Genomic DNA, 57,671 nt, shown 5'->3' with positions numbered 1-57,671 from the left:
TGGTGCATCACCCCTGGCAGGGCAATATTCGCGAGCTGGAAAACGTCGTGCACCACAGCCTGCTGCTGTGCCGCAACCAGACCATCACGGTGCAGGACCTGCGCCTGTCCCAGTCACGCAGCAGGCGCCAGGACTTGCCGACGCAACAACCGGTTCAACACACTACCCGGGATCTGTTGCAGCGCGCATTTCGCAAGCTTTTCGAAGAAGAACCGGGAGCCCTGCATGAAACCGTCGAAGACGCCCTGCTGCGCAGCGCTTATGAATTTTGCCATCACAACCAGGTGCACACGGCCAAATTGCTGGGCTTGAGTCGCAACGTCACCCGCACCCGGCTGATCAAGCTCGGTGCACTATCAGTCAACGTCCGCCGGATGGATGCCGACGCTCTCGTCTATTAATAGAACACCCGCTGACGCAATTGCCTGACCGTAGCGCCAAACGATCCCCATGATCGTTCATGGCGCCGTCGGGCAATCACAAAAGCCCTATCGCCGCTGTTCTCGCTTATCGGTAAGATGACGTCCTTCCCGCGCGCCTGCGCTGTACGTCCCGCCGAATTAAGTCGATCCCATGCCTTTTGAACTCAGCGTAGATTTGACCACCCTCGCCATTCTGGCCGCCGTTGCTTTTGTTGCCGGTTTTATCGATGCCATCGCAGGTGGTGGCGGCTTGCTCACCACCCCTGCCCTGCTCACCGCAGGCTTGCCGCCACATCTTGTGCTGGGGACCAACAAACTCAGTTCGACCTTCGGCGCAGCCACGGCGAGCCTTACCTTCTACCGTCGCAAACTGTTCCATCCCCGCGAGTGGAAACTGGCCATTTTCGGCACCCTGGTCGGCAGCCTGATTGGCGCAACTGCCGCCCATTACATGCCCGCAGAGTGGCTCAACAAGATGCTGCCGGTGATTGTCTTCGGTTGCGGGATTTACCTGTTGTTTGGCGGCACCCCAAAAACACCCGTCGACAACGACGCGCCGATCAAAAAGAAATGGCAATTGCCGCAGGGTCTGGGCCTGGGGTTCTATGATGGCGTGGCCGGCCCGGGCACCGGTGCGTTCTGGACTGTCAGCAGCATGCTGATGTACCCCATCGATCTGGTGAAGGCCAGCGGTGTGGCCCGCAGCATGAACTTCGTCAGCAACATTGCAGCGCTGTCGGTGTTTATCTTTTCCGGGCATGTGGACTGGATAATCGGCCTGACCATGGGCTTTGCAGTGATGGTCGGCGCTTACTTTGGCGCCCGCAGCGCGATCAGCGGCGGCGCCAAGTTTATTCGTCCGGTATTTATTACCGTGGTCCTGGGCCTGACCGTGCGCCTAGCCTGGCAGCACTGGTTCGGCATGGCCTAAGCGACGCGCCACATACAGGTCGATAAGATAGCGCGCAATCGAGCGCGACGCCGGCAACGGCGGTAATTGATGCACATTGAACCACTGCGCATCTTCTATCTCATCGGCCTGGGGCACAATCTCGCCCCCGGCATATTCCGCGTGAAACCCCAGCATCATCGAGTGCGGGAACGGCCAGCACTGGCTGCCCACATACTGGATGTTCCTGACCTCCAGCTGCACTTCTTCGCGCACTTCACGAATCAGGCAATCCTCGGCCGACTCGCCTGGCTCGGCGAAGCCCGCCAGGGTGCTGTAAACCCCCGGCACAAAGCGCGGCGAACGGGCCAGCAGCACTTCATCACCACGGGTAATCAACACGATCATGCTCGGCGATATGCGCGGGTAACTGCGCAAGTCACAGGTAGCGCAGTACATCGCCCGCTCCCTTGACACCTGCGTCATGGCCTGCCCGCAACTGCCGCAAAAACGATGTTCACGAGCCCAGGTGCCGATTTGCGCGGCATAACCCAGCACTTTATAAAGCGTGTGGTCGTCGCCCAGCATAAAGGCGCGCAAGCCCTGCCAATGGCAGCCCTCTACCTGAGCGGCGCCCTTGAGCTCCAGCAAATATACCGGCTCGCCGTCGAGGTGGCCGATGCCATGCTCGGCCAGTACCGGCAAGTTCTGGCGTTTGAGCCATTCGCGAGGGAACAGCGGGCCATTGTCATCATTCAGAAAACCGTCGGGGCCGCGCGCCACGGCCCAGCCGCCAGTCAGGTCTGTATCCAGTACTGCCGTGATCCAACGCGGTGTCATCAAGTGATCCTTGTTCAGGTTACAAAGCCTTCAATCGAGAAATTCGGGTTTCTGCTTGGTCATATGCGCGGTCATTGCCAGGCGCAGATCGCTGGATTGCAGCATCGCAGCATTCCACGTCGCAACATATTCCAGGCCATCCTCCACTCGGTGATCGCGCATATAGCCGATCATCTGCTTGGTGCCAGCAATGGCAATCGGCGATTTACTGGCGATTTCCTGGGCAATCGCCATAACGCCCTCAAGCAACGCCTGTTGATCACTGTAGACCCGGTTTACCAGGCCGATGGCGCGAGCTTCATCTGCCGCGACCATTCGCCCGGTATAGGCCAGCTCGCGGAGCATGCCATCACCGATGATACGCGGCAGGCGTTGCAGTGTCCCGACATCGGCGGCCATGCCCATATCGATTTCCTTGATCGAGAACTGTGCATCTTCAGCGGCGTAGCGCATGTCGCAGGCGGCAATCAGGTCTATCGCCCCGCCAATGCAGTAACCCTGAACCGCCGCCAGAACTGGCTTGCGGCACTGGTCGACGGCAGTGAACGAGGCCTGCATTTGCAGGATTTTTCGTCGCAGCATGCGGGCGTTGCGCCCCACATCCTTGCCCATTTCATTGGCCACCGACGCCAGCAGCATCAGGTCGATGCCGGCCGAGAAATGCTTGCCCGCCCCACTGAGCACCACCACACGCACCGCGTCAGTTTCATCAATCCACTGGAAGATATCGATGATTTCGGACCAGAACGCAGCATTCATCGCATTGACCTTTTCAGGTCGATTGATCTGTACATGGGCGATATTGCCGTTCAACTCAACCTGAAAAGCCTGGTAATCGGACATAACCTGAATCCTTTGCGGGGCGCCGTCGCCGGCCGATAAGCGGCGGACTATAACAAGGCTTGCAGGCTGCAGGCAGGCCGCGATCACGCCAAAATACGGACAAAACGACCTGTCACAGCCCCCTTCAGCGCGTCAGGATAAACCGCTCGATCGCCTGGGCAACGCCATCTTCAGTATTGCTGCCGGTGACATGCATCGCCTGCTCGCGAATAGGCGCATCGGCCTGGCCCATGGCAATCGACAGCCCGGCACGCTGGAACATGGCCGGATCATTGCCGCCATCACCAATCGCCACCGTGCGCTCAAGAGGCACACCCAGGTGTTCGGCCAGCGTGGCAAGGGCATCGCCTTTATTGGCCCTGAGCGCGGTGATATCAAGATAACGGGCCTGGGAGCGGCTGGCAGAGGCCTCCCCATGCAGTAACTGCTGCAAACGCTGCTCCAGCTCGACCAACAAGGGTGCATTGCCGGTAGTGGCCACGATCTTGTCCACCCGGTGCAGGTAGGGTTCAAAACTCTCGACTACCAGCGGGGCATAACCCAGGCCCTGCTGCTCGTGGGCAACCATCGGCCCCGTCGGGTCGCGCAACAGCCACTCATCGTCGGCAAACACCCAGACCTCAACGTCATGCCCGGCCAAAAACTCGAGTGTCTTGAGTACGGCCTGGTACGGCACATGGTGGGACTGCAGCACGCTGCCATCGGCGTTGACCAGCACCCCGCCATTGAACCCGGCAGTCGGCAGCTCAACCCCCAACTGCCGGATATAATCGCGCATGGCCCGTGGCGGGCGGCCGGTAGCCAGGGTGAAATGAATGCCGGCGGCCTGCAGCGCCTTGACTGCCGCCAGGTTGCGCGGGCTGATACTGTGATCAGGTAAAAGCAGGGTGCCATCCATGTCACACAACACCAGCTCAATCGGGTTTTGCTTCACGTCACTCATCCTATGTTGAGCCAGACACGCCCATCGCGACCCAGCAATTCTTTAGCGGCCTCAGGACCGTCTTCACCGGCCTTGTACGGTTGCACGTCCGTTTGTTCCTGCCACGCATCCAGAAAAGGTTGCACACCCCGCCAGCCGTTTTCAATGTTGTCCGCACGTTGAAACAAGGTCTGGTCGCCAGTAAGGCAGTCGTAGATCAAGGTCTCGTAGCCTGTTGAAGGCTGCATTTGGAAAAAGTCCTTGTACGCAAAACCCAACTCGATATTGGCCATTTTCAGCCCCGGCCCGGGTTGCTTGGCCTGCAGGTCAAACCACATGCCTTCATTGGGCTGGATCTGGATCCGCAAATAGTTGGGCTGCAACCGTTCAACGTCGGTGTCACGGAATTGCGCATAAGGCGCAGGCTTGAAGCAGATGGCGATTTCAGTGTCCCGCGCACTCATGCGCTTGCCGGTGCGCAGATAAAACGGCACGCCCACCCAGCGCCAGTTGTCGATCATCACCTTGAGCGCAACGAAGGTTTCGGTGCTGCTGTCGGCCGCCACATTGTTTTCCTGGCGATAACCCACCACCGGCTTGCCGCCGGACTCACCCTGAGTGTACTGCCCGCGCACCGAGTTCTTCAGCGCATCCTCTTTGGACCAGGGGCGGATTGCGCCAATCACCTTGGCCTTTTCACCGCGCACCGCATCGGCACCAAAGGCCGCAGGGGGCTCCATCGCGACCATCGCCAGCAGTTGAAACAGATGGTTGGGCAGCATGTCGCGCAAGGCGCCGGTGTGTTCGTAAAAACTGCCACGTGTCTCAACCCCGACGGTTTCTGCCGCCGTGATCTGCACATGGTCAATGTAATGATTGTTCCAGAAAGCTTCGAAAAGCCCGTTGGAGAAACGGCTGACCAAAATGTTCTGGACGGTTTCCTTGCCCAGGTAATGGTCAATCCGGTAGATCTGCTTCTCGCTCATGACGCTCAGCAGGCATTCGTTCAATGCCTGGGCTGTTTGCACGTCAGAGCCAAAAGGTTTTTCAATGACTACCCGGCGAAAAGCCTCCGGGGTTTCCTTGAGCAACCCGCTGGCGCCCAGCCGCTGCACGACTTCGCTGAAAAAGCGCGGTGCAGTAGCCAGATAGAACACCGCATTGGCGGTGCCACTGGCGAAAATCTTCTGTTCCAGCGCCGCGTAGGTACTGTCATCGAGAAAATCGCCCTGCACATAGCTGATGTTCTTCGCCAGCGAGGCCCATAGAGCGGCATTCAAGCCCTCGCCGTCAGGATGATCCACTTTGCTGGACGCTTCATTGCGAATGAAGTCTTCCAGCTTTTTGGCAAATCCCTCATCACTGATCGCATTGTGGTCGACGCCCACAATGCGCAGGCCACCGTCCAGTAAACCATCACGACTCAAGTTGTACAGCGCCGGCATCAGCAAGCGCTTGACCAGATCACCGTGGGCACCAAACAAAAACAGAGTGGTGGGCGGCGCAGGCTTGGCATCAGGTTTACTGGACAGATCGGTCATTTTTTAGGCGTCTCCACGTGGCCGCCGAAACCAAAGCGCATGGCTGACAACAATTTGTCGCCATAGAGGCTTTGCTGGCGTGAACTGTAGCGGGCAAACAGGGCTTGCGACAACACTGGCACCGGGGTCGACTGCTCCATTGCGGCCTCGATGGTCCAGCGGCCTTCGCCACTGTCTGCGACGGCGCCCGAGTAGCCATCCAGCGGCTCATCAGTGGCCAGAGCATCGGCGGTCAAATCCAGCAACCAGGAAGACACCACGCTGCCACGACGCCAGACTTCAGCGATATCACCCAGGTTCAGGTCAAAACGCTGCTCTTCAGGCAGGTTTTCACCACCTTTCATCTTCATCAGGTTGAAACCTTCGGCGTACGCCTGCATCAAGCCGTACTCGATACCGTTGTGCACCATTTTGACGAAATGGCCAGCGCCAGCCGGGCCAGCATGGATGTAACCACGCTCGGCACGGTCATCGTCAGAGGTGCGATCTTTGGTCCGCGCAATATCGCCCATGCCTGGCGCCAGCGCTGCAAACAGCGGGTCCAGATGTTTCACGACAGCGCTGTCTCCGCCGATCATCATGCAATAACCGCGCTCCAGGCCCCACACGCCGCCCGATGTACCCACGTCAACGTACTGGATGCCTTTCTCGGCCAGCGACTGAGAACGACGAATGTCATCCTTGTAGAAGGTGTTGCCGCCATCAATGATGATGTCATCGGCGTCCAGCAACTCGCTCAAAGTCTCGATGGTGTCTTCGGTCGGCGCACCGGAAGGCAGCATGACCCAGACAGCACGGGGTTTGGCCAGGCCTGCGACCAGCGCTGGCAAATCGGCAACGGCGGTGGCGCCTTCCTGTTCCAGAGCGCTGACAAAGTCGGTATTGCGGTCAAAAACCACGGTTGTATGCCCATTGAGCATCAGACGCCGCGCGATATTCCCGCCCATACGGCCCAATCCAATAATTCCCAACTGCATGTACTGTTGCTCCCAACGACAAATAAATAGGTGTACAGCACCTCGGTGCAGCATTGCCCAAGGTGCCCGATCAGGATCAGCCCTGACACATGCTGCATAGTTTCGCACAAGCTGGAGGGCAGATTCCCGATTCAATACACTCAACAGACGGACGAAGCAGTAAAGACTGCAAAAAACGTAACATTTTCAAGGTGCGACAAGACCGATCCATGTCTACCAGCCCGATCATGGGTGACAAAGTTTTCACATCCCCTTGGCGATACTTAAACACTTTGTGACTGCCCACTCTTGAGGCAGTACTCATGTGCTGTGCCTGGCTACATGGCACTGACCATTCAAGTAGTTATCAGCTGGAGCGCTGTATGGGGATGTTCAAACGCAGTAATACATCTGCGAAGGGATTCGATTGGGCAGGCCTTGGCTGGCTGTTCCTGTTCTTTTGGTATTTTTCCGGCATTACCCAACTGCTTATCCAGCTGACTGGCACTTCCGGGTTCTCAGGCTTTCGCCAAGCCTTTGTGATGAGTGCCATCTGGCTGGCCCCGATGCTGATGTTTCCCAGGCACACCCGGGCAATGGCGGCGGTCATTGGTGTCGTGCTGTGGGCCTGTTCGATGGCCAGCCTGGGCTACTTCTTTATCTATCAACAGGAATTCTCGCAAAGCGTCATCTTCATCATGTTCGAGTCGAACATCTCTGAAGCTGGCGAATACATGACCCAGTACTTTGCCTGGTGGATGGTGCTGGCATTCCTGGCACATACCGCCTTTGCGGTGTTTCTGTGGACCCGCCTGCGCCCGGTGTATTTGCCGCGCATGCAGGCCTGGGCTGCAGCGGTGGCCATATTGGTGGCGGTTATCGGCTACCCGCTGGTCAAACAGACGATCAAGCACGACAACCTGGCCACGGCCATGGAAAGCTTCGAAAGCCGTGTTGAACCTGCAGTACCGTGGCAGATGTTAGTAGCTTATCGCCGCTACCTGGAGCAACTGGACAACATGCAGGGCATGCTCGCCAGCGTCAGCAAGATCCCGCCGCTGACCAACCTCAAGGACAACGAGGCCGGCAAGCCGACTACCCTGGTACTGGTCATTGGCGAGTCCACCAACCGCCAGCGCATGAGCCTGTATGGTTATCAGCGCGAAACCACGCCAAACCTCGACAAGTTGCGCGATCAACTGGCCATTTTCGACAACGTGGTGACACCGCGGCCCTACACCATTGAAGCGCTGCAACAAGTGCTGACCTTTGCCGACGAAGAAAACCCCGACCTGTACCTGAGCACCCCGTCACTGGTCAGCGTGATGAAGCAAGCCGGTTACAAAACCTTCTGGGTCACCAACCAGCAAACCATGACCAAGCGCAACACCATGCTCACGACCTTCTCCGAGCAGGCTGACCAGCAGGTTTACCTCAACAACAACCGCAACCAGAACGCCCGCCAGTATGATGGCGACGTGATTGAGCCCTTCAACAAGATCCTGGCCGACAGCGCCCCGCGCAAGCTGATCGTGATTCACCTGCTCGGTACGCATATGAGCTACCAGTACCGTTATCCACCGACCTTCGACAAATTTGTCGACCGTAGTGGCGTACCCGCCGGTTTGAGCGATGCACAAGTACCCACCTACAACAGCTACGACAATGCCGTTCTGTACAACGATTTTGTTGTATCGAGCCTGATCAAGGACTTTGCCAAGACCGACCCCAATGGTTTCCTGCTGTACCTGTCGGACCACGGTGAAGACGTGTTCGACTCGGTCGGCCACGCGACGCTGGGCCGCAACGAGGCCAAGCCGACAGCCCCGATGTACACCATTCCGTTTATGGCCTGGGCCTCGCCCAAGTGGCGTGAAAACCATGCCTGGAATTTTGCTGCCGACCTCGGGCGACCTTACAGCAGCTCGCAGTTTATCCACACCTGGGCAGACCTGGCGGGCCTCAGTGCCGACGAACTGGACGACAAGAAAAGCCTGGTCAGCGACACGTTTGTCGCCCGCCCGCAGCTGATTGGCGACCCCTACTCGCGCCCACAAAAGGCCTTGATCGACTTCAGCCTGATCAAGCCAAAACAGCCCGCCCCTGCCAACGTGGTCCAGCAATAATCAACGTGCGGGGCGCACGGCGCGCCCCGCAGGTTTCCGACACTTCTTTACAAATAATTCTCTTTTCGCCTAACTCCGCGCCTTGTCATTCGTTTGAAGCACTGAACAACTTCATAACAACGACAAGGAGTCGGCAGCGATGTTCGCGCCAATCACCCGTTCCATGACCCTCACCCTCGGCCTCATCAGCAGCGCCGCATGCCCGCAATTACTGGCGGATACCGAGCAGGAAGAGGTCAAGAAAACGACCCGCTCACTGGAGCTGGGCACCACCAGCGTCACAGCCCAGGGCCTGGGTGCCACCACAGAAAATACCGGTTCCTACACCACGGGCTCGACCAGTACCGCGACCAAACTCAACTTGAGCATTCGCGAAACTCCGCAGTCGATCTCGGTCGTCACCCGTCAGGAAATGGACGACTTCGACCTCAACACCCTGACCGAAGCCATGCGCCATACCACAGGCATTGTGGTACAGCACAACGACTCGGACCGGGTCAGCTACTCGTCCCGCGGCTACACCATCAATAACTTCCAGATTGACGGCATGCTCAACACCTTCAGTTTTATGAAGACCGATGCCGACACCATTATCTACGACCGTATTGAAGTAGTGCGCGGCGCCACCGGCCTGACCACCGGCGCGGGCGACCCGTCGGGCACCATCAACATGATCCGCAAACGCCCTACCCACCAGTTGCAGGCCAAGGCCGGTGCTTCAGGCGGCAGCTACGACAACTATTACAGCTATGTCGATGTGGGCGGCCCGCTGGCCTTCGACGGCCGCCTGCGCGGGCGCACGGTGCTGGCCTATCGCGACAGCAAATCGTTTCGCGATATCTACGCCCTCAAGCGCGAAGTGGCTTACGGCATTCTGGAAGCCGACCTGAGCGACAGCACTGTTCTGGCCGTGGGTTACGACTACCAGGACAAGCAGGTAAAGGGTTCTTCCTGGGGCACCACACCTTACTGGACCGGCTCGGGCGACAAAGCCAATTTCGGGCGCTCGACCAACCTGGCGACTTCCTGGAGTTCATGGCCGATGAAGGACAAAACCGCCTTCGCCACCCTCGACCAGCAATTGGTCAATGACTGGCGCCTCAAAGCAGCCTACACCCATCGCACCAGCGACGCTGAAGGTAAGGTTTATTACGCCGGCGGCGGCTTCCCCAACCCCGATGGTACGGGCATGTCGGCCTATGCCAGCCACTTTATCGGCGAAGAGAAGATGAGCGCCGTTGACGTCAATATCTCGGGCACCTACCCCTTGTTCGGGCGTGATCACGAGTTGATGGTGGGTTATGGCCAGGCCAAGAACGACAACACCTCGCCCCTGATGGTTGACCTCAACCCGGACGACTACTACAACATCCCCAATTGGCAAGACATGAGCGCGATTCCCAAATATCAGGATTTCAATACCGGTATTGAAGGGACTCACGACGTCATCAAGCAGAAATCCGGCTACCTGGCCACGCGTTTTAACCTGACCGATCAATGGCATGCCGTACTGGGCACCCGGTATGGCAGCTGGCAAAGCTCCAGCACCAACTTCCCTGCCCCGAAAGTCAGCCAGACCCAAAACGATGTGATTACGCCTTACGCCGGCGTGCTGTACGACTTCACCGACGAGTTGACGGCCTACGCGAGTTATACCGACATCTTCAAGCCAACCACCAGCAAGGACGCCAGCAACTCCTACCTTGAGCCGGTGGTGGGCAGCAACTATGAGCTGGGGCTGAAGGGTAGCTTCTTGCAGGAGCGCCTCAACCTGTCGACGGCGGTGTTCTGGAGCAAGCAGGACAATGTGCCGGAAATCGATGACTCAGTACCACGCGGCCCCAAGGGCGAGGAATATTACAAATCCGGCGGCAAGGGCAACAAGATCAACGGTTTCGAAGTCGAGCTGGCCGGTGAAGTGATGCGCGACTGGAATATGCTTGCAGGCTACACCTACACCCATTCGCGCAACGCCGCAGGCCAGCGCATGAATACTGCAGCGCCTTTGAACATGCTCAAGATTTCGAGCACCTACCGCCTGCCTGGGGACTGGAATGCAATGACCGTGGGGGCGGCCGTCAACTGGCAAAGCGATATCTATCGTGCCGCCAATCGCCCGACCGGCGAGAAAAATGACAAAGGCAACCCGATTACCTTCAAGGAAGACATCACTCAGAAGTCCTACACCCTGGTCGACCTGATGGCCCGCTACAAGTTTGACGAACACGTCTCGGCATCCCTGAACGTCAAAAACCTGTTCGATGAAAAGTACTACGAAAACGTAGGTTTCTATAACGGCGTGTTCTGGGGTGATCCGCGGACGGTGAGCATTGGCCTGGAGTGGACACTGTAGGCAGAGGAGGCAAACCTTGTAGCTCGTCAACTGCTACAAGGTTTTTCTACAGTTACAAATATTTGTTCCAGAACAGCATGCGCCCGTGCGCCGGGTCGAGCTGGCCATCGCTGAAGCCGAATTTGCGATAGGAACCTTGCGCCACAGGGTTGCCCTCGAGTACTTCGAGGGTGATCTTGCAGCAGCCGCGTTCGCGGGCGATGTCTTCCACCTTGAGCAACATCTTCTGGCTCAGGCCCAGACCGCGAAACGTATCGACCACCGACACATCATGCACATTGACCAGGGGTTTGCCGGCAAAGGTGGAAAAGCCTTCAAAGCAGTTAACCAGACCCGCCGCCTCACCATTGACGAACGCCAGTACGCTGAAGGCATGAGGGCGCCTGGCAAGCTCTGCCGGCAAGTGCGCCAATACCGTTTGCGACAACGCTTCACCTCCGCCCATCGGGTCCCGGGCGTAGTGATTCAACACGTCCCTTAACGCCTGGGCATGAACCGGGTTGGTATAGTCTGCTTGCACTACGACGACATCCGACATTACGGGTTTTCCTTGACGAGTCCGGGCATTGGTTTGTTGGAACAACGCCAGACCTTATCGCGGCCCCGGCAATGCAGACAAGTGCCTGTTTCAGGGGTTGGCAGAAACATCCAGCATCGGCATCACACTGGCAAGCTGATTCACAAAACTGTCGGCATCCGTGTAAATCAGTACATGCCGAAACTGCGAGTTGTCCTTGCGATATTCGACCTCATCCGCAATAACCTCACCTGCCATTTTCTGACTGATCAACAACACATCATATTCATTGGTGGGTGCTGCCTTCAGGCTTACCAGCGCCTCGCCATGGTACAAAGGCGCGATCCGGTAATAGCCCAGAATATTAAGAGCCCTTTCTATTTTCAGAGCCTCGTTCGGGTCTGCATCGGCAATCAGTATTCGTAAAGATTTTGTTGGCATTGCAGCCTCGTCATCCATGTGATTGATTAGCTTGAGCATAATGTTCAAGTTCGTCAGCCAACTGCTCCATACTGCTGTGAAGTGCATCGACCGCGACGGTGAGTTCTTCTGATTTTCCGGACTGGCAAACCGCTTCCAGTTGTTCGCAACACTCAATCAGCTTCCTGGCCTGAATAAGTCTGCCCCCTCCTTTGATGCCATGGGCCAGGGCAGCCAGGCCTGCGTAATCATCTTTCAAAAAGAGTTCGATCAGGGCAGTGAGATCGAGACGATTTCTTGTAGAAAGCTCTGCAAGAAGTGTATGAATCATCTGCTCATCACCCTGACTCAACTGTTTAAGATACGTCAGATCAATCTTATCGCCTTGATCAGATTCATCGGCATCGGTATATATCAGGTTCTGCGCCTGACCAGTTGCCAGGCAGGCGCTCAAGTCTTTCAGGCTGATGGGCTTGAACAGGCATTGATCCATTCCCGCATCGAGACAACGCTCAACTTCGCCGGGCTGTGCGTTCGCAGTAAAACCAAAAATCTGGCAAGGGGCCTTTCCCAGCTGCGCCTCTTCGGCTCGTATTGCCTGGGCCAACTGATAGCCATTGATGACCGGCATCGAGCAATCAGTAATTACTAGGTCGAAAGCCCCCTGCCGCCACGCCTTGAGGCCCAGCTCGCCATTCTCGGCGTCTGACACACGGTGCCCCAGATAGCTGAGTTGCTGGGCCAGCAGCATCCGGTTAGCCGGATAATCATCCACGACCAGAATGTTCAGCGACCGGGTAATGGCCGGGGCTTGCTCGAGGGCGTCTGCAGCTTGCTCTTCATGTTCAAGCAGAGGCACTACCATCATGATCTCAACTTGGGTGCCCAGCCCCTCAACACTGCTGAGGTGCAACTGACCTCCCATCATTTCGCAGAGCTCACGGCAAATCACCAGGCCCAGGCCTGAGCCCTGACGCGCAGATTGCGTGTTGTTACTGGACTGAACAAAAGGGTTGAACAGCAGGCTCTGGTCTTCCTCAGAAATACCCACACCGGTGTCCTTCACGCGCAAACAGATCGCTGTATGCTGCGCATCTGCAGCCAGCCCCAATGTCAATATCAGCCGGACCTCCCCCGTGTCCGTGAACTTGATGGCATTACTCAGCAAATTGGAAACGATTTGCTTGAAGCGTATCGGATCAATCAGCACATCCACATCCGCTGCCGGGCTCGATTCACAGACCAGGCTCAATTGCTTCTGCCGCGCCAGCCCATCAAACATTCGTGCCACGGCTTCTACCAGCGACTTGATATTTGAGCGTTTGGGGTGCAATGAAAGATGACCGGACTCAATGCGCGCGATATCCAGAATATCGCCAATCAAATCGAGCAACTCGTGGGCCGAGACTGAGGCCACTTCGATTGCGAAACGATCAATAACGCCTTGGTCGGCCTTTTTCATGGCCAATTCGAGCATGCCAATGACCGCATTCATGGGGGTGCGGATCTCATGACTCATGGTTGCGAGAAAGGTGGTCTTTGCGCGGTTTGCCGCATCGGCACTTTGCTTGGCAGCATTCAACTCATTCACCAGCTGCTGGCGCCTGCCTATGACTCTCTGCAAATAGGTAATCCATACAATGGCAACCAATAGCAACGCCGCGGCAATGGCAAACCCTCTTACAATCGCAGGACGGTTGCGCAGCCAGTAGCTCTCAACCTCTGGTGTGTCAGTGAACCAACGACCGGTCAGCTCACTCAAGTCTCCTGGAGTGATATTGAGCAAGGCCTTGTCCAGAATGGCGCTTAACTGCTGATCATTGCCGGCAGTGGCAAAACCGATCTGCTCGGGTTGAGTACCTACGGTGCTGGTGATTTTCAGCTGATTGTCAAAGCGTCGCGAAACCAGATAACGCGCATTGACCAACACGCTGATCGCGGCATCAGCGCTTCCCTCTGCCACCATGGCCAGGGCCGCAGGCGGGTTGTCTGCTTCCTGAATCTGAACCTGCGGATAGTTCTGCGCAATAAAGTCGCGCAGTACATTGCCGCGAACCATCACGACACGCCCGCCAGCCATTTCATCCAGGGTTTGAGGTCCCTCTGAGCCGATACGGGAAATAAGCACAAAAGGGGTTGTGAGGTAGGGCCGGGTAAAGCTCAGTTGATTTTCTCGGGCGGTACTGCTCGTGATAGCCCCCAACACATCTGCCTTGCCCGACTTGACCAGTTCAATCCCCTGCGCCAGCGTATACACACGCACAGCCTCGAAATTAAGCCCTGTGCGTGTACTGATGCTGGATAAAAGATCGGCAATCAAGCCTTTGAACCTGCCTTGCTCATCAAAAAAGGACAGTGGCTGGAACGCATCATAAATTGCCACTTTTAACCGCGGATGCTCAGCTATCCAGCGCTGCTCGCTGGCTGCAGGGGTAAACTGCCATGGGGCATACGTTTTTGGCCCGTCGAAGCTCCAGCGGCGCAGAATTGTCATGCGGTCACTGGCTGGGATCGCCGCCAGCGCTGTATTGACGATACGCAGTAACCCCGGATTTTTACGATTCACCGCAAAGGCGAAGGGGTTGTCTTCCAGTCGCGAGAAATCGGCCAATTGCACATTGTTCAGGTAGTTCTTGTGAATCAGGTAACTGGCACTAATAAAATCCCCAAGATATACATCCGCTTGGCCAAACGCCACGGCGCCAATGGCCGTCAGGGTTGACGGATACAACTGCAAGGTAGCTTTGGGGTAGAAGTCCTGGACCTTCTGCGGCGGCAGGTAGTGATCCAGCATGGCCACACGCAGCCCCGCCAGATCAACTGGCGGACGCTCCTGGTTACTGCTGCGGGTCACCAGAGAAGGCGAATCGTCTGCGTACGCACGGCTTAACACCAGCTCAGGATATTGCGCTTCGAAACCATTGGAACTGCTCAACAAATCCAGCTCACCACCCTTGAGCGCTTCTATCGCCTGCGGCCTTGAAGGGTAACGCTTGACCACAATGTCAGTGCGTAGCAACTGCGACAGCAGTTGCGCGTAGTCGGCCGTCAACCCTTCAAAGTCCTGACCGTTTACCGTCATTTCAAAAGGACCGTAGTCAGGTGCGGAGATACCCAGACGCAAAGGTCCGTGTTGCTTGAGCCACTGCCTGTCTGATGGTTCAAGTGCCACGCTGTACGCCTCGACATTGGAGCGCCCCATCAATTGCAAGGTCTGTACTTTTGGGTCAGCGGCTGCAACGGGCTGTCCAAGAACCAGGAGCAGCCCTGCAAGCCCCAGACATTGAAGGATGTTCAATTAAATCAAATCATTGCGCTTGGCAAATTCAGCCAAGTAGACGACCGATTTTATATTCAACTTTTCGATCAGGCGCGCCTTGTAAGTACTGATGGTTTTGCTGCTAAGAATCATATCTTCAGCAATCTTCTTATTACTCAGGCCCCGGGCAAGCTGTTGCAGTATGTACAATTCTCGCGCCGACAAATTCTGTATCAATTCTATGTCGCTCATACTTGTATCACTGTTTCGCACTGAGCTGGCCGCCAAAAATGGAAAAAAGGTATAGCCGTCCATGATTACTTTTACCGCTCTCATCAACTCAGTGAGATCCTGGCCTTTGGTAATAAAACCTGCCGCCCCTGCTTTCATGCTCCGCTGCGAATAAAACAGGGGGGATTGGGACGTGACCACCAAAATGCGACTTTTAACCTCCGAAGCCCTGATTCTGTTGATCACCTCCAGACCATCCAGGCCTGGCATGGTGATATCAAGGATGATCAAGTCAACATTATGCTTGCGAGCCAATTGAACAGCATCGGCGCCATTGTCTGCTTCAGCCACGACTTCATGACCATCACTCTCCAGCAACAACTTCATCGCCGATCGAATAAGTGGATGATCATCAGCAATCAACACTCTCATACATTTAACCCTCTAGTAGTAAGCCGGGCATCAGCGTATGTCAGGCGTGAATGTATCGTTTTGAATAGGTTCAATTGGTTATTCTCAAAAAAACAACCGAATGAGTGATACTGAAATTATAGGATAAATCCTGCAATCAGCGTCCACCATTGCGACAATATTCGCGCATAACACACATAGCCCGTTCGCAATCGCGCCGCGCATAATCACTAATCGAATACGATTTACGAGAAGGGAAATAGCTACACGTCATGTGCGAATTTTCTTAATCTTCCAAATGGTTGTGGGTAAATCACTGCAGTCTGTTGATCCATCACACCGGCCCTTTAAGACCAGGGCCCACGCAAAGACAAAAGACTGCAGTTTTTCGGCCAACTGCCCCGGCCAGGCCTTATTGCCAGCCAAACCTGCGAATATAAAAGCTTTTCACGGCCTGGGTCAGCGCCATGTAAGCCAGTAAAATCACGGGCAAGAACACAAAATACAGCGGCGGCAGCGCCTGCAATTTGAAGTAGCCCGCCAGTGGCCCCATCGGCAGGAAGATGCCCACTGCCATGATCACCCCTGTCATCACCATCAGCGGCATCGCTGCGCGGCTCTGCAGAAACGGGATTTTAGGCGTGCGAATCATGTGCACGATCAGGGTTTGAGTCAGCAACCCGACCACGAACCAGCCCGACTGGAAAAGGGTCTGGTGTTCAGGTGTGTTGGCCTTGAACACGTACCACATCAAGCCAAACGTCAGGATGTCGAAAATCGAACTGATCGGCCCAAAAAACAGCATGAAACGGCCTACATCCGCAGGCTGCCAGCGCTGTGGCTTTTTCAGCATTTCCTCATCGACGTTATCGAACGGGATGGCAATTTGTGACACGTCATACAGCAAGTTCTGAACCAGCAAATGCATTGGCAACATCGGCAAAAAAGGAATGAATGCACTGGCCACCAGCACCGAGAACACATTGCCGAAGTTCGAACTGGCTGTCATTTTGATGTACTTGAGCATATTGGCGAAGGTTCTACGCCCTTCCAGCACGCCCTCCTCCAGCACCATCAGGCTTTTCTCCAGCAGGATGATGTCAGCTGCTTCCTTGGCAATATCCACGGCACTGTCCACCGATATGCCGATATCCGCCGTGCGCAGTGCCGGAGCGTCGTTGATGCCATCACCCATAAAACCCACAACATGGCCATTAGCCTTGAGTAAACGCACGATGCGTTCCTTGTGCGTGGGTGTCAGTTTGGCAAATACGTTGGTGGTCTCCACAGCCACGGCCAGTTGGGCATCCGTCATCCGTTCAATATCATTGCCCATCAGCAAGCCTTGCTGCTCCAGGCCCACCTCACGACAGATCTTGGCCGTAACCAGCTCGTTGTCACCTGTCAGAACCTTTACCGCTACCCCGTGCTCGGCCAGGGCTTTAAGCGCCGGTGCGGTGCTCTCCTTGGGCGGATCGAGGAACGCCACATAGCCAATCAACGTCAACTCCTGCTCATCACTCAGGCTGTAAGCGTCACGCCCATCAGCCATGGACCGCGCAGCCACGGCCACAACGCGCAAGCCCTCTTCGTTGAATGCCGCAGTCACTTGGCGAATGCGCACCAAGAGTTCATCGCCAAGAGTTTCTTCCTTCTCCCCATGACGAACTGTCTTACATACGGAGAGTACTTCCTCGACAGCTCCCTTACAGATCAGCAAGTGCGGCCGGTCCTGCTCGACCACTACCACCGACATGCGCCGACGGGTAAAGTCGAACGGAATTTCATCGACCTTGCTGAAGGCCGTCCCCACGTTCAATTCGCGGTGGACCTCGACGTGCTCCAGTACTGCCACGTCCAGCAGATTTTTCAACCCGGTCTGGTAATAGCTGTTGAGGTAGGCCATTTCCAGTACGTCGTCAGACTCCTGCCCCCAGACATCCACATGCCGGGCCAGAAAAATCTTGTCCTGTGTCAGGGTCCCCGTTTTATCGGTGCACAGTACATCCATCGCACCAAAGTTCTGGATGGCATCCAGGCGTTTGACGATGACTTTTTTACGCGACAGGAAGACGGCTCCCTTGGCCAACGTCGAGGTCACAATCATTGGCAGCATTTCCGGAGTCAGCCCCACCGCAACGGAAAGTGCGAACAGCAAGGCTTCAGTCCAGTCGCCCTTGGTGAAGCCGTTGATAAACAGCACCAGCGGCGCCATCACAAACATGAACCGGATCAGCAACCAGCTGACTTTGTTGACCCCGGCCTGGAATGAGGTCGCACCGCGCTCAGTGGTCCCGACGCGCTGCGCCAGAGCACCGAAATAGGTGTTATTACCGGTCGTCAGCACGACCGCAGTGGCGGCCCCGGACACCACGTTGGTGCCCATGAACAAAATAGTGTCCAGTTCCAGCGGGTTGCTGGTCTGGCTGTCGAGCTGACGCGCAAACTTTTCCACGGGCATGGATTCGCCCGTCATCGCGGCCTGGCTGACGAACAAATCCTTGGCGCTGAGCACCCGGCAATCTGCCGGGATCATGTCGCCAGCAGACAATACGATCAGATCGCCCGGCACCAACTGCTTGATCGGCAGCTCGATACGCTGCGCCCCCCTGATCTGGCGTGAGGCGCCGGAAAACTTGCCGAACACGGGCGAAGCGTCTGCACTGAAATCGCGACGCATCACCGTCGCGGTGTTGCTCACCATGTCTTTGAGCGCATCGGCGGCTTTGTTGGACTTGGCCTCTTGCCAAAAACGCAGCACGGTCGACAGCACCACCATGGTGCCGATCACCACCGCCGCCTGAATGTCATCAGTGGCCAGGGAAACTGCGGCGAGCAAGGTCAGCAGCAAGTTGAACGGGTTTTTGTAGCAATGCCACGCGTGTATCCAGGGGCTTAGCGGCTGCTCGTGTTCGATCTCATTGAGGCCGTGGCGATCGCGCAGCACATCGACCTCGGCGTCGCTCAAACCGTCGGTGTGGGTGCCCAGGTTGTCGATCAGTACCGCGCTGTCACTGTTGGCCGCGACCACCAGCATCTGTGCCAGCGTGGGTGGTACTTCGCGGTTGACCGTGGTGTTGGTCAGGCTGTCGAGCAGGACCAGACGCCGGAAATGCCGGCCAATATGGCGAGTCCGCAAAAAGCCGGCGAAAAATTCTTTCAGGGAGAGTTTCATGGTGCTGCTCCTGCGCCGCCTGCGCTCACGCCATGCAGAGTACCTGCGCAGCCGGCATTGATCTGAGGCCTTCGTTCATGGGGTCAAACTCGTGAGCGAGCCAAAAGGCACGCGCATGCAACGTGCTGCGACCTGCCACTGGAGGGGCGTAATCACATACGTTTCTGTGTCGATAAGTGGACTTGGGCAATCAGGCCAGAACAGCCCAACCAAGACGCCAACTGCTTATGCGCGACGTTTTCGAGATTAAACCTTGGTGGGGTTTGTGGTGTGCATATAAGAAAGTTCTTCAGGCGCAGTTCAGTTTCATCTCTGAAATGTCATGCAATCTGATTTTTTAGCGCCACTCAGGCGTTGTCCCACTGCCTGATACGGATTCGGCAATGCTTCATGGCGTTAACGATATGCTTCTCGACCACACTGCGCGATACCCCGAGGCGTTCGGCGATTTCAGGGTGCGACAGTCCTTCGATCTTGCGCAGCAGAAAACACTCGCGACACGCCGCAGGCAGCTCAGCCAGGGCTTTCTGGATCATGGCCAGGCGCTGGTCGTGGTCCATTAATAGTTGAGGCGAGGGGCTGTAAAAACGCTCTTCGCTATCCAGCACTTCCAGCGGTTCGGCCTGGCGCAGGCTGCTGCGGCGATGGCCGTCGATCACCAGATTAAGTGCAGTGCGATACAAAAAAGCACGTGGCTGCGCGATCGGCTCGTCGCCTGAACGCTCCAGCACTCGCACATAAGCGTCATGCACCACGTCTTCGGCCGCCTGGGCATTACCCAGCCTGGCACTCAAAAAGCCCACCAGTTCGCGATAGTAGTTTTCCAACAGGACTCCTGGCCGCAACAGCAGCGGCAACACTCCATGAGCGCAGAAACAGATCTAATGGGATAACGGCGTGATGATGGCACTTTTGTAGATGTAATTTATAGTAATTCTCATATAGATTTAAACCCCACCTCCTCAAACAACTGCGAAACATTCAGCAGCATCCCAATCGGCAAACCGCTAATGGGGTGGCAGTCGGGGGGGGGGGTCAGCTGAAGATTCATGATCTGTGGTCAAGAGTGCTTTGCTTGGCCAGCGGTTTTTCCGCCGGTGAAGGGCGAGGATACTCAACCTCATTCTTACGTCCACCAAGGAGATATCCATGACAGTTCCAGCATTTGGCCTCGGTACATTTCGCCTTAAAGGCCAGGTAGTCATAGACTCGGTCAGCAATGCCCTGGACCTGGGCTACCGCGCCATCGACACCGCACAGATTTACGAAAATGAAGCTGAAGTCGGCCAGGCCATTGCCGAAAGCGGCGTGGCGCGTGACGAACTGTTTATCACCAGCAAAATTTGGGTCAGTAATTTCGCCAGGGAGCAACTGATCCCCAGCCTTGAAGAGAGCCTGAAAAAACTGCGCACCGACCATCTGGACCTGACCCTGATTCACTGGCCGAGCCCTGACAATGCAGTGCCGGTAGCCGAGTTTATGGGCGCATTGCTTGAAGCCAAAGAAAAGGGCCTGACCCGGCAGATTGGCGTCTCGAACTTCACCATCGCCCTGATGAAAGAAGCCATTGCCGCGGTGGGCGCGGAAAATATCGCGACCAACCAGATCGAATTGCACCCCTACCTGCAAAACCGCAAAGTGGTGGAATTCGCACAAAGCCAGGGCATCCATATAACCTCGTACATGACCCTCGCTTACGGCGAAGTGCTTAAAGATCCAGTGATCATGGCCATTGCCGACCGCAATAACGCCACTGCGGCACAAGTGACCCTGGCCTGGGCCATGCAATTGGGCTATTCGGTGATTCCGTCTTCGACCAGGCGCAGCAACCTTGAGAGCAACCTCAAGGCCTGCTCACTGAAACTGAGCGATGACGACATGGCCCGGATTGCAGCCCTGGACCGCGGCCATCGCCTGACCAACCCGCAGAGCGTTGCGCCAGCGTGGGATTGACCTTGAATCCTTCAAGCCCCTTGTAGTCGCTGACGAGGAACGAAGGCTGCGAGCGGCTGGACACGTTCAGAAGGGGCACCCTCCCATTGCTTTCAAGCCCCCCTCGCAGCCTCGCTCCGCGAGTCAGCGACTACACGGCCCACGCAATCACGGGTTATTGGAGGCCAAACCGCTGCAACTGCATTTCCTGCAGCCGGCTCAAGGTGCGGCGAAAGGCAAACTCCAGGTACCCCTGGGTATACAAATGATCCATCGGCACCTGCGCTTCAATACACACCGGTACCTTGCGGTCATAGCACTCGTCGATCAGGGCAATAAAACGCCGCACACTGTCATCGTATTTTGACAGTTGCGGCAGCTCACGATCCCCCGCCTCGACCTTCACCGCCCCGTCTTCCGTACCACGGGCTATTTTGCCTTCGCGCTGCTCGGCACTCAGGCAGGGCACTTCGCTGAGCAACATGACCTTGTAACGATCACAAATCTGCATGAACTCAGTGGCCGCCAGCGGCTGCTCGCACAGCTCATGAAAATTGCACCACAGCACCCCATCACTGGCCTGCACCACGTTCAGCGAGCGATGGCCCACATCAATGGGTTGGTCAGACACCGCCTGGCCCTCGGTCAAGGATCTGAACACCGGCTCTATGGCACTCGGCCGGCCCGGCCCGGTCACCCAGTAACGCTGATGTGCAATGCCGGGATGCAGGCGGTGGTCTTCAATACCGTTTACCGCCACCACCTCCATATGCTTGAGAATCGCCGTAATACCGGGAGCAAAACGATCACGGTTAAAACCGTGACCATAAAGGTCGTTCGGTGGCTGGTTTGAGGTACAAACCAGCACCACGCCTTCATCGAACATCACCTGAAACAGACGCCCAAGAATAATCGCATCGGCAATGTCATTGACGAACAGTTCGTCAAAGCACAGCACCTTCACTTCCGCGCCCAAGCCTTTAGCCAGTGTCTTCAGCGGGTCCGCCGTACCGGTCAGCTGAAACAGGCGCTGATGTACCCATTGCATAAAATGATGAAAATGCTGACGCCGTGCGGGCACCCGCAGGCTTTGATAGAACTGATCCATCAACCAGGTTTTGCCCCGCCCCACCGGCCCCCACAAATACACGCCATTGACCGGCTGCGCACCCGAGTGCAGGGCCTCATGGCAGCGCTGCAAGGCCTGGACTGCAACCCATTGGGCGGGGTCGTGGACAAAGCCCTGGTGTTCGACAGCTTGTTGATAGGCATTAAGGGGGGACACGACATTCATATCGATAAATGGCTCCTGAACCAGAGAGGCCAGTATGCCAGCCAGGAGACGACCCAGGCACTTGAAAAATAACGCAGGGCCCTCACATTGTTACCCATGTGGTAACAGAGCATTTTGCCATCAGCTATTTTTACTTTTGCAAATCAGCGTAACCTTACTCACATGACTCAACTATCAGTTGCACTTGAAACTCCGGTACTTCGTACGCACCCGGCGACCTTGCCGGGTGTCGTAACTTCTTCCCGCCTTATCGGCAAATGAAGTCAGTCAGCTTTAAATCTTGATTACTTTAGAGGCCAATCACATGAAAAATCTTATTGCACTGTTTCTCGCCGGTTTTGCCACATTGGCTGTTGCAGGTGAAACTTCCACTGTTCAGCCTGCGACTGTAGAACACTACCACTACGGTACCCAACTGGATATTGCGCGGGTGGTCAGCCTGTCCAACATACCCAAGGTGTGTGAAGTGGTACCGGCCACCATGGTCTATGAAGACTCCCAGGGCCAGCGCCACACCCTTGAATACCAGGTGATGGGCGACGGCTGCAGCACCCACTAAAGTTCAATGGTTGCACGCACGGATGCGACCCCAGCCCCCTCTTTGAGGGGGCTTTTTCGTGGCGCAGCGGAAAAAGCGTCGATTGTTACTGATCCGGAAAGACTCCATGACGATCTTTTGACTTTAATCAATACGCAGCGCGCGTATTCTATGTACATCCCTCAACGCAACACTGAAACAGGGCACGGTACTTCGTGTTACGCCACTTACTCCACGGCGTAACAACTTCGACCGCCACCATGGCAACTGAAGTCAGTGATTCGTGATTGTTTTAAGGTCTTATAAATGAAACGTTTGATCGCTCTTGCACTTATTGGCTTTTCTACCCTGGCGGCTGCTGACGAACTTCAAGTTACGCAACTACAACCGGTGGTCGAGCATTACACTTATGCCACCGACCTGGATATTGCCAAAGTTATCAGCGTGTCACCGACTGCCGACGTCTGTGAAGTAGTGCCCGCACAAATGACCTACGAAGACCACCAGGGTCAGCGTCATATTCTTGAGTATCGCGTGATGGGCAATGGTTGCAGTAACGGCTGATATTATCGCCAGGCGCAACTATCCCCATACAGCCCCCGTTTAACGGGGGCTTTTTTATGGATGGCATTGCGCGGTACTCTCGACGCAAACCAATGGCAAGGAGCCACCCATGATGCAGCCCCTACCTACCCTCCAGACCTCGCGACTGGTACTGCAACCCCTGCAACTAAGCGACGCGCCCGCCATCCAGAGGCGCTTTGCCCACTGGCAAGTCGTGCGCTACCTGAATGCAGTCGTGCCATGGCCCTACCCGGACGATGGCGCACTGAGCTATGTGCGTGACGTGGCGCTGCCAGCCATGGCCCGCAGCGAAGAGTGGCACTGGACGATTCGCCTGTTAGCAGAGCCAGATGAGCTGATTGGCAGCATCAGCCTGATGGATGCCGTGGACAACAACCGGGGGTTCTGGCTGGCGCCGCAATGGCAGGGTCAGGGGTTGATGAGCGAAGCCTGCGAGGTGGTCGATGCCTACTGGTTCAAGACCTTGCACCGCGCGTGCATGCACGTGCCCAAAGCGGCGCCCAATACGGCTTCACGACTTATTTCCGAGCGAGGCGGAATGCGCTTGATAGGCAGGGAAGAGAAAGACTTTGTCAGCGGCAGGCTGCCATGCGAGCTGTGGGGAATAACTCGCGAACAATGGTTGGCCCGGCAGAAAACCTGAGGCGTAAAAACACCCGACCCTGTCAAAACAAACGATCAGGGCCGGGTAGAAACGCTCAGTGCACGATTCGTTTCAGGTACCGGGAATCAGTCTTTCTTCTCGGAAATTACCTTACCGGTCGAATCGAAAATAATTTCGTATTCCAGGCCATCGACCTTCTTGATGCCTTCGGCCTTCCAGATACCGGCAGCCGGGTCCTGGGCTTCAATTTTCTTGATCACGGTGTAGCCGTTCTTGTTCTTGAGAACTTCGACCAACTCCTTGGAGAATGCCCAGTTCGGATCAACAGGCTGAGCCATCGCTGCACCGGCACCCAACAAAGCAGCAGTAGTGATCACAGCAGCAAAGGTTTTCTTCAACATTGTCTTAACTCCATTAATTGATGTTGCGTCTGGTACTCAATGTGACTGGAACAACCGTAGCAGAGAAAAACCCGGCCATAGGGCTAAATGACATGCTTTTGACATGGCTCATGTTCTCGTTAGCTCTGGCACGGGGTTAGAATGCGCAAAACCGGGAAATATCAATGAGTGAAACACGCCACACAGACGCTGAAAACGAGGCCATCACCGAAGCTGCGGCTCAGTGGTGCCTGCGTTTGCATGAGCCCGACTGCACCTGCCAGGAACGTGAAGCTTTCGCTGTGTGGCTAAATGCCAACCCCCTCCACGCGCTGGAATATGAAGCGATGCTGGATGTCTGGGACATCAGTGCGCACCTGACACGCCCGGCCCCCGCTCCAGCCCGGGTGGTTGCAATGCCTCCCGCACCGCGCCGCAGCACCTGGCAGCGCTTTGCCGTGGCCGCCGCCATTACCCTGCTCGCCCTTCCCGTGGCGGCCTACAGCGGCTGGCAACTGGGCTGGGTGCCCAATGCCCATGAGCGCTACAGCGCCGATGCCAGTGCCAGGACGGTGACACTGCCCGATGGCAGCCAGGTCGAACTCAACCTGGGCAGCCAACTGACCTTCAGTAACTACAAGGATCAGCGCCAGGTGACCCTGAGCAAGGGCGAGGCCTTTTTCAAGGTCAGTCACGACGCATCCCACCCGTTTCTGGTGCAGGCGGCAGAAGGCCAGGTGCGTGTCACAGGCACCCAGTTCAATGTGTGGATGTACGAAGACCAGGTGCGGATCACCCTGCTCGAAGGTTCGGTGCTGGTCACCAGCAACAAGCGCCTGAGTGGCGATGGCCTGCGGTTGGAGCCGGGCATGCAGGCGCGTTACAAGGCAGGCGACCATGCCGCGCAAATTGGCCCGGTCGCGGCCGTCACCTCCGAGCTGGCCTGGCGCAACGGCCAGCTGGTGCTGGACAACCTGTCACTGGCTGACGCCTTGCCCCTGATCAACCGCTACCTCGACACTCCCCTCGCCCTGGCCGACAGCGCCACCGGCAAACTGCGCATTGGGGGTGTATTCAATACCCGGGAAATCGATCATCTGGTGACCTCCCTGCCCAAAGTGTTGCCGGTATACCTGAGCCGCAACACCGAGGGTCGGCCGGTGCTGACTGCCCGCCAGGCCCTGTAGAGGGCCAGAGCATGCCCTTCACGATTAAAAAAATTTAATAATCGCTCCAAACCCCCGCCTACACTGGTCGCAAACGCGATTGAGACGAATTCACGACAAAATTTCTACATTTGAATGTTCATGATTTCTGTCGCTCATTCGTCTAGTTAAGTAAGAGCATTTTTTTCTTTTCCTGATCAGGCTCTGAAAAGGAGTTTTTTGCATGCATAACCAGCAAATACCAACGGATGGTAGAAACCCGCATCGCGAAGTCGCTTTTCAGCCCGATACCGGGCTGCTGGAAGCGCTCGCGCCCTTGCAAGGCAACGAACGGATCCGCCACCTGCTCAAGTGTTTCGGGCTGCGTACCAGCCTGGTGCGGCTCAAGGTCATTGACGCGCTGTTAACGGCTGCAGGCAATGATCGCAGGCTGGGGGTGCGCGGCATGCACAGCCACTTGCAGGCGCTGGATATCCCGCTGTCATTCTTGAGTGTGCGCGAGGTACTCAAGCGCCTGTGCAGCGAAGGGGTGGTGGTACTCAACAGCGACAAGAGCTACAGCCTGCATCCACAGGCTGAAGCCGTTTTGACCGGCAAGATCGAAGCTTAGATCTTGGTCTTGCGGCGCATGACGCCGTTGATGACAACCACGACCACGGCCACACCGATGGCGATGTACTGGAACATCTTCTCGGTGATCATGCCGGCGTTTTGCAAGTAAGAAAGGCCGAACATGATGCCCAGAACCACCAGTGATATTAAAATCGAGTATTTCAAGCGCTGCGAAGGGGTCATGACCTGTTCCTGACAGTAAGTCCGTATACGAAAGCCGCCAACCGGGTCGGTTTTCATGGAGAAATTGAAAAAATCGGGCCCCATCTTACAGCCAAGCCAGCTTTTTGGCTGCCACCAACGAACATCCCGGGCCTGCCCTGCAGGCCCGGACTAACGTTTGAAGGCACTCCCCGGCCGGGCACACAGGTCCACCAGCCAGTCCACAAAGACACGTACCCGCGGCGACAATTGCCGATGGTGTGGATATAAGGCTGTTAACGCCAGCCGCGGTGGCAAACAGTCTCTGAGCACTTCTTGCAGGCGCCCTTCGCGCACCAGCTGCGCAACATGGTAATGGGGGGTTTGCACCAGCCCGTACCCCGCCACACACGCCGCCAGATACCCCTCGGCACTGTTGACCGCAAGCCGCTTGGGCAAGTCGACGAGGCGCACTTCATCATCGACCTGGAATTCCAGCCCGTAACGCTTGCCCGAGGCGCTGGAGAAATATTCCACCACCTGATGCCCGCTCAGGTCTTCGAGCGATTGCGGTACACCGCGAGCTTGCAAATAGGCGGGGCTGGCGCATGTCACCTGATCCATCTGCACCAGGGGCCGCGCCACCAGGGAGTCGTCCATGGTCAGTCCACCGCGGATCACACAATCCACACCTTCCCGAATCAGGTCCACCGGGCGGTCGTTGAGGCCGATTTCCAGTTCGATCTGCGGGTAACGGTCCGTGAACTCCGGCAAGGCCGGCAACACCACCAGACGCCCCACCGAAGCGGGCATCTCGACCCGCAGCGTGCCTTTGGGCTGGCTGCCGCGAAACAGCCCTTCGGCATCTTCAAGATCATCCAGCAGGTTGACGCAGCGCTGGTAGTACGCCGCGCCGTCCAGGGTCGGACTGACCTGGCGAGTGGTGCGATGCAGCAGCTGCACGCCCAAATGCGCTTCCAGTTGCTTGATCAACACCGTCACCGATGCACGAGGTAATTGCAGACTGTCGGCAGCCTTGGTAAAGCCGCCCAGTTCAACGATGCGAGTGAAGACCCGCATCGCGTTGAAACGGTCCATAACCCCTCCATTGTTTAGAAATTACGAACAGTGATGGTGTATTTACCCTGTTTATCTTGCCACTGTCGAGGTGAAGAATAGCCCTACCCCACTCATTCAGGAGCACCTCGCATGCACACTCGCCAACTGGGTAAAGACGGACCTCAGGTCAGCGCTATTGGCCTGGGCTGCATGGGCATGACCGACTTCTACACCACCGGTAGCGACACCCGCGAAGCCGTGGCCACCCTGCACCACGCTCTGGAACTGGGCATCAACCTGCTCGATACCGCCGACATTTATGGGCCACACACCAACGAAGAACTGATTGGCCAGGCCATTCGCGGGAAACGCGAGCAAGTGTTTCTGGCCAGTAAATTCGGCATCGTCCGCGACCCGGCCAATCCGGCCTTTCGCGACATAAATGGTCGCCCCGAGTACATCCGCCAGGCCGTCGAAGGCAGCCTCAAGCGCCTTGGGGTTGAGACGCTCGATCTGTACTACCAGCACCGCATGGACCCGAACGTACCGGTTGAAGAAACCGTCGGCGCGCTGTCAGCTCTGGTCAAGGCAGGCAAGGTGCGTTACCTGGGCCTGAGCGAGGCTTCGGTGGCGACCCTTGAGCGAGCGCACAAAGTGCATCCGATCAGCACATTGCAAAGTGAGTACTCGCTGTGGAGCCGCGACCAGGAAGGCAACGGTTGCCTTGAAGCCTGTCAGCGCCTGGGCATTGCCTTTGTGCCCTACAGCCCGCTGGGTCGGGGGTTTTTGACCGGTGCGCTAAGAACCGTGGACGATTTTGCCGCAGACGATTTCCGCCGTTTCAATCCCCGTTTCCAAGGTGAGAACTTCGGCAAAAACCTGCTGTTGGTCGAACAAGTGCAAACCCTGGCTGCCGAAAAAGGCGTGACGGCCGGGCAACTGGCGTTGGCCTGGGTACTGGCACAGGGCGATTACCTGATCCCGATTCCGGGCACCAAGCAACGCAAGTATCTGCAGGAGAATGTGGGAGCGCTGGAGGTCAAGCTGAGCGCCAGCGAGCTGGCCGCACTGGAAAGCATATTCCCGGCCAGCGCCGTGGCCGGGTTGCGCTATGCCGAAGCAACGATGAAGCAGCTCACGCTCTGAGGCTGCACTACCTTTACCCTATCCTGTGGGAGCGAGCCTGCTCGCGATACAGGCAAACCGCGTCGCCTGTTTCGCGAGCAGGCTCGCTCCCACACCATCAGGTCATATCACAGCACGTCAGAAATCCCGTTTGTAGAAGATATCCAGCGAGCTGGCAAAACCGCTGGCTACTTCGACATACACACGCTTGCTCAGTTTGTAGCGCAGGGCAATGGTACTGGCAGGTTCAAACACACCCACACCATAGCGTACGCTCAGCCGCTCGTTGATCTTGCCACTGGCCACCACTGCAGTGCTGTTGCCGGTGCCTTCGGTATCAAGCTCAAAATCCTTGATCCCCAGGTGGTTGGCCAGGCTGGTGGTAATCCCCGAACTGCCCATCAGGCCCAGGCCCAGCGCCGCCTGCGCCAGCAGGTTTTCATCTTCCCCGGTACCCGTCAGCGGACGCCCAAGGATCAGGTAAGACAACGCCTGTTCCTGGCTCATGGCCGGTTCCGAGAAGATTTGCGTAGTGGGCTGTTCCGCACTGCCTGTCAGGCGAATCCCGGCAATCACGTCGTCGGTCTGGCGGACCGCTTCGATATCCAGATAAGGCTGGTCAATCGGCCCGGCGAACAGCAAACGCGCACGGCGTATGGTCAGCTTCTGGCCATAGGCACGGTAGCGACCGTTATTGAGGCGCAGCTCGCCACGGGTGTCCATGTCGTTGCCAATATGCACCTGCCCCGCCAGATCGGCGTTCAGGCCAAAGCCGGAGAATGTCAGCAACTCCTGCCCCACCACCACGGTGATATCCATGTCGACCTGCATCGGCGCGGCTTCACCCGTCGTCTGCTGGCCCACAATCACCGTGTCATCTGACACCTTGACCGTCGAGGGTGGCAATTCCCGTACCACGATTTCACCCTTGGGCACGTTCACCCTACCGGCGATCAACAGGGTGTTGTCGGGGTTGAGGGAGATTTTCAGGTCCGGGGCGACTTCCAGCTTGGCATAAGGCTCGACCGTCACCGGCAGGTTGTTGCCCTTGACCAGCACATTGACCGCCACTGCCTGACCCCAGGCCACATTGCCGCTGACGCTGCCCTGGCCCTTTTCGCCGCTGGTCCAGCCGCCATTGATCTGCGCCGTTTCGCCGTTGATGGCCAGCGAAAGCTGCACATTCTCGAAGTTGGTCGGCAGCTCCGGCCCCGAGATTTCACCGCCGGTCAGGGCCACATTGCCGTTGACATGGGGCGACAGCAAAGCACCCGATATCGTGCCAGAGCCGTTGAGCTGGCCGGTGAGTTTTTCCACCATCGGCGCAAACGGACGAATCATCGACACATCCAGCCCGGTGAGACGGAATTCACCGGTAACAGGTTTGCTTTTGGGCAGCGGATTGATCCGCGCTGCCAGCATCAACTGCCCCAGCTTGCCACCATCGAAATCAAGCCGCGATTCAACCCGGTTAGGGGTCAGGTTGCTGGTCAGCTTGAACGCCTGGTATGGGAAGTCCAGCCACTGGCCCTTGTCTTTGAAGCGCAACGTGCCACCACTGGCATCCACCACCACCTGGCCTTTAGGCCCGCTGGCAGGCAAGTCCAGCATCAAGTCGGCATTGAGCTGGCCCTGCCACTGGAAGTCCTTGGGCAACCACTCAGCCAGGCTGTCGAGGGGGAACTGCTTGAGGTGCAGACGCAGTTTCGGGTCCGGCACCAGGCGCTGCTCTTCGCTGCACAAGCTCGCCGGGCCGGAGAGCCAGCACTGCGCGCCCAGATTGAGCCGGCCATCGGCCAGGCGCTCCAGCCGTGCCGGGTTTTGCAGCACCCAGGCCTGGCCGCCGGCCTTGACGTCGCCACTGGCCAGTCGCCCGCGCCAGTTGCCTTTGTCCAGGCCGCCATCCACGGCCAGGCCCAGTTGCACCAACGGTCCTTGCAAATCCAGCTTGAGCTGCTGACGCTTGATATCGCCACTGCCGTTGGCGGTGAGCACGCCCAGTTGGGTGTCACCGGCGCGGATGCCGCTGCCCTTGAGGTCGATGCGGCCACGCTGGTTGCGATCGAGGCTGGCATCCAGGGTCAAGCTTTGCAGATGATTGTCGGCAAACGCAAGTTGCTGCCCATTGAGCGCCACTTTGCCTTGCGGTGCCTTGAGGGTTCCGCCTACATCGACACGGCCCTTGAGCTGACCGCGCAGTTCGGGCCACAGCTGGCCCAGACGCGGCATATTGAGATCAAGCTGGGCCTTGATTTGCTCCTGCAAACTGGCGCTACCATTGATGCGATTATCGCCCAGGCGAATATCCAGCGCACTGACGGTCCAGGCCTCACCGGCGCCCTGGGCCTTGGCTTGCAGCACCGCAGGCAGGCCGCGCAAACGGCCCTTGAGGTCGAGATTGGCATCCAGCTCCAGACGCTCGTTTTTAAATGAACCCTTGCTGCGCAACGGGCCTGCCAGCGTACCCGGCAACTCGGCCACCCAATACGCAGGGTTGAGCGCACTCAGGTCCAGCGCCGTGTCCCACACCACGCCATCGGCAAACTGCACATTGACGTGGCCCTCGGCTTTGCCCTGCCCGGCCACCAGTTTGAGCTGCGGCAGGAAGACCTTGCCCAGATCGCCACTGAACGGGCTGCTGAGGCTGAACTTGCCCGCCGGGCCATCAAGGTCCGCCTTGAAGTTGCCCAGATAATTACCGTCGCGATAGGACACTTCACCCACAAACGTGCGCAAATCCACATCAGGCTTGTCGATCAGCGGATACAGGTTGTGCCAGGGAAACTCCAGCCAGTCGATTTTGGCCTCGGCGCTCAAGCCTTCATGCCAGTCCACTTGCCCCGACAGTTTCAGGCGCTGCTGCGGGTTGGCGGTCAGGTCCAGCGCAGCGATCTGCGCACCCTTGGCATCCACGCGGCCTTTGAGCTGCAGGTTCACTGGCTGTTTTTCGGCAGGCAACAGGGCGCTGCCATTCAATTCATAGCCGTCCTTGAGGTCGCCCTTGGCCGTCAGCAACAACTGATTGAGCACCAGGGTGTCCGGCAGATCGGGGCTGGCCTTGAACGGTTCGGCGGTGATTTTCAATTGCGCCGGCAAGTTGTCGGCCAAAGGCTGCAGCTCGCCCGTCAGGTGCGCATTGATATAACCGGTGGTGTCGGCCTTGAGGTTCAAGCTAGTACGCAGATTGCCATCAACCTTGAGCGCGATCGCCAGGGGTTTGCCATCCGGAGCTGGCAGGCTGACGTTACCTTGCAAGGTCAACGGCCAGTCGCCATTGGGTTGCAGCAGGCCGGACAGTTCAACGTTGAGGTCTTCGCGCTCGACCTGCACCGAGTCGAGCTGCAAGCCCTTGGCCGTCCACTGCGCCGACATCTGCATGCCCTTGAGCTGCTCGATGCCGTTGAACAGTACATTGCCGACCTTGACCACACCCACTTCAATCGCCAGCGGCAATTTCAGCTCCGGCAGGCTGATCGGCCCGCTGCTGCTGTCTTCACTGGGCGGAAATTGCAGGCTGATGGCGTCAGCCTGCAATTGATCGATACATAGCGTCATGCGGGTCAGACAGCCCGGCGACCAGGCAAAGATCGGCCGGCTTACCTCCACCCGGCTGGTGCCTTGCTCCCACAAGAGATGATCGGCACCCCACTGGCCGCCCAGGCGCCCGGCAAAATTCTCCACCTGCAAACCCGGTACCTGCCCCAGCACCCAGCGGCTGCCTGCTTGCGTACCCAGAATCACGCCCACACTGACAACGGCCAGCAGCACCAACGCCACCAGCACCAGCCCGGCTATTTTCAAACCACGAATCACAGTTCTGGCCCCATCGAAAAGTGCAAACGGACACCGCCATCGTCATCCAGCGCATGGGCCAGATCCAGACGTATGGGGCCTACCGGCGAGATCCAGCGAATACCAACGCCGACCCCGGTTTTCAGGCTCGGAAAGTCCAGTGTGTTGAACGCATTGCCCTGGTCGACAAAGGTCGCCCAGCGCCACTTTTCGGCGAACTGATATTGATATTCCAGGCTACCCGCGAGCATGTAGCGCCCGCCAATACGATCACCTTCGGAGTTTTTCGGCGACAGACTCTGGTAATCATAACCGCGCACGCTCTGGTCGCCACCGGCGAAGAAGCGCAGGGACGGTGGAATCGATTTGTAGCCGTTGGTGGCACTGCCACCAAACTGGATCCGGCCCAAAAAGCGGTGTTTTTCCCACAGGGTGGTCAACGCCTTGAACTGCACATCGCCATGCAGCAGGTTGGTATCGGACATCAACCCTTGCTTGGCCACCTGCATATCCGTGGTCACACTGTAGCCGTGACTGGGGTCGATGCGGTTGTCGCTGCGCAATACCGAATAGCTGACGCCCGGCATCAGCAAGGTACTCAGGCCCGAGTCATCGCCCAGGCGGTACTCTTCATGCTGCCATTTGAGCGAGATGACGCGCGTCCAGCCGTTATCCAGTTTGCTGTGCCACTCCGGGCCGACCGTGAGCAGCTTGCTCAAGGTGTCGGTGTTGGCGATTTCTTCGTTTTGATAACCCGCAGCAAGACGCAGTTTATCGGTCAGCGGTGGATCCAGCGGGATGTCATACCAGGCACCGACGTTTTGCTTGGGCTGGGATATTTCGGATTCAAAGCCGTAGCTGTCACCGCGCGGGTTGCCCCAGTGGCGCATCCAGCTGGCCTTGCCACGGGCTCCGGTATCGGTCGAGTAACCCAGGCCCAGGGTCATGGTGCGCGGCTTGCGGGTTTCCAGGTCGACGTCGACCGGGATCACCTGCCCCACCGCAGTACTGGGTGCGGCATCGACGCGCACCACTTCAAAGTAGCCACTGCTTTGCAGGTTCTGGTTAAGTTCGGCAACCAGTTCCGAGTCGTACGGGGTATCCGGGGTAAACGGCACCATGCGTTGCAGCAAGGTCTGGTCAAAGGGTGCATCGCCGGCAAAACTGACTTTACCGAGAAAAAAACGCGGGCCGCTTTCGTAGACCAGATTGATATCGGCAAAACCGCCCTTGGGGTCGACCAGCAGTTCATGCTGAGTGAATTTACCATTGAAAAAACCGTAACGCAGGGCACGGTTCTGGATCAGGCGTTTGGCGTCTTCGTAGTTGCCCTGATTGAGCACCGCGCCGGGTTTGAGATCATCGCTGGCCGGTATCTGAAAGGCCTTCAGCGAAGCGGCCGGGCCTTCGACGCGCACGTTGACGTTGCGCAGATGCACCGGCTCGCCGGGATCGATGCTCAACACCAGACGCGGCGGATCGCCGGGCTTGACCTCGGCGTCGATGGAGGGCTGGTAGTAACCCAAGGCCTGGGAGGCTTTCAGGGCCTGCTCCTGCGCGCCACGTTGAAAACGCAAAAGCGCTTTCTCGTCACGATCGCCGAGGCTGCCAATATAGCCTTCCACGTTGGCCTTGAGGGCGTCGTTTGCCGGTTTGACCTTGACCACCAACTCGCTTTGGGCACACGCCGCAAAACTGCTGAGCAGCAGGACAACACCACTGGTAAATCTTCCTGGGAACGTCATAGGCGCGGATGCTATCACGGGCTGGGGTGCTCATAGAGCGCGTCAACGGGCAAAAAGTTCGTGTTCAAACCGTTGCGGTATGTGACACCTGCGGATTGGCATGGAAGAACACATGTTCTATCACCGGCCCCACCGCAACTTCCCCGATCTCCACATAGCCCTGGCGCTTGTAGAATTCAAGGTAATGCGGGTTTCCGGTGTCGAGCACCACACCTTCGGAGTGCTCGTCCTCGGCGCACCAGTTATGCACTGCTTCAAGCAACTGCTCACCGTAATGCAAACCCTGGAATTCGGGATGAATACCCAGCAACGGCAGCATATGCACGGCATCTCCCGGCACGCAGGCCTGCACTGCCTGGTGATAGTCCAGATACCGCCGCGTGCAGTTCAGCCCGGCACTGAGCACCATGCGCAACTGCCAGGCCCAGCTTTCGGTAATCCCCAGGCGCCGCTGCGGCGGGGCAATCAGGGCAATGCCCACCAGACGGTCATTGACCAGCAACCCCAGCGCCGGCAAGTCCTGAAAAAAATGTTGCCTGACCAGCTCCCGCACTGTCGCGCGAACCCGTTGTTCGTAACCGCTGCGCTCGGCGTTGAACAGAAAACGGAATGTCGGCTCATGGCGATAGGCCTGATACAGCAAGGAGCGCGCTTCTCTTGAATAGCCACTGTCAAGCAACTGGATCTGACTGGTGGCGTTCGGCGTTTGCGTCATGCGATCAACTCCCCGGCGCGGCCTGGATAGCGGCGCTTCTAATGCGTACGAACCCCCGAGGGCCACAACAGTTCCATCATGGCCAAGTGCATCCTACGTTAGCAGTGCATTTGCCCCACTGCACGCTGGCAGCCAGAGCGTCAGTCCGCTAGCATCGCAGTTTTGTTCAGGACTGCCCGCCCATGAAAATCGTTTCATTCAACATCAACGGCCTGCGCGCTCGGCCACATCAGCTGGCAGCGCTGATCGAGAAACACCAGCCTGACGTGATCGGCCTGCAGGAAACCAAGGTCCATGACGATCAGTTCCCCATCGCCGACATCGAAGCGCTGGGGTATCACGTGCACTTCCATGGTCAAAAAGGCCATTACGGGGTCGCCCTGCTCTCGCGCCAGGCACCTCTGGAGCTGCACAAGGGTTTTGCCGGTGATGAAGATGACGCCCAGCGGCGTTTTATCTGGGGCACTTTCGCTGACGAAAACGGCCAGCCGGTGACCATCATGAATGGTTACTTCCCACAGGGCGAAAACCGCGATCACCCCACCAAATTCCCGGCCAAGCAGCGTTTCTACAGCGACCTGCAGCAGCTGCTTGAAAGCCAGTTCAGCAATGAACAACCACTGGTGGTAATGGGCGATATCAATATCTCGCCGCAGGACTGCGATATCGGTATCGGCCCGGACAACGCCAAGCGCTGGCTGAAAACCGGCAAGTGCAGCTTTTTGCCGGAAGAACGCGAGTGGCTGGAACGTCTCAAGGGCTGGGGCCTGGTGGACAGCTTTCGCTACCTGCACCCGGACGTGGCCGACCGTTTCAGCTGGTTCGATTACCGCAGCCGTGGTTTTGAGGATGAGCCCAAGCGTGGCCTGCGCATTGACGTGATCCTTGCTTCCCAGGGGCTGGTGCCACGAATCAAGGCAGCGGGTGTGGACTACGACCTGCGTGGCATGGAAAAACCATCGGATCATGCGCCGATCTGGCTGGAATTGAGCTAAGAACAATCCCGTAGCAGCTGCCGAAGGAACGAGGCTGCTGCTACAGAGGGGCCTGTCATCGGCTTGAAACCTTTCTGACTTAAATTGCAGGCCTTTCTATGGCTCCAGGAAGGTGCCTGCCGATGCTGCGTTTTATGTCCTTGACCCTGTTATGCGCGCTGACCGGCCTGGTCTGCGCTGCCGACCTGCGCATCCAGGGCTCCAACACCATCGGCGCCAACCTTGGCCCTGCACTGGTCAGCGCCATGCTCGCCGAGCAAGGCCTGCATGACATCCACAGTGTCCCGGTCATCCCGCCCAACGAGCACACTATTGTCGGCACCACGGCGCAGGGCCGGCAGATCCGGGTGGATGTCGCCGCCCATGGCTCGGGTACCGGCTTTACTGCCCTGGCCGCCGGGCATGCGGATCTGGTGGCGTCCTCGCGCCCCATCAAGGACCGCGAACTGGTAGACCTTGAGCGCCTGGGAGACCTGAAAAGCCCGAGCGCCGAACAAGTGATTGCCATCGATGGCCTGGCGATCATTCTCCACCCGCGCAACCCGCTCAATCAGCTTGATACCGAGCAACTGGCACAGGTTTTCAGTGGCCAGATCAGCCGCTGGGAACAGCTGGGCGGGGTCGGTGGTGCCATTCATTTATATGCCCGCGATGGCCAGTCCGGCACCTGGGAGACCTTTAAAGAGCTGGTCTTGAACCGCAACGGGCAGTCCTTGAGCAGTACGGCACAGCGTTTCGAATCCAGCGAAGAGCTATCCGATACCGTCAGCCGTGACCCACAAGCCATCGGCTTTATCGGCCTGCCGTATATCCGTGAGGCCAAGGCCCTGGCTATCGTTGATGGCGCATCGCAGCCCATGCTGCCGCTCACCAGCCTGATTGCCAGCGAAGACTACCCCTTGTCGCGGCGTCTGTTCTTTTACCTGCCTCCCTCGACGATAAATCCCTGGGCAAAAGCACTGGTTGCCTTCACCCAAAGCCCGCAAGGTCAGGCCATTGTCGGGCAAAACGGCTTTGTCGCCCAAAGCGTACAAGCTGGCAGCGTGCTACCGGGCGCGCACATGCCCCAGGCGTATCAGGCGCTGACGCGGGAGGCACAGCGCCTGTCAGTCAACTTCCGTTTTGAAGAAGGCAGTGCCTCACTGGATAACAAGGCGCGTCAGGACTTGCTGCGTGTGGCCGACTACCTGAGCGCCCATGGCAAACTCGACAAACAGATCACACTGGTGGGTTTCGGCGATGCCAAGGATGATCCGCAGCGTGCACAATTGCTGTCAACGTTGCGGGCGATGGCCGTACGCCGCGAGCTGGTGAAAAGCGGCGTGGTGCCCAGGGAAATTCGGGGCTATGGCGCACAAATGCCGGTGGCAGCCAATATCGAAGATGAAGGGCGCCAGAAGAATCGTCGGGTTGAGGTGTGGGTTTATTGAGTGTGCAAGGTCAAATGCCCCCTCTCCCTAGAGTGCATATTTATCCAGCTCAAACTTGCCCACTGCCGCCCGGTGTACTTCGTCCGGGCCATCCGCCAGGCGCAGCGTGCGCTGCATGGCGTACATATAAGCCAGCGGAAAATCCGCCGAAACCCCTGCCCCGCCATGCATCTGAATGGCCCGGTCAATCACCTTCAAGGCAACGTTGGGCGCGACAACCTTGATCTGGGCGATTTCACTTCTGGCCACCTTGTTGCCTACCGTGTCCATCATATACGCAGCCTTGAGGGTCAACAGGCGCGCCATGTCGATCTCCATGCGCGAGTCGGCGATCTTGTCGATATTGGCCCCCAGACGTGCCAGCGGCTTGCCGAACGCGGTACGTGCCAGCGAACGCTTGCACATTAAAGCCAGTGCCCGCTCGGCCATGCCAATCGAGCGCATGCAGTGGTGAATCCGGCCCGGCCCAAGACGCCCCTGGGCAATTTCAAAGCCCCGGCCTTCACCCAACAAAACGTTTTCATACGGCACTCGTACGTTGTCGAACAGCACTTCGGCATGACCATGAGGAGCATCGTCGTAGCCGAATACCGGCAGTGGCCGTACGATTTTCACCCCTGGGGTGTCTACCGGCACCAGGATCATTGAGTGCTGCTGATGCCGCGGATTTTCAGGGTTGCTCAAGCCCATGAAAATCATGATCTTGCAGCGAGGGTCACAAGCTCCCGACGTCCACCATTTGCGGCCATTGATCAGCCACTCGTCACCGTCACGCACGGCGCATGCAGTCATATTAGTAGCATCCGACGAGGCGACGTCCGGTTCGGTCATGGCAAACGCCGAGCGAATGTCACCCCGCAACAGCGGCTCCAACCACTGCTTTTTTTGTGCCTCGCTGGCGTAGCGCACCAGTACTTCCATATTGCCGGTATCCGGTGCCGAGCAGTTGAAGGGCTCGGAACCCAGCATCGAGCGCCCCATGATTTCTGCCAGCGGTGCGTATTCAAGGTTGGTCAGCCCGGCGCCCAGTTCGGACTCTGGCAAAAACAGATTCCACAGCCCTTCAGCCCTGGCCTTGAGTTTCAACTCTTCCATGATCGCTGTGGGCTGCCAGCGATCACCTTCAGCCACCTGCTGATCAAAAATCGCCTCCGCCGGGTAAACATGGGCGTCCATAAACGCTGTCACACGCTCACGCAGTGCCTGAACTTTCGGAGAGTAAGCGAAATCCATAAGTGACTACCTTCTACCGGGCTGCTGAAAAGTGATACCCGATGCTAGATTAGCCACCCTTTATTTGCGCCATCTATTAACGACGTGTATTACCATTCATAAGCAATATATGATCGGGGCGCGTTTTCCTTTCCAATAACAAGAGCCAGCGCGTCATGAACCTGAACAAGGTCGATCTCAATCTGTTTATCGTCTTCGACGCCATCTATACCGAAGCCAACCTGACCCGCGCCGGGCAGATTATCGGCATCACCCAGCCAGCCGTGTCCAATGCCCTGGCGCGATTGCGCGAGAGCTTCAATGACCCGCTGTTCGTGCGCACCGCCCAGGGCATGGTGCCCACCCCCATGGCACAGAACATCATCAGCCCGGTGCGCAGTGCCCTGGCGCTGTTGCGTGTTTCGGTGCAGGAAAGCCGCACCTTCAACCCCCTGCAAGCCAACAAGACCTACCGCATCAGCATGACAGACCTGTCAGAAGCGGTGATTTTGCCGCCGCTATTCCAGCGGCTACGGCGTCAGGCGCCTTCGGTGGTGGTCGAGAGTTTTCTCTCTCATCGGCGTGAGACCACCAGTGATCTGGCTGCCGGGCGTCTGGATTTTGCGGTGGATGCGCCACTTAACAGCGACCCGCAGGTGCGCCACGTCAAATTGATGGAGGACCGCTACGTTTGCGCCATGCGCCAGGGCCATCCATTGGCCGCCAAGGCAGGCCTTAGCCTGGATGAATACCTGGCGCTGACCCACATTCATATCTCGACCCGGCGCAATGGTCTGGGCGAAGTGGACCTGGCCCTGGGCAAGATGGGCCTGCAGCGCAAGATCACCCTGCGCTCGCAGCATTACCTGATGGCCTCCAATGTGCTGCAGCAAACCGACATGGCAATGACCGTGCCCGAGCGTTTTGCCCGCCGCCATGGCCTGCACTTTGTAGCCTTGCCCGTCAATGAACTGCCCAATGTGGAAACCCATTTGTACTGGCACGAAAGTACCGAGCAAGACCCGGCCAATCGCTGGATGCGCGAGCAACTGATCGAGCTGTGCCAGCAACAACAGAAATTCGAAGCCGAAAGCCTGCTTGACGTATACGTCAACCAACCTTTAGTTTAGCAACACGATTTCTCCAGAGCCCGCCCATGAGCAGCCAGACGTACAGTATTTCCGACCTTGCCCGTGAACTTGACATCACCACCCGTGCCATTCGCTTTTATGAAGAGCAAGGCCTGCTCGCCCCTGAACGACGCGGTCAGGAGCGGGTGTATTCGGCGCGGGACAAAGTCAGCCTGAAACTGATTCTGCGCGGCAAGCGCATCGGCTTTTCGCTGGCCGAATGCCGCGAACTGATCGAGCTTTATGACCCCACCAGCGGCAACCAGAAACAGCTCAACAGCATGCTGGCCAAAATCGCCGAACGCCGCGAGCAGCTTGAGCAGCAGTTGCTGGATATCCAGCAGATGCAGCTGGAGCTCGATACCGCTGAAGAGCGGTGTCTCCAGGCGCTGGAACAGACCATAAAAAAACAGACGACTAACAGTCCCTCGCTCTGACTGACCGCCTGCGAACTCCAGCACACCCCCATCTGCCCCCTCTCCCTCCGGGAGAGGGCTGGGGTGAGGGTTGGGCAAGACCCCATTTCAACGGACACGGTGATCCCCATGACACTTCCAACCCATGTGCGGCTGATCGAAGTAGGCCCGCGCGACGGTCTGCAAAACGAGGCCCAACCCATCAGTGTCGCGGACAAGGTGCAACTGGTTGACGCCCTGACCGACGCCGGATTGGGCTATATCGAAGCCGGCAGCTTTGTCTCCCCCAAGTGGGTGCCGCAAATGGCCGGTTCGGCTGAAGTCTTCGCACAAATCCGCCGCAAGCCGGGCGTGGTCTACGGTGCGCTGGCACCGAACCTGCGTGGTTTTGAAGATGCCGTGGCCGCCGGGGTAAAGGAAGTCGCGGTATTTGCCGCCGCATCCGAAGCGTTCTCGCAACGCAATATCAATTGCTCGATCAGCGAAAGCCTGGCGCGCTTTGTGCCCATTATTGAAGCGGCCAGGCAGCACGGCATCAGCGTACGCGGCTATGTGTCCTGTGTGCTGGGCTGCCCTTATGAAGGCCAGGTCAGTGCGCAGCAGGTGGCACAGGTAGCGCAGGAGCTGTACGCCATGGGCTGTTACGAGGTGTCACTGGGCGACACCATCGGCACCGGTACACCGACAGCCACACGCACCCTGTTTGAGACGGTAGCGGCTTGCGTCCCGCGGGAAAAACTCGCCGGGCATTTCCACGATACCTACGGTCAGGCGCTGGTAAATATCTACGCCAGCCTGCAGGAAGGCATCGCGGTATTCGACAGCTCCATCGCCGGCCTCGGCGGTTGCCCCTATGCCAAGGGTGCCAGCGGTAACGTGGCCACGGAAGACGTGCTGTACATGCTCAACGGCATGGGCATCGATACCGGGGTCGACATGGACAAGCTGTTACTGGCCGGCGCGCACATCTGCAAGGTGCTGGGTCGTGTTACCGGATCACGGGTGGCAAAGGCCCGCCAGGGCTAAAAAGTGTTCCGGGGTGTTACCTCGCCGCCACACAAACGAGTAACACGGAAACAAACCGGCCATGCCCAAGGCCGGTTTTTTATTGTCTTATTTTTCAAGTAGTTGATTTATAAGGGTTTTTAAAAGTTGGCACGGCTCCTGCTATCTCTATGGCATAACAAGAATAAAAACCGCAGCAACATAATAAAAACAATACGAAACGACTCTGACATAACAAAAACAACACGGCAGAGACGCAGCTAACAGATTTTTTTGGAGAAGGTTTACTTTTCCGAGGCGCCTAAAAACCACCTCGCAACCGGGCAGAGAAGAATAAAACTACCTTCAGGTAGCACCCGCACAGGTTGGATCACGGGTTTGATAGCCGGTGATAAAAGTGGATCAGCGCTCAAAAAAATACGTTTGCTCTTGACCCCGGATGGGGGTCGCACAAAAACGCAGCAAAAGGGCGAGTTCCAAAAACAACAATAGACCGCCCTTCAATAATAAAAAAAGAGCACGCAACGACATATTAAAGGGGAGCCTCGGCTCCCCTTTGTGCTGTCTGTGGTTTGATAATTTGCTTAACTGCATACCCCCGTGGGAGCGAGCCTGCTCGCGATTCAGGCGCCGCGGTCTGTCTGGCAAATCGCGGTGATGCCATCGCGAGCAAGCCCGTTCCCACGGGCTTGGTCATTTCTGTTGGCACTCCTGAATACTGATCTCGCGCATTTTGAATTTCTGGATCTTGCCGGTCACGGTCATCGGGAATGCATCGACAAACTTGAAAAAACGCGGCGCTTTAAAGTGCGCAATCCGCGACTTGCACCAGGTTTGCAGCTCAAGCTCATTGGCCGTATGACCGGGATGAAACTTGATCCAGGCAACGATCTCTTCGCCATATTTGGCGTCAGGGATACCCACAACCTGCACGTCAGCCACTGCCGGGTGGGTAAAAAAGAACTCCTCCAGCTCCCGCGGGTAAATATTTTCTCCACCGCGAATAATCATGTCCTTGTTGCGCCCCACAATGCGTACATAGCCCTGCTCATCCATCTGCGCCAGGTCACCGGTATGCATCCAGCCGTCGCCGTCGATGGCATCAGCGGTGGCCTGCGGGTTGTTCCAGTAACCGAGCATCACGCTGTAGCCACGGGTACACAACTCGCCAATCTCACCCCGGGCAACGGTGTTGCCCGCAGCATCGATCAACTTGCTCTCAAGTTGTGGCTGGGTACGCCCCACCGTGGTAACCCGCAATTCCAGTTCATCCGCAGGCCCCGTCTGTATCGATACCGGGCTGGTTTCGGTCATGCCATAGGCGATTTGTACTTCGCCCATATGCATTTCACTGATGACGCGGCGCATGATCTCGATCGGGCATGTGGCCCCGGCCATAATCCCCGTGCGCAGGCTCGACAGATCAAACGAGGCACGCTGCGGGTGGTCGAGCATGGCGATAAACATGGTCGGCACACCGTACAGCCCGGTGGCGCGCTCTTGCGCAACCGCTTGCAGCGTAAGGCCCGGGTCAAAGGCCTCCGCAGGGTAGATCATGGTAGTGCCATGGGTCACGCAACCCAGATTGCCCATCACCATGCCAAAGCAGTGATAAAGCGGCACGGGGATTACCAGACGGTCGCTGGCCGTCAGCCCCAGGCTTTCGCCTACCATATAGCCATTATTGAGAATGTTCTGATGGCTGAGGGTCGCACCCTTGGGGAAGCCCGTAGTGCCCGAGGTGTACTGGATATTGACCGGCTGGTCGACGTGCAGGCTGGCTTCGCGGCAGCGTAACTGCTCCGGTTCGACCTCGTCAGCCAACATGGCAAGGTGCGACCACGGCAAAAAACCTGCCGGCGGCTCAGCCGCGAGGCTGATGACCCCACGCAAATCGGCAAAGCGCACACAATCCAGCGCCCCGACCGATTGCTCCGCCAGCTCAGGGATCAACTCCTGGAGCATGGCGTGATAGTTGGACGTCTTGAACGCGCCCGCACACACCAACCATTGACACGCCGATTGCTTGAGTACGTATTCGAGTTCCGAGAGCCGGTATGCCGGGTTGATATTGACCAGAATCACGCCAATCTTGGCGCTGGCAAACTGGCTGATAAACCACTCGGCGCCATTAGGCGCCCACACCCCCAGCCGGTCCCCTGCCTGCAAACCCAAAGCCAGCAGTGCCCTGGCATGCAGGTCGACCTCCTCGGCCAATTGTGCCCATGTATAACGTCGCTGCTGATGGCGTACCACCAACGCCTCCCCCTGCGGGTAACGCGCAGCAGTCTGATCAAAAGCCTGGCCTATCGTCATCGCCAGCAGCGGCTTGTCCAGCGCACCCTGGCTGTAACTGGGGACGGATTGCAACTACATGGCAACTCCTCTTGTGATTGTTTTGGGAGCATGAGCAAGGCGCGTACTGCACCGGCTCATTTGAAGAACAACAAATACTCTGGCCTAAGTTGACGTTAACGTAAAGGTCGTTGACAGTTAAAGGCGCCAAGTTTACGTTAACGTAAAGGTTATCAATGGCGACGCAGTAACCGCCTCCACAAGAACAATGAATATAGGTGCCCCATGAGCTACCCCACCCTGAACTTCGCCCTGGGCGAAACCATCGATATGCTGCGCGATCAGGTCCAGGCATTCGTCGCTGCCGAACTGGCGCCACGGGCGGCGCAAATCGACAAGGACAACCTGTTCCCGGCCGACATGTGGCGCAAGTTCGGTGACATGGGGTTGCTCGGCATCACCGTCTCAGAAGAGTACGGCGGCACCGGCCTGAGCTATCTGGCCCATGTGGTGGCCATGGAAGAAATCAGCCGCGGCTCGGCATCGGTGGCCCTGTCCTACGGCGCCCACTCCAATCTGTGCGTCAACCAGATCAACCGCAACGGCACCCACGAACAGAAACTCAAATACCTGCCCAAGCTGATCAGCGGCGAACACGTCGGTGCCCTGGCCATGAGCGAACCGAACGCCGGTTCCGATGTGGTTTCGATGAAACTGCGCGCCGACAGACGCGGCGACCACTTTGTTCTCAACGGCAGCAAAACCTGGATCACCAATGGCCCGGACGCCAGCACCTATGTGATCTATGCCAAGACCGACCTGGAGAAAGGCCCGCACGGAATCAGCGCATTTATCGTTGAGCGTGACTGGAAAGGCTTCAGCCGCAGTAGCCATTTCGACAAGCTTGGCATGCGCGGTTCCAACACCAGCGAGCTGTTTTTCGACGACGTCGAAGTGCCTGAAGAGAACCTGCTGGGCACCCTCAACGCCGGCGTAAAGGTCCTGATGAGCGGCCTGGACTACGAGCGTGTGGTGCTCTCGGGCGGCCCCACCGGGATCATGCAGGCGTGCATGGACCTGATCGTGCCGTACATTCACGACCGCAAGCAATTCGGCCAGAGCATCGGCGAATTTCAGTTGATCCAGGGCAAGGTGGCTGACATGTACACCCAGCTCAATGCCAGCCGTGCCTATCTGTATGCCGTGGCTGCCGCGTGCGAACGTGGCGAAACAACGCGCAAGGATGCCGCCGGCGTGATTTTGTACAGCGCCGAACGCGCCACGCAAATGGCCCTCGATGCCATTCAGATTCTCGGCGGCAACGGCTACATCAATGAATTCCCCGCTGGGCGCCTCCTGCGCGACGCCAAGCTGTATGAAATCGGCGCTGGCACCAGCGAAATCCGACGCATGCTGATTGGTCGCGAACTCTTCAACGAAACCCGCTAAGGAGCGCAGGCATGTCCATCTTGCAGACGACAATCAACCCGCGCTCGGCCGAGTTCGGGCTTAACCGCGACGCCATGCTCAAACAGGTCGACGCCTTGCATGCCCTGCTAGCGCAGGTGCAACAAGGCGGTGGCGCCAAGGCGCAGGAGCGGCATACCTCGCGGGGCAAGTTGCTGCCTCGCGAACGGATTGACCGCCTTTTGGACAGCGGTTCGCCCTTCCTTGAATTGAGTCAGTTAGCGGCTTACAACGTGTACGGCGAAGACGTTCCGGCAGCCGGGATCATTGCCGGCATTGGTCGGGTCGAGGGCGTGGAGTGCATGATTGTCGCCAACGACGCGACGGTCAAAGGCGGTTCGTACTACCCCCTAACGGTCAAAAAACACCTGCGGGCGCAAACCATCGCCGAGCAGAACCGCTTGCCGTGCATTTATCTGGTGGACTCGGGGGGTGCCAACTTGCCGCGCCAGGACGAGGTGTTCCCGGACCGCGAGCACTTTGGACGGATCTTCTTCAACCAGGCCAACATGAGCGCAGCGGGCATCCCGCAAATTGCCGTGGTCATGGGCTCCTGTACCGCAGGCGGTGCCTATGTACCCGCCATGGCCGACGAAGCCATTATGGTGCGTCAACAGGCAACGATTTTTCTCGCTGGCCCGCCGCTGGTAAAGGCCGCCACGGGCGAAGTGGTCAGCGCCGAAGACCTCGGCGGGGCCGATGTGCACTGCAAGATTTCCGGGGTGGCCGACCACTATGCCGACAGCGACGAACACGCCCTGGCGCTGGCCCGGCGCAGCGTTGCCAACCTCAACTGGCGCAAGCTGGGCCAGTTGCAGCAGCGCACACCACAGGTACCGCTGTACGACCGTGATGAGCTGTACGGCATAGTCCCGGCTGATGCCAAGCAGCCTTTTGATGTACGCGAAGTGATTGCGCGGCTGGTGGATGGCTCGGTATTCGATGAGTTCAAGGCCCTGTTCGGTACCACGCTGGTGTGCGGCTTTGCCCATTTGCAGGGTTACCCGGTGGCGATTCTGGCCAACAACGGGATCCTGTTTGCCGAGGCCGCGCAAAAGGGCGCGCACTTTATCGAGCTGGCCTGTCAGCGCGGCATCCCCCTGGTTTTTTTGCAAAATATCACCGGCTTTATGGTCGGGCAGAAATACGAAGCCGGTGGGATTGCCAAACACGGTGCCAAATTGGTCACCGCCGTTGCGTGCGCCAGGGTGCCCAAATTCACCGTGATCATTGGCGGCAGCTTTGGCGCCGGCAACTACGGAATGTGCGGCCGCGCCTACGATCCACGCTTCTTGTGGATGTGGCCAAATGCCCGAATCGGCGTGATGGGTGCGGAGCAAGCCGCGGGTGTGCTGGTGCAGGTCAAGCGCGAACAGGCCGAGCGCAATGGCGTCGGGTTTACAGCCCGGGAAGAGGCCGAGATCAAGCAGCCGATCCTCGACCAGTACGAGCATCAAGGCCACCCCTACTACTCCAGCGCGCGCTTGTGGGATGACGGCGTGATCGATCCGGCGCAAACCCGAGAGGTTTTGGCCCTTGGCCTGTCGGCGGCCTTGAACGCCCCTGTCGAAGCCACCCGTTTCGGTGTGTTCCGGATGTAACCCCACAGCCTTTCAGGACTGACAAACATGATGGATTTCAACACCCTCGAACTGCACACCGATCCCCGGGGCTTTGCCACCCTGTGGTTGAGCCGCGAGCAGAAGAACAATGCATTCAATGCCGAGATGATTCGTGAGCTGATTCTGGCGCTGGAGGCCGTACAAGCCGACCCTGCCCTGCGTTTTCTGGTGCTGCGCGGGCGCGGCAAGCATTTCAGCGCCGGTGCCGATCTGGCCTGGATGCAGCAATCGGCCGAACTGGACTACCACACCAACCTTGACGACGCCCGCCACCTGGCCGAGCTGATGTACAACCTGGCCAAGCTGAAAATGCCCACCCTGGCCGTGGTCCAGGGCGCGGCCTATGGTGGTGCGCTGGGCCTGATCAGTGCCTGCGACATGGCTATCGGCGCCGAAGACGCGCAGTTCTGTCTGTCGGAAGTGCGTATCGGCCTGGCACCTGCGGTGATCAGCCCCTTCGTGGTGCAGGCCATCGGTGAGCGCGCTGCCCGGCGCTACGCCTTGACGGCTGAACGCTTCAGCGGCGAACGTGCCCGGGAACTGGGCTTGCTATCGGAGTGCTACCCGCTCGCCGAGCTTGAACAGCACATCGACCTCTGGATTGACAACCTGCTGCTCAACAGCCCCCAGGCCATGCGCTCATGCAAGGACCTGTTGCGGGAAGTCAGCCACGGAGCACCGACCCTGGCTATTCGCCGTTACTGCGAAAACGCCATAGCTCGCATCCGCGTCAGCCCCGAAGGCCAGGAGGGCTTGCGCGCCTTTCTGCAAAAACGTGCCCCCAGCTGGCAAGCCGATCCATCGACCCTGGAGCCGCGTTCATGAGCGCCCCTATTCTGACATCCGTACTGGTTGCCAACCGTGGCGAAATCGCCTGCCGGGTAATGCGCACAGCCAGGGCCCTGGGCCTCACCACAGTAGCCGTCCACAGCGCGACCGATCGCGATGCGCGGCATTGCCGCGAAGCCGATATCTGCGTAGACCTGGGGGGCAGCAAAGCGGCCGACAGCTACCTGAAAATCGACAAGATCATTGCAGCCGCCAAGGCCAGTGGGGCCCAGGCCATTCATCCCGGTTATGGCTTTTTGTCGGAGAACGCAGGCTTTGCCCGTGCCATTGAAGCTGCCGGGCTGATATTTCTCGGCCCGCCCGCCAGTGCCATTGATGCCATGGGCAGCAAGTCCGCCGCCAAGACCTTGATGGAAGTGGCGGGCGTACCGCTGGTGCCGGGTTACCACGGCGAAGCCCAGGATCTGGAAACCTTTCGCCTCGCCGCAGAACGCATCGGCTATCCGGTGCTGCTCAAAGCCACGGCAGGAGGTGGCGGCAAGGGCATGAAGGTGGTCGAGGACGTCGCCCAGCTGGCAGAGGCGCTGGCCTCGGCACAGCGCGAAGCCCTGTCGTCCTTTGGCGATGCGCGCATGCTGGTGGAAAAGTACGTACTCAAGCCACGACACGTGGAAATCCAGATTTTTGCCGACCAGCACGGCAACTGCCTGTACCTCAATGAGCGCGACTGCTCGATTCAGCGCCGCCACCAGAAAGTCGTAGAGGAAGCGCCAGCACCGGGCCTGAGTGTCGAACAGCGTCAGGCAATGGGCGAGTCCGCCGTGCGTGCGGCCCAGGCCATCGGTTATGTGGGCGCGGGCACTGTAGAGTTCCTGCTGGATGCGCGAGGCGAATTCTTCTTTATGGAGATGAATACGCGCCTGCAGGTTGAGCACCCGGTCACTGAAGCCATCACCGGCCTCGACCTGGTGGCCTGGCAAATCCGCGTGGCACGAGGTGAAACCCTGCCCATCAGCCAGGCTCAGGTCCCGTTGAACGGCCATGCCATAGAAGTGCGACTGTATGCAGAAGACCCGGGCCATGATTTCCTTCCGCAAACCGGCCGTCTTGAGGTGTATCGCGAGTCGGCCGCTGGCCCGGGCCGTCGCGTGGACAGCGGTGTCAGCGAGGGCGACGAAGTTTCACCGTTCTACGACCCGATGCTGGGCAAGCTGATTGCTTGGGGTGAAGACCGCGAACAGGCACGTTTGCGCCTGATGGCCATGCTCGATGAATTCGCTATTGGCGGGCTGAAAACCAACCTGAATTTCTTGCGCCGCATTATCGGCCACCCTGCCTTCGCCGCAGCCGAACTCGATACCGGATTTATCCCACGCTACGAAGAAGAATTACTGCCTGCTGCCGAACCTTTGCCTACGGCATTCTGGTCTGCCGCTGCCCAGGCATTCAGCCAAAGCCAACCGCTACGGGTGCGCAACGATGACCCGGCATCGCCCTGGTCGGCAGCCAATGGCTTTCGTAGCGGCCTGCCGGCAAACACCTTGCTGGTTCTGGCCTGCAAGGGTGAACAGCAGGTTATCCACCTCAGTGGCAACACCACCACTTTGCGCGATGAACACTTGCTCATCGAGCAGGACGGTGTACGCCGTCAGCACCTGGCCATCCGTCGGGGCGATGCGCTGTACCTGCGCTGGGACGGTGAACTGCACTGCGTGCGTCTGCACGATCCGATCAGCGCCGTGGACGCCAGTCACACGGCCCAGGGCGGCCTGACTGCACCGATGAACGGCAGCATCGTACGTGTGCTGGTCGAGGTCGGGCAAACCGTCGAGGCCGGTGCTCAGTTGGTGGTACTGGAAGCCATGAAAATGGAACACAGCCTGCGAGCCCCCCATGCAGGCGTGATCAAGGCGCTGTTTTTCCAGGAAGGTGAAATGGTCAGTGAGGGCTCGGCACTGGTCGAGCTGGAATGAGAAAAGGCGGGTACCGTGACCGGTATCCGCCTTTTCACTTGCAGTATGGACACACCGCTTCTAAAACTTGGCAGTGGCCTGTACCACCACGCCGATAATCCGGCAGTTTTCATCAAACAGGGTTTTCGGGTAGGTCGGATTGAGTGGCTTGAGGTAACGTTGCCCGCTTTCTTCGATCAACTGCCGGAAAGTCGTGGCATCGGATTCCGGCGTAAGAGCGATGACCATTTTGCCTGGCGTGGCCTCGATGTCCGGATCAACCAGAATCATCATCCCCTGCGCAATGCTGACCCCCACCGGGGCAGTCATTGCGTCTCCCGTGACCAGCAGCCAGAACGCAGCGCCCTTGGCGTAGTGATCACTCACTTCAAACAGCGTACCGGGCGGTGCATAACCGGGCAGCAGCTTTTCGCTGACGTGACCCGCCGCTACCCAGTCGCGCACCGGGTAGCGGAATGCCGATGTGATCTCGTAGGTGTATTCGTCAACCCCGGGCTTGTCGCCCGCCTCGTTGCGCTCACGAATCACCAGGGCGACCTCAAGGTGCTCCAGCCCAAGGGCGTGAAGTACGTTGTTCATCGTCGGCAAGTCGGGTTGACGGCGTTTATTGAGCCAATGGCCGACTCCGCCCTGGGAAGCCCCGACGCGTTCGGCTAGTTTTTCTTGCGTGAGTTTCAGCTCGCGCAATTTGGTTCTGACTAAAGCGATCCATTTATCCATCTGCCGAACAATACGGATTGAATTCGACGCAACAATACACGAATTGTATTATTTACTTATAAGACAAAAATACTTAATGTACTAATCTGCTTTAGCTGACTCGATCAACTCCTGAGACGCAGGTAAATCATGACTCCAATAACAAAAATCCCTTTCGAAACCGAGTCCGATGCCGGGCTTGAATCCATCAAGGACAGCATCGCGACCCAGCGTGCCCTCGACTATTATTTGAAACCTCCTGTTTCTCAACACGCTACGGGTAAGAAAATTTTCCAGGTCAGCGATGACGTGAGCCAGGAAGAAGCTCTGGTGCTGGCCTCGGATTACTTGCGCTGCGCAATTGCCAATGCGCAAAGCGCCAGCGAGCATCAGCAGGGCTCTCAACGGGATCTGCTGCTGAGCCTGCTGCTGCTTATGGAGCCATCCCGGCAATTGCTGGACAAGGCTATCGACATGCAACAACTGACTGCCCGCTGAAGTGAAAAGGCGCTGATTGCCTGCTGCGGGCACCAGCGCCCTGGCTATCACGCGTTCAGACGCTCCTGGGCGAGGCTGTCGGCAATGCGCGTGGTGTTCATGTCCTGCGCTTTAGCCCTTAGAAAGATCTGACGCAACGTCTCGCCAATGCCTTCAACGTGCTGGCGAACCTGCTCAGGCGTGCCACCGTTGTACTCGTAAGACACGTCAATAATGCCGCCCGCATTGATTGCGTAATCCGGTGCGTGCAAGCAACCCCGACGCCACAGTTCATCGGCATGGGAAGCCTTGGCCAATTGATTGTTGGCCGCACCGGCAATCACCGGTGCACGCAGTACCTGCAAGGTTTCATCGTTGATGATGGCACCCATGGCACAGGGCGAGAACACGTCGACATCAAGCCCGTAAATATCCAGTGCACTGACCGCATGGGCACCGAGTTCGTCGACAGCACGGCGCACATTGGCCTCCTGGATATCGTGAACCCACAGCTCGGCGCCCGCCTCCTTCAGGTGCCGGGCCAGGTTGTATCCCACCTGACCCAGCCCTTGAACGGCCACCCGCAGGCCCGTCAGGTCGTGGCGCCCCAAACGCTGCAACACTGCCTCACGCAGGCCAATAAAGACCCCGAGGGCGGTAGCCGGAGACGGGTCACCACTGCGCGTGCCACCGCCCAGTTGTTCGCGGGTGCCAGCACCCACCACGTGGCGGGTGCGCTGGCCCATGAGGGCCATTTCAGCAACCCCGGTGCCGGAGTCCGCCGCCGTGATGTAGCGTCCGCCCATGCTCTCGACAAAACCGCCCATTGCCTGAAACAGCGCCTCGCTCTTGTCTTTGCGCGGGTCACCAATGATCACCGCCTTGCCGCCACCCAATGGCAACCCGGCCAGCGCCGACTTGTACGTCATGCCACGGGACAGGCGCAGCACATCGTTCAAGGCTTGCTGCTCGTCGGCATAGGGCCACATGCGGCAACCGCCCAGGGCTGGCCCCAGGCGCGTGTTGTGCACCGCAATAATGGCCTTGAGGCCCGTGGCCTTGTCATGACAGAACTGGACGTGTTCGTGGTGATCGAATTCGGGGTGAGCAAAAATCGGCATTGCGTTCTCTCTCTTGTTTTTAACCAGAATGCGAGCCAGACCTTAAAGTCAGTCTGTGACCCGTGGCAAAAGAGTGAGGGTTTTACCTAGGATTTTTCTTTCTAAATTGCAGGAATTGTTCTGCTAATCTGCATGTATCATTCAAAAACAATAAGAAAACAGATCAATTCATGCAGATAAAGTTAAGCGCCATCGACCGCAAGATCCTTCGCCTGCTTCAGCACAATGCCGACCTGTCTGCCGCCGAGGTGGCGGAACGCGTGGAATTGTCACAGTCACCCTGCTGGCGGCGTATCCACCGTCTGCAAGAGGAAGGGCTGATCGAGCGCAAGGTCGCCCTGCTCAACCCGAAAAAACTCGGCCTCAATGTAGTGGTGTTCGTCAATGTGCGGCTGTCGGGCCACGGCCGTCGCCATCTGACCGAGTTTGAAGAGGCGATTACCGATTACCCCGAAGTGATCGAGTGCTACACCATGGCCGGGGACATGGACTACCTGCTCAAGGTGGTCACCCACGATATCGACAGCTACGAACGTTTTTTGCGCGATCACTTGCTGCAGAAACCACACGTACAGGAAGCCCACTCCAATATCGCCATGAGTGAGGTCAAACGCACCACGGAACTGTTACTCGATTAGGTCTGCAGGCCGCTGGATAGAGCATTGGGCCGGGGAGCGAAAAATTAATTTCGGAAAAGCGCGGGAAATAGCTTGATTTGCAAATGATAATGATTATTATTGCATGCAGCTGGTCGCGAGATCAGTCGATAATTCAAGGGACCTTAGGTCGGTCTTTTGAATTACCTCCTCATCAGGCTAATCACGGTTATTTGACCCGGCTTCTGGCCGGGTCTTTTTTTTGCGGCCAGTTATCTGGCTCTGCGTGCTTCAGGCTAATGAAGTCTGGTGTGCAGCCATTTTCTTGGGTGGCCGTCACGATAGGGTGATGATAGCAAAAGAACATCGAGAAACGGAAGCCTGAAGTCTAGGACTATAGCCGTAATGGCAATCTAGCACTTGAGAATCAATCGCAAAAACCCTACAATTGCGATGCGTCAAGGATGACGCCCCCCTTCGCTATTTCCTTCTTCCTCCCGCCTAAAATTCTGTATTGGCCTATCGCCATAGCACGGTACAGTAACGTCCACAATTATCAGATTTCGGGATTTGGACGATGACCGTGGCGCCCTCTTCACTTCATATCAGCAGCGACTTCGACAGCGGCAATATCCAGGTGCTGGATACCAGCAACCCGTTGCAGGTAAAACTTGCCATCAAGCCGGACACCAAGAGCCCGCATTTTCAGTGGTTCCATTTCAAGGTCGATGGCCTGACACCCGGTCACACCCACCATTTCCAATTGAGCAACGCCAGCCAGTCTTCCTACAATAAAGCGTGGGATGGCTACCAGGCAGTGGCGTCTTACGATCAAGAAAACTGGTTCAGGGTACCGAGCGATTTCGACGGCACATCCCTGAATATTCATTTTGCAGCCGAGCAACCTCAGGCCTGGTTTGCCTACTTCGAACCCTACAGCCGCGCACGTCATGATCAGTTGATCAAAAATGCCCTGCAGTGGTCAGGTTGCGAGCTGCTGGCCACCGGCAAGAGCGTTGAAGGTCGCGACATCCAGTTGTTGCGCAAAGGTAGCGGCGCCAGCCACAAGCGCAAGATCTGGATCATCGCCCAGCAACATCCCGGCGAACATATGGCCGAATGGTTTATGGAAGGCCTGTTGGAGCGTCTGGAGCAAGGCAGCGACCCGCAAATGCGCAAGCTGCTGGACTACGCCGATCTTTACCTGATTCCCAACATGAACCCTGATGGCGCCTTCCACGGGCACCTGCGGACCAATGCCAACGGTCAGGACCTGAACCGCGCCTGGCAAAACACCAGCCCGCAGGTCAGCCCCGAAGTGTTTTTTGCCCTGGAGCAGATGAGCCAGTACGGCGTCGATCTCTTCCTGGATATCCACGGCGACGAAGAAATCCCCTACGTGTTTACCGCAGGCTGCGAAGGTAACCCGGGCTACACCCAGCGCCTGGCAACTCTGGAAGAACGCTTTCGCACGCACCTCAGCGCCCTGACCAAAGATTTCCAGACCACCCACGGCTACACCCGCGACGAACCCGGGCAAGCCAATATGACCCTGGCCTGCAACAGCGTTGGCCAACGCTTCGACTGCCTGTCGCTGACCCTGGAGATGCCGTTCAAGGACAACAACGATGCGCCGGACCCGCAGACCGGCTGGGATGGCAAGCGTTCTAAGCAATTGGCCAAGGACGTGCTGACCACCCTTTCGACGATGGTCAGAGAGCTGCGTTAAAAGCTGCATAAGCAGTACCGGGCCCGACCAAGGGCCCTTTACCGCTGACTGGCCAGAGCCCAGGTGCATCACGTTTTGCGCTCATAACCCGCCGACAAATCCTCGGCCCCAAGCCGATAAATCGCTATCATGCGCGACACTTTTTGTCCTGCTTACGAGTCCCGACCCTGCATATGGATACCCTCGCTAAACTGCGCGCTGGCCAACTGGCGGGCCTCAAACGTCTTGATCTGTCGTGCGGGCTGACCGAGTTTCCGGCCGAGATATTCCAGTTGGCCGACACCCTGGAAATCCTCAACCTCAGCGGCAACGCCCTGAGCAGCCTGCCCGCTGACCTGCATCGCCTGACCCGGTTACGCATCCTGTTTTGCTCGGACAATCAATTCACCGAGCTGCCGGTTTGTCTTGGGCAGTGTGCGCAATTGAGCATGATTGGTTTCAAGGCCAACCGGATCGCCAACGTACCCGGTGCGGCACTGCCTCCTTTACTGCGCTGGCTGATCCTGACCGACAATTGCATCGAGCAACTGCCCGAAGAGCTGGGCCAGCGGCCACTGCTGCAAAAGCTGATGCTGGCAGGTAACCGCTTGCAGCAACTGCCCGCCAGTCTGGCCAAGTGCGAGCGTCTGGAGCTGATCCGCCTGGCTGCCAACCAGTTCAGCGAACTGCCCGACACCCTGCTGGCCTTGCCGGGACTGAGCTGGCTGGCGTATGCCGGCAACCCGCTGCTTGAAGATGCCAGCACCCGGCACCAGCCCGACACCACGCCAAATATTGACTGGTCGCAGCTCGAGCTTGAGCAAAAGCTGGGCGAAGGCGCCTCCGGGATCATTTATCAGGCGCAGTGGCGCGCACCGGAGCAATCCCTGCAACCGGTGGCGGTCAAACTGTACAAGGGCAGCATCACCAGTGATGGCTCGCCGCTCAATGAAATGAATGCCTGCATCGCGGCAGGCCAGCATCCAAACCTGATCAAGGTACTGGGCCGCGTCATGGGTCATCCCGACGATCAGGCCGCATTGGTGATGGAACTGATCGACCCGTCCTTTATCAATCTCGCGGCCCTGCCCAGCTTCGACACCTGTAGCCGCGACCTGTATGCCGACAGCACCCGTTTCACCCGCGACAGCGCCTTGCGCATTGCCCGCGGTATTGCCTCGGCGGCCGGCCACCTGCACGCGCAGGGCATCTGCCATGGCGACTTGTACGCACACAATATTTTATTCAATGCCCGGGGTGACTGCCTGCTGGGCGATTTCGGTGCAGCGTGCTTCCATGCCCTGGACGACAGCCCGCAAAGCCGGGCGCTGCAACGCATCGAAGTGCGAGCGTTCGGGATTTTACTGGGCGAGTTGCTGGAGCGGATCGACTCGGGCTTGAGCGATCAACAGCGCATTGAGCTGCAAGGGTTGCAACAGCGCTGTATTCAGCCAGAGGTACTGGCACGGCCGGGATTTGCCGAGGTTATACGGGCATTACAGTAAGTCCTGTAGCAGCTGCCTTCGTTCCTCGGCAGCTGCTACGGGATAGGCTCGATGGCTTACGCCAACGCTACAAACATGTCCTGCACGTCGTCCTGCTCATCCAGCTTGGCCAGAAACTCTTGTACTTCGGCCATTTGCTCATCCGTCAAACCGCTTACCGGGTTCTTCGGCTGGTAGCCCAGCTTGGCTGAAACCACGGTAAAACCTTGCTCGGGCAATGCTTTCTGTACAGCGTCGAGGTCAGTCGGCTCGGTGATGAACAAGGTCGTGCCTTCTTCTTCGCCTTCTTCGAAATCCTGGGCACCGGCTTCAATCGCGGCCATTTCAGGGTCTGCGTCCGGGGTATCAGGCTTGGCCTCGATCATGCCGACATGATTGAAGTCCCACGCCACCGAACCCGAAGCGCCCAGTTGGCCCTTGCGGAAGGCCACGCGGATTTCAGCGACGGTACGGTTGATGTTGTCCGTCAGGCACTCAATGATCAGCGGCACCTGGTGGGGAGCGAAACCCTCGTAGGTAACGCGGTGGTATTGCACGGCCTCGGTGCCGATACCGGCGCCCTTGTTGATCGCGCGCTTGATGGTGTCAGCCGGCATCGAGGCTTTTTTGGCCTGCTCATAGACCAGACGCAAGTGCGAGTTCATGTCCGGGTCGGCGCCGTTGCGCGCAGCAACCGTCAATTCCTTGGCCAGCTTGCCAAAAATCTTGCCGCGGCTGTTGGCGGCGTCCGCTTTATGTTTAACCTTCCACTGTGCGCCCATTACTCACTCTCTCAATCTGGTGTGTCGCAGCCTGTCGGCCGTCGAATGGGCGCAAGTTTATACGGCAAGAAGTCGGCAATCGACCAAAAAATCCAATTGATACCTGCTTAACCCTTGTCAGCCTTGCCCGCCGCCGCGGCAAATCTGGCCAGGCGCACATCCAGATGCCGAGGCCGGCGACCATGATCTTCGGCCCGTTCCTTGCGCCGAATGGCGTTGCGCACCATCAGCGACCCCAGGTAACGAATGGGTTCGGGCGGGAAATACCCCAACGGTCCGTTGACCAGCGGCGAGCGGGTCCAGTCATTGGCCAGCCCCAACACCAGCGAGGCGAGAATCTGCCCGCCCATATGGCAAGGCCCCACGCCGCTGCCCGAATAACCAAAGCCATAAAACACATTGCCGTGGCTGCTCATCTGACCAAAAAACGGCAAACCGGTGACAGAGCGGTCTGAAGGACCATTCCATGTCGCCTCGATCCCAACCCCGGCAAACGCCGGAAAGAACTGCTCCAGGCTTTTGCCCAGCAGCCCGGCGTAGGGCGACGGCTGATCGAACACAGGCAGCATGCGCCCACCGTAGGCAAAGGTATTGCCACCCTTGCCCAACATGATTCGTCCGTCCGGGGTGTTGTGGTAGTAGTGCACGAATATTCTCGAATCGAGCACGGTGACACCACTGGTCAGGCCGATGTCCTGCAGCAGGTCCGGGCGCGGTTCCGTGATCAGCATATCGCTGGAGACAATCGCCACACTGCGCTCGAACTGCGGGAATGCCCGGGCCATCCAGGCATTCATCGCGAGCACCACGCGGTCAGCACGAATGCTTCCGCCAGGCGTGCGGATAAGCGCCGGCGCGCCCTCTTCCAGCCCGGTCATTGGCGTGTTTTCGTGGATTTTAACCCCCAGCTGCAAGGCCACCCGACGCAAACCACGCACCAGTTTGCCAGGCTGTACGCTGGCAGCAGCGGGAGAAAACCAGCCCTCCAGATGCTGGGCAGAACCGGCCCGGCGCTGCACTTCATCAACCGCCAGCTTGCTGAACGAGTTGATGGCCTGGCGCTCCAGCGCAGCAATCACGCCATCCGTCGATCCGATCTGGGCCTGATTGGTCGCGGTGTATAACGTGCCATCGAGGCGGTAATCAGCCTCCACACCATAGCGCTCACAAAATGCACCGATTGCGTAAATGCTCTGCTCCGAGGCTTTGACCAGCCGCACGGCCTCCGCCACCCCGAACAACCGCTCAAGGGTGAAATACTTGGCCGACCATGACAGCGCACAGCCACCGTTGCGCCCGCTGGCACCTGCGCCGCATATATCGGCTTCAATCAGCACCACATCCAGTTCAGGGCTTTGCTCCTTGAGCATGATCGCCGTCCATAACCCGGTATAACCGCCCCCCACAATGCACACCTGGGCACGGGTTTCACCCGCCAGCGCCTCGCAGGGTGCTTCATTTTCCAGGGCCAGTGCCTGTTCCAGCCAAAAAGGTCGCATGGGTCATTCTCCTGCTCAGGTGCGTAAAGGCTTGATCAGCAATGGATGATTGGGCACAAACGGGCACGCGGCTTTGAGCCCCGCAGGTCGGCTGTTCCAGTGCGGAATCAGCACCAGCGAGGAAAACAGCGCGCAGCAGGCAAATACGATAAACACCGTGACCGTGTCGAAATAACCGGGCAGCAGGCCGCCCAGAATCGCCCCGACCGAGCCGCAGCCATTGACGAACCCCGCCGCCGTGGCTCCGGCCTTGGCGGTGCCGAAATCAATGGCTGCAGCGCCGCTGATCATGGAGTCAGGCCCATACAGAGTCAGGCCCATGACAAACAGCAAGGCCACCACCAGCACCACACTGCCGGAATGCAGTGCACCCATGAA

At 57.9% G+C, this 57,671-nt stretch carries 49 protein-coding genes (2 of these 49 cut by a window edge); 24 read left to right on the top strand and 25 right to left on the bottom strand.

What is annotated here, in order from left to right:
- Positions 1–401: the 3' end of a sigma-54 interaction domain-containing protein gene (locus PPTH39_RS14435; protein WP_095019291.1), read on the top strand. Its footprint begins 685 nt before the window's first position; 401 of the gene's 1,086 nt are visible here — the last part of the coding sequence; the start codon falls outside the window, past its left edge; the stop codon is at positions 399–401.
- Positions 402–573: 172 nt separating this feature from the next.
- Positions 574–1,353 (top strand): TSUP family transporter, encoded by a 780-nt coding sequence (locus tag PPTH39_RS14430; protein WP_095001643.1) that lies wholly within the window; start codon positions 574–576, stop codon positions 1,351–1,353.
- Here the strand turns inward: PPTH39_RS14430 and nudC are convergent.
- From nudC to gnd, 5 genes are all read right to left on the bottom strand, one after another.
- Entirely contained in the window at positions 1,321–2,151 is an 831-nt protein-coding gene (gene nudC / locus PPTH39_RS14425) for an NAD(+) diphosphatase (protein ID WP_095020880.1), read from the bottom strand. The two genes, PPTH39_RS14430 and nudC, sit on opposite strands and share 33 nt — an antisense overlap.
- A gap of 30 nt (positions 2,152–2,181) precedes the next feature.
- On the bottom strand, positions 2,182–2,994 hold the full coding sequence (locus PPTH39_RS14420; RefSeq protein ID WP_095001645.1) for a crotonase/enoyl-CoA hydratase family protein: 813 nt from the start codon (positions 2,992–2,994) through the stop codon (positions 2,182–2,184).
- Positions 2,995–3,118: 124 nt separating this feature from the next.
- A complete protein-coding gene (locus PPTH39_RS14415; protein WP_153400021.1) occupies positions 3,119–3,937 on the bottom strand; it encodes an HAD family hydrolase in 819 nt (272 codons plus the stop codon).
- Positions 3,934–5,457 (bottom strand): glucose-6-phosphate dehydrogenase, encoded by a 1,524-nt coding sequence (gene zwf / locus PPTH39_RS14410; protein ID WP_095001646.1) that lies wholly within the window; start codon positions 5,455–5,457, stop codon positions 3,934–3,936. The genes PPTH39_RS14415 and zwf overlap by 4 nt, the downstream gene beginning before the upstream one ends.
- Entirely contained in the window at positions 5,454–6,434 is a 981-nt protein-coding gene (gene gnd, locus PPTH39_RS14405; RefSeq protein WP_095001647.1) for a phosphogluconate dehydrogenase (NAD(+)-dependent, decarboxylating), read from the bottom strand. Before gnd ends, zwf begins: the two co-directional genes overlap by 4 nt.
- 362 nt (positions 6,435–6,796) lie before the next feature.
- Here gnd and PPTH39_RS14400 point away from each other — a divergent pair, with 362 nt between their 5' ends.
- Positions 6,797–8,539 carry a phosphoethanolamine transferase CptA gene (locus PPTH39_RS14400; protein WP_095001648.1) on the top strand — a complete coding sequence of 581 codons (1,743 nt, stop codon included), beginning with the start codon at positions 6,797–6,799 and terminating at the stop codon, positions 8,537–8,539.
- Between the two features lie 139 nt (positions 8,540–8,678).
- The gene (locus PPTH39_RS14395) at positions 8,679–10,892 is read left to right on the top strand and encodes a TonB-dependent siderophore receptor (RefSeq protein ID WP_130872119.1); all 2,214 of its coding nucleotides are present in this window, start codon (positions 8,679–8,681) and stop codon (positions 10,890–10,892) included.
- Positions 10,893–10,944: 52 nt separating this feature from the next.
- Here the strand turns inward: PPTH39_RS14395 and PPTH39_RS14390 are convergent, their stop codons facing one another.
- The 6 genes from PPTH39_RS14390 to PPTH39_RS14365 all read right to left on the bottom strand — a co-directional run bounded on the left by PPTH39_RS14390 (position 10,945) and on the right by PPTH39_RS14365 (position 19,732).
- Positions 10,945–11,430: a GNAT family N-acetyltransferase gene (locus tag PPTH39_RS14390; RefSeq protein WP_095019294.1), complete on the bottom strand. Its 486-nt coding sequence runs from the start codon at positions 11,428–11,430 to the stop codon at positions 10,945–10,947.
- 90 nt (positions 11,431–11,520) lie between these two features.
- On the bottom strand, positions 11,521–11,889 hold the full coding sequence (locus tag PPTH39_RS14385; RefSeq protein WP_232527641.1) for an ANTAR domain-containing protein: 369 nt from the start codon (positions 11,887–11,889) through the stop codon (positions 11,521–11,523).
- Positions 11,861–15,127 carry a transporter substrate-binding domain-containing protein gene (locus PPTH39_RS14380; RefSeq protein WP_095026525.1) on the bottom strand — a complete coding sequence of 1,089 codons (3,267 nt, stop codon included), beginning with the start codon at positions 15,125–15,127 and terminating at the stop codon, positions 11,861–11,863. The genes PPTH39_RS14385 and PPTH39_RS14380 overlap by 29 nt, the downstream gene beginning before the upstream one ends.
- Positions 15,128–15,751, bottom strand: coding sequence for a response regulator transcription factor (locus PPTH39_RS14375; protein WP_095001652.1), 624 nt, complete (start codon positions 15,749–15,751; stop codon positions 15,128–15,130). It abuts the gene before it with no gap.
- Between the two features lie 391 nt (positions 15,752–16,142).
- Positions 16,143–18,905 carry a magnesium-translocating P-type ATPase gene (gene mgtA / locus PPTH39_RS14370; protein ID WP_095001653.1) on the bottom strand — a complete coding sequence of 921 codons (2,763 nt, stop codon included), beginning with the start codon at positions 18,903–18,905 and terminating at the stop codon, positions 16,143–16,145.
- Positions 18,906–19,252: 347 nt separating this feature from the next.
- Positions 19,253–19,732: a sigma-70 family RNA polymerase sigma factor gene (locus PPTH39_RS14365; protein WP_095019296.1), complete on the bottom strand. Its 480-nt coding sequence runs from the start codon at positions 19,730–19,732 to the stop codon at positions 19,253–19,255.
- 322 nt (positions 19,733–20,054) lie between these two features.
- Between PPTH39_RS14365 and dkgB the strand changes: the two genes are divergently transcribed.
- A complete protein-coding gene (gene dkgB, locus PPTH39_RS14360) occupies positions 20,055–20,858 on the top strand; it encodes a 2,5-didehydrogluconate reductase DkgB (protein ID WP_095020885.1) in 804 nt (267 codons plus the stop codon).
- A gap of 154 nt (positions 20,859–21,012) precedes the next feature.
- Here dkgB and zapE read toward each other — a convergent pair whose 3' ends face one another.
- The gene (gene zapE / locus PPTH39_RS14355; protein WP_095020886.1) at positions 21,013–22,131 is read right to left on the bottom strand and encodes a cell division protein ZapE; all 1,119 of its coding nucleotides are present in this window, start codon (positions 22,129–22,131) and stop codon (positions 21,013–21,015) included.
- 304 nt (positions 22,132–22,435) lie between these two features.
- On the opposite strand from zapE, the gene PPTH39_RS14350 reads away from it, so the two are divergent.
- From PPTH39_RS14350 to PPTH39_RS14340, 3 genes are all read left to right on the top strand, one after another.
- The gene (locus tag PPTH39_RS14350) at positions 22,436–22,690 is read left to right on the top strand and encodes a DUF2790 domain-containing protein (RefSeq protein WP_095001658.1); all 255 of its coding nucleotides are present in this window, start codon (positions 22,436–22,438) and stop codon (positions 22,688–22,690) included.
- 285 nt (positions 22,691–22,975) lie between these two features.
- Positions 22,976–23,233, top strand: coding sequence for a DUF2790 domain-containing protein (locus tag PPTH39_RS14345; protein ID WP_095022884.1), 258 nt, complete (start codon positions 22,976–22,978; stop codon positions 23,231–23,233).
- A gap of 112 nt (positions 23,234–23,345) precedes the next feature.
- Positions 23,346–23,897: a GNAT family N-acetyltransferase gene (locus PPTH39_RS14340; protein WP_095001660.1), complete on the top strand. Its 552-nt coding sequence runs from the start codon at positions 23,346–23,348 to the stop codon at positions 23,895–23,897.
- Positions 23,898–23,983: 86 nt separating this feature from the next.
- On the opposite strand, the gene PPTH39_RS14335 is transcribed toward PPTH39_RS14340, so the two are convergent.
- Positions 23,984–24,259 carry a PepSY domain-containing protein gene (locus tag PPTH39_RS14335; RefSeq protein ID WP_095001661.1) on the bottom strand — a complete coding sequence of 92 codons (276 nt, stop codon included), beginning with the start codon at positions 24,257–24,259 and terminating at the stop codon, positions 23,984–23,986.
- Positions 24,260–24,423: 164 nt separating this feature from the next.
- Here PPTH39_RS14335 and PPTH39_RS14330 point away from each other — a divergent pair, with 164 nt between their 5' ends.
- Both PPTH39_RS14330 and PPTH39_RS14325 read left to right on the top strand, forming a co-directional pair.
- Positions 24,424–25,425 carry a FecR family protein gene (locus tag PPTH39_RS14330; RefSeq protein WP_095020888.1) on the top strand — a complete coding sequence of 334 codons (1,002 nt, stop codon included), beginning with the start codon at positions 24,424–24,426 and terminating at the stop codon, positions 25,423–25,425.
- A 202-nt stretch (positions 25,426–25,627) separates the two neighbouring features.
- Positions 25,628–26,014 carry a fe2+ zn2+ uptake regulation protein gene (locus PPTH39_RS14325; protein ID WP_095001663.1) on the top strand — a complete coding sequence of 129 codons (387 nt, stop codon included), beginning with the start codon at positions 25,628–25,630 and terminating at the stop codon, positions 26,012–26,014.
- On the opposite strand, the gene PPTH39_RS14320 is transcribed toward PPTH39_RS14325, so the two are convergent.
- A complete protein-coding gene (locus tag PPTH39_RS14320) occupies positions 26,011–26,199 on the bottom strand; it encodes a hypothetical protein (RefSeq protein ID WP_095020889.1) in 189 nt (62 codons plus the stop codon). The two genes, PPTH39_RS14325 and PPTH39_RS14320, sit on opposite strands and share 4 nt — an antisense overlap.
- A 150-nt stretch (positions 26,200–26,349) precedes the next feature.
- Positions 26,350–27,255 (bottom strand): LysR family transcriptional regulator, encoded by a 906-nt coding sequence (locus PPTH39_RS14315; protein ID WP_095001665.1) that lies wholly within the window; start codon positions 27,253–27,255, stop codon positions 26,350–26,352.
- A gap of 111 nt (positions 27,256–27,366) precedes the next feature.
- Between PPTH39_RS14315 and PPTH39_RS14310 the strand changes: the two genes are divergently transcribed.
- Positions 27,367–28,362 (top strand): aldo/keto reductase, encoded by a 996-nt coding sequence (locus PPTH39_RS14310; RefSeq protein WP_130872118.1) that lies wholly within the window; start codon positions 27,367–27,369, stop codon positions 28,360–28,362.
- Positions 28,363–28,479: 117 nt separating this feature from the next.
- Here the strand turns inward: PPTH39_RS14310 and PPTH39_RS14305 are convergent, their stop codons facing one another.
- From PPTH39_RS14305 to PPTH39_RS14295, 3 genes are all read right to left on the bottom strand, one after another.
- Positions 28,480–32,154 carry a translocation/assembly module TamB domain-containing protein gene (locus PPTH39_RS14305; RefSeq protein WP_130872117.1) on the bottom strand — a complete coding sequence of 1,225 codons (3,675 nt, stop codon included), beginning with the start codon at positions 32,152–32,154 and terminating at the stop codon, positions 28,480–28,482.
- On the bottom strand, positions 32,151–33,878 hold the full coding sequence (locus PPTH39_RS14300; RefSeq protein ID WP_095001668.1) for an autotransporter assembly complex protein TamA: 1,728 nt from the start codon (positions 33,876–33,878) through the stop codon (positions 32,151–32,153). The genes PPTH39_RS14305 and PPTH39_RS14300 overlap by 4 nt, the downstream gene beginning before the upstream one ends.
- Before the next feature lie 64 nt (positions 33,879–33,942).
- On the bottom strand, positions 33,943–34,593 hold the full coding sequence (locus PPTH39_RS14295; RefSeq protein ID WP_095001669.1) for a GNAT family N-acetyltransferase: 651 nt from the start codon (positions 34,591–34,593) through the stop codon (positions 33,943–33,945).
- A gap of 182 nt (positions 34,594–34,775) precedes the next feature.
- On the opposite strand from PPTH39_RS14295, the gene xthA reads away from it, so the two are divergent.
- Complete coding sequence (gene xthA / locus PPTH39_RS14290) at positions 34,776–35,588, top strand: exodeoxyribonuclease III (RefSeq protein ID WP_095001670.1); 813 nt, start codon at positions 34,776–34,778, stop codon at positions 35,586–35,588.
- 122 nt (positions 35,589–35,710) lie between these two features.
- Positions 35,711–37,018, top strand: coding sequence for a substrate-binding domain-containing protein (locus PPTH39_RS14285; protein WP_095038684.1), 1,308 nt, complete (start codon positions 35,711–35,713; stop codon positions 37,016–37,018).
- A gap of 27 nt (positions 37,019–37,045) precedes the next feature.
- Here the strand turns inward: PPTH39_RS14285 and PPTH39_RS14280 are convergent, their stop codons facing one another.
- Positions 37,046–38,251: an acyl-CoA dehydrogenase gene (locus tag PPTH39_RS14280; RefSeq protein WP_095019302.1), complete on the bottom strand. Its 1,206-nt coding sequence runs from the start codon at positions 38,249–38,251 to the stop codon at positions 37,046–37,048.
- A gap of 155 nt (positions 38,252–38,406) precedes the next feature.
- On the opposite strand from PPTH39_RS14280, the gene PPTH39_RS14275 reads away from it, so the two are divergent.
- The 3 genes from PPTH39_RS14275 (at position 38,407) to PPTH39_RS14265 (ending at position 40,802) form a co-directional block, all read left to right on the top strand.
- Complete coding sequence (locus PPTH39_RS14275) at positions 38,407–39,360, top strand: LysR family transcriptional regulator (RefSeq protein ID WP_130872116.1); 954 nt, start codon at positions 38,407–38,409, stop codon at positions 39,358–39,360.
- 26 nt (positions 39,361–39,386) lie between these two features.
- The gene (locus PPTH39_RS14270) at positions 39,387–39,797 is read left to right on the top strand and encodes a MerR family transcriptional regulator (protein ID WP_095001674.1); all 411 of its coding nucleotides are present in this window, start codon (positions 39,387–39,389) and stop codon (positions 39,795–39,797) included.
- Between the two features lie 108 nt (positions 39,798–39,905).
- Positions 39,906–40,802, top strand: coding sequence for a hydroxymethylglutaryl-CoA lyase (locus PPTH39_RS14265; RefSeq protein WP_095019304.1), 897 nt, complete (start codon positions 39,906–39,908; stop codon positions 40,800–40,802).
- A gap of 672 nt (positions 40,803–41,474) precedes the next feature.
- Here the strand turns inward: PPTH39_RS14265 and PPTH39_RS14260 are convergent.
- A complete protein-coding gene (locus PPTH39_RS14260) occupies positions 41,475–43,151 on the bottom strand; it encodes an AMP-binding protein (RefSeq protein ID WP_130872115.1) in 1,677 nt (558 codons plus the stop codon).
- Positions 43,152–43,361: 210 nt separating this feature from the next.
- Here PPTH39_RS14260 and PPTH39_RS14255 point away from each other — a divergent pair, with 210 nt between their 5' ends.
- The 4 genes from PPTH39_RS14255 to PPTH39_RS14240 are packed head-to-tail and all read left to right on the top strand — an operon-like array spanning position 43,362 to position 48,927.
- On the top strand, positions 43,362–44,525 hold the full coding sequence (locus PPTH39_RS14255; protein ID WP_095001677.1) for an isovaleryl-CoA dehydrogenase: 1,164 nt from the start codon (positions 43,362–43,364) through the stop codon (positions 44,523–44,525).
- An 11-nt stretch (positions 44,526–44,536) separates the two neighbouring features.
- Positions 44,537–46,144, top strand: a complete 1,608-nt coding sequence (locus tag PPTH39_RS14250) for a carboxyl transferase domain-containing protein (RefSeq protein WP_095001678.1) — start codon at positions 44,537–44,539, stop codon at positions 46,142–46,144.
- Positions 46,145–46,171: 27 nt separating this feature from the next.
- Positions 46,172–46,990 (top strand): gamma-carboxygeranoyl-CoA hydratase, encoded by an 819-nt coding sequence (locus PPTH39_RS14245; RefSeq protein ID WP_095038682.1) that lies wholly within the window; start codon positions 46,172–46,174, stop codon positions 46,988–46,990.
- The gene (locus PPTH39_RS14240) at positions 46,987–48,927 is read left to right on the top strand and encodes an acetyl/propionyl/methylcrotonyl-CoA carboxylase subunit alpha (protein WP_095001680.1); all 1,941 of its coding nucleotides are present in this window, start codon (positions 46,987–46,989) and stop codon (positions 48,925–48,927) included. Before PPTH39_RS14245 ends, PPTH39_RS14240 begins: the two co-directional genes overlap by 4 nt.
- Positions 48,928–48,987: 60 nt before the next feature.
- Here the strand turns inward: PPTH39_RS14240 and PPTH39_RS14235 are convergent, their stop codons facing one another.
- A complete protein-coding gene (locus PPTH39_RS14235) occupies positions 48,988–49,647 on the bottom strand; it encodes a LexA family protein (protein WP_095001681.1) in 660 nt (219 codons plus the stop codon).
- Between the two features lie 129 nt (positions 49,648–49,776).
- Here PPTH39_RS14235 and PPTH39_RS14230 point away from each other — a divergent pair, with 129 nt between their 5' ends.
- Positions 49,777–50,124: a DUF6124 family protein gene (locus PPTH39_RS14230; RefSeq protein ID WP_095001682.1), complete on the top strand. Its 348-nt coding sequence runs from the start codon at positions 49,777–49,779 to the stop codon at positions 50,122–50,124.
- 47 nt (positions 50,125–50,171) lie between these two features.
- Here PPTH39_RS14230 and PPTH39_RS14225 read toward each other — a convergent pair whose 3' ends face one another.
- The gene (locus PPTH39_RS14225) at positions 50,172–51,224 is read right to left on the bottom strand and encodes a Glu/Leu/Phe/Val dehydrogenase dimerization domain-containing protein (RefSeq protein WP_130872114.1); all 1,053 of its coding nucleotides are present in this window, start codon (positions 51,222–51,224) and stop codon (positions 50,172–50,174) included.
- 170 nt (positions 51,225–51,394) lie between these two features.
- Between PPTH39_RS14225 and PPTH39_RS14220 the strand changes: the two genes are divergently transcribed.
- From PPTH39_RS14220 to PPTH39_RS14210, 3 genes are all read left to right on the top strand, one after another.
- Positions 51,395–51,862 (top strand): Lrp/AsnC family transcriptional regulator, encoded by a 468-nt coding sequence (locus PPTH39_RS14220; protein WP_095001684.1) that lies wholly within the window; start codon positions 51,395–51,397, stop codon positions 51,860–51,862.
- 535 nt (positions 51,863–52,397) lie between these two features.
- Positions 52,398–53,549 carry a M14 family metallopeptidase gene (locus tag PPTH39_RS14215; protein WP_095001685.1) on the top strand — a complete coding sequence of 384 codons (1,152 nt, stop codon included), beginning with the start codon at positions 52,398–52,400 and terminating at the stop codon, positions 53,547–53,549.
- A gap of 173 nt (positions 53,550–53,722) precedes the next feature.
- Positions 53,723–55,033 (top strand): protein kinase, encoded by a 1,311-nt coding sequence (locus PPTH39_RS14210; protein ID WP_130872113.1) that lies wholly within the window; start codon positions 53,723–53,725, stop codon positions 55,031–55,033.
- Between the two features lie 56 nt (positions 55,034–55,089).
- Here the strand turns inward: PPTH39_RS14210 and PPTH39_RS14205 are convergent, their stop codons facing one another.
- From PPTH39_RS14205 to PPTH39_RS14195, 3 genes are all read right to left on the bottom strand, one after another.
- Positions 55,090–55,794 (bottom strand): YebC/PmpR family DNA-binding transcriptional regulator, encoded by a 705-nt coding sequence (locus PPTH39_RS14205; RefSeq protein ID WP_130872112.1) that lies wholly within the window; start codon positions 55,792–55,794, stop codon positions 55,090–55,092.
- A gap of 107 nt (positions 55,795–55,901) precedes the next feature.
- Complete coding sequence (locus tag PPTH39_RS14200) at positions 55,902–57,293, bottom strand: FAD-dependent oxidoreductase (protein ID WP_130872111.1); 1,392 nt, start codon at positions 57,291–57,293, stop codon at positions 55,902–55,904.
- A 15-nt stretch (positions 57,294–57,308) separates the two neighbouring features.
- Positions 57,309–57,671, bottom strand: the end of a protein-coding gene (locus tag PPTH39_RS14195; RefSeq protein ID WP_130872110.1) for an MFS transporter. The gene runs 963 nt beyond the window's last position; 363 of the gene's 1,326 nt are visible here — the last part of the coding sequence; the start codon falls outside the window, past its right edge; it ends in the stop codon at positions 57,309–57,311.

The organism is Pseudomonas bubulae, assembly GCF_900618535.1.
GTDB lineage: Bacteria > Pseudomonadota > Gammaproteobacteria > Pseudomonadales > Pseudomonadaceae > Aquipseudomonas > Aquipseudomonas bubulae.
The sequence above is the reverse complement of the archived record's forward strand: the minus strand, read 5'-3'. Positions and strand labels throughout refer to the sequence as shown.

What these genes read in the sequence shown, in the direction of transcription:
- PPTH39_RS14430 (WP_095001643.1), top strand. Translation starts at nt 574, where the DNA reads ATGCCTTTTGAACTCAGCGTAGATTTGACCACCCTCGCCATTCTGGCC.
- PPTH39_RS14280 (WP_095019302.1), bottom strand. Translation starts at nt 38,251, where the DNA reads ATGGATTTCGCTTACTCTCCGAAAGTTCAGGCACTGCGTGAGCGTGTG.
- PPTH39_RS14300 (WP_095001668.1), bottom strand. Translation starts at nt 33,878, where the DNA reads ATGACGTTCCCAGGAAGATTTACCAGTGGTGTTGTCCTGCTGCTCAGC.
- PPTH39_RS14245 (WP_095038682.1), top strand. Translation starts at nt 46,172, where the DNA reads ATGATGGATTTCAACACCCTCGAACTGCACACCGATCCCCGGGGCTTT.
- PPTH39_RS14285 (WP_095038684.1), top strand. Translation starts at nt 35,711, where the DNA reads ATGCTGCGTTTTATGTCCTTGACCCTGTTATGCGCGCTGACCGGCCTG.
- PPTH39_RS14395 (WP_130872119.1), top strand. Translation starts at nt 8,679, where the DNA reads ATGTTCGCGCCAATCACCCGTTCCATGACCCTCACCCTCGGCCTCATC.
- PPTH39_RS14200 (WP_130872111.1), bottom strand. Translation starts at nt 57,293, where the DNA reads ATGCGACCTTTTTGGCTGGAACAGGCACTGGCCCTGGAAAATGAAGCA.
- PPTH39_RS14220 (WP_095001684.1), top strand. Translation starts at nt 51,395, where the DNA reads ATGCAGATAAAGTTAAGCGCCATCGACCGCAAGATCCTTCGCCTGCTT.
- nudC (WP_095020880.1), bottom strand. Translation starts at nt 2,151, where the DNA reads ATGACACCGCGTTGGATCACGGCAGTACTGGATACAGACCTGACTGGC.
- PPTH39_RS14250 (WP_095001678.1), top strand. Translation starts at nt 44,537, where the DNA reads ATGTCCATCTTGCAGACGACAATCAACCCGCGCTCGGCCGAGTTCGGG.
- PPTH39_RS14255 (WP_095001677.1), top strand. Translation starts at nt 43,362, where the DNA reads ATGAGCTACCCCACCCTGAACTTCGCCCTGGGCGAAACCATCGATATG.
- PPTH39_RS14350 (WP_095001658.1), top strand. Translation starts at nt 22,436, where the DNA reads ATGAAAAATCTTATTGCACTGTTTCTCGCCGGTTTTGCCACATTGGCT.
- PPTH39_RS14340 (WP_095001660.1), top strand. Translation starts at nt 23,346, where the DNA reads ATGCAGCCCCTACCTACCCTCCAGACCTCGCGACTGGTACTGCAACCC.
- dkgB (WP_095020885.1), top strand. Translation starts at nt 20,055, where the DNA reads ATGACAGTTCCAGCATTTGGCCTCGGTACATTTCGCCTTAAAGGCCAG.
- gnd (WP_095001647.1), bottom strand. Translation starts at nt 6,434, where the DNA reads ATGCAGTTGGGAATTATTGGATTGGGCCGTATGGGCGGGAATATCGCG.
- PPTH39_RS14275 (WP_130872116.1), top strand. Translation starts at nt 38,407, where the DNA reads ATGAACCTGAACAAGGTCGATCTCAATCTGTTTATCGTCTTCGACGCC.
- xthA (WP_095001670.1), top strand. Translation starts at nt 34,776, where the DNA reads ATGAAAATCGTTTCATTCAACATCAACGGCCTGCGCGCTCGGCCACAT.
- zwf (WP_095001646.1), bottom strand. Translation starts at nt 5,457, where the DNA reads ATGACCGATCTGTCCAGTAAACCTGATGCCAAGCCTGCGCCGCCCACC.
- mgtA (WP_095001653.1), bottom strand. Translation starts at nt 18,905, where the DNA reads ATGAAACTCTCCCTGAAAGAATTTTTCGCCGGCTTTTTGCGGACTCGC.
- PPTH39_RS14295 (WP_095001669.1), bottom strand. Translation starts at nt 34,593, where the DNA reads ATGACGCAAACGCCGAACGCCACCAGTCAGATCCAGTTGCTTGACAGT.
- PPTH39_RS14390 (WP_095019294.1), bottom strand. Translation starts at nt 11,430, where the DNA reads ATGTCGGATGTCGTCGTAGTGCAAGCAGACTATACCAACCCGGTTCAT.
- PPTH39_RS14415 (WP_153400021.1), bottom strand. Translation starts at nt 3,937, where the DNA reads ATGAGTGACGTGAAGCAAAACCCGATTGAGCTGGTGTTGTGTGACATG.
- PPTH39_RS14315 (WP_095001665.1), bottom strand. Translation starts at nt 27,255, where the DNA reads ATGGACCGTTTCAACGCGATGCGGGTCTTCACTCGCATCGTTGAACTG.
- PPTH39_RS14310 (WP_130872118.1), top strand. Translation starts at nt 27,367, where the DNA reads ATGCACACTCGCCAACTGGGTAAAGACGGACCTCAGGTCAGCGCTATT.
- PPTH39_RS14235 (WP_095001681.1), bottom strand. Translation starts at nt 49,647, where the DNA reads ATGGATAAATGGATCGCTTTAGTCAGAACCAAATTGCGCGAGCTGAAA.
- PPTH39_RS14240 (WP_095001680.1), top strand. Translation starts at nt 46,987, where the DNA reads ATGAGCGCCCCTATTCTGACATCCGTACTGGTTGCCAACCGTGGCGAA.
- PPTH39_RS14205 (WP_130872112.1), bottom strand. Translation starts at nt 55,794, where the DNA reads ATGGGCGCACAGTGGAAGGTTAAACATAAAGCGGACGCCGCCAACAGC.
- PPTH39_RS14225 (WP_130872114.1), bottom strand. Translation starts at nt 51,224, where the DNA reads ATGCCGATTTTTGCTCACCCCGAATTCGATCACCACGAACACGTCCAG.
- PPTH39_RS14385 (WP_232527641.1), bottom strand. Translation starts at nt 11,889, where the DNA reads ATGCTCAAGCTAATCAATCACATGGATGACGAGGCTGCAATGCCAACA.
- PPTH39_RS14320 (WP_095020889.1), bottom strand. Translation starts at nt 26,199, where the DNA reads ATGACCCCTTCGCAGCGCTTGAAATACTCGATTTTAATATCACTGGTG.
- PPTH39_RS14330 (WP_095020888.1), top strand. Translation starts at nt 24,424, where the DNA reads ATGAGTGAAACACGCCACACAGACGCTGAAAACGAGGCCATCACCGAA.
- zapE (WP_095020886.1), bottom strand. Translation starts at nt 22,131, where the DNA reads ATGAATGTCGTGTCCCCCCTTAATGCCTATCAACAAGCTGTCGAACAC.
- PPTH39_RS14270 (WP_095001674.1), top strand. Translation starts at nt 39,387, where the DNA reads ATGAGCAGCCAGACGTACAGTATTTCCGACCTTGCCCGTGAACTTGAC.
- PPTH39_RS14325 (WP_095001663.1), top strand. Translation starts at nt 25,628, where the DNA reads ATGCATAACCAGCAAATACCAACGGATGGTAGAAACCCGCATCGCGAA.
- PPTH39_RS14215 (WP_095001685.1), top strand. Translation starts at nt 52,398, where the DNA reads ATGACCGTGGCGCCCTCTTCACTTCATATCAGCAGCGACTTCGACAGC.
- PPTH39_RS14210 (WP_130872113.1), top strand. Translation starts at nt 53,723, where the DNA reads ATGGATACCCTCGCTAAACTGCGCGCTGGCCAACTGGCGGGCCTCAAA.
- PPTH39_RS14265 (WP_095019304.1), top strand. Translation starts at nt 39,906, where the DNA reads ATGACACTTCCAACCCATGTGCGGCTGATCGAAGTAGGCCCGCGCGAC.
- PPTH39_RS14375 (WP_095001652.1), bottom strand. Translation starts at nt 15,751, where the DNA reads ATGAGAGTGTTGATTGCTGATGATCATCCACTTATTCGATCGGCGATG.
- PPTH39_RS14420 (WP_095001645.1), bottom strand. Translation starts at nt 2,994, where the DNA reads ATGTCCGATTACCAGGCTTTTCAGGTTGAGTTGAACGGCAATATCGCC.
- PPTH39_RS14400 (WP_095001648.1), top strand. Translation starts at nt 6,797, where the DNA reads ATGGGGATGTTCAAACGCAGTAATACATCTGCGAAGGGATTCGATTGG.
- PPTH39_RS14230 (WP_095001682.1), top strand. Translation starts at nt 49,777, where the DNA reads ATGACTCCAATAACAAAAATCCCTTTCGAAACCGAGTCCGATGCCGGG.
- PPTH39_RS14345 (WP_095022884.1), top strand. Translation starts at nt 22,976, where the DNA reads ATGAAACGTTTGATCGCTCTTGCACTTATTGGCTTTTCTACCCTGGCG.
- PPTH39_RS14335 (WP_095001661.1), bottom strand. Translation starts at nt 24,259, where the DNA reads ATGTTGAAGAAAACCTTTGCTGCTGTGATCACTACTGCTGCTTTGTTG.